Annotated in this window: 46 protein-coding genes and 2 pseudogenes (1 of these 48 running past the window's edge); 19 read left to right on the top strand and 29 right to left on the bottom strand. The window is 71.6% G+C overall.

The window, feature by feature from the left end; genetic code table 11:
• Window positions 1-813, top strand: partial view of a GNAT family N-acetyltransferase gene (locus tag K4B79_RS45460; protein WP_232033343.1) — the 3' portion only. 339 nt of this gene lie to the left of the window's left edge; only the last 813 of its 1,152 coding nucleotides appear in the window; its start codon lies beyond the left edge, outside the window; the stop codon is at window positions 811-813.
• Window positions 814-862: 49 nt separating this feature from the next.
• On the opposite strand, the gene K4B79_RS45455 is transcribed toward K4B79_RS45460, so the two are convergent.
• Complete coding sequence (locus K4B79_RS45455; RefSeq protein ID WP_232033342.1) at window positions 863-2,128, bottom strand: glycoside hydrolase family 26 protein; 1,266 nt, start codon at window positions 2,126-2,128, stop codon at window positions 863-865.
• A 171-nt stretch (window positions 2,129-2,299) separates the two neighbouring features.
• Here K4B79_RS45455 and K4B79_RS45450 point away from each other — a divergent pair, with 171 nt between their 5' ends.
• Window positions 2,300-3,577, top strand: coding sequence for a carboxylate--amine ligase (locus K4B79_RS45450; RefSeq protein WP_232033341.1), 1,278 nt, complete (start codon window positions 2,300-2,302; stop codon window positions 3,575-3,577).
• Window positions 3,578-3,635: 58 nt separating this feature from the next.
• On the opposite strand, the gene K4B79_RS45445 is transcribed toward K4B79_RS45450, so the two are convergent.
• From K4B79_RS45445 to K4B79_RS45435, 3 genes are all read right to left on the bottom strand, one after another.
• On the bottom strand, window positions 3,636-4,508 hold the full coding sequence (locus tag K4B79_RS45445) for a chaplin (protein ID WP_232033340.1): 873 nt from the start codon (window positions 4,506-4,508) through the stop codon (window positions 3,636-3,638).
• 107 nt (window positions 4,509-4,615) lie between these two features.
• A complete protein-coding gene (gene chpD / locus K4B79_RS45440) occupies window positions 4,616-4,843 on the bottom strand; it encodes a chaplin ChpD (RefSeq protein ID WP_269464759.1) in 228 nt (75 codons plus the stop codon).
• Between the two features lie 260 nt (window positions 4,844-5,103).
• Window positions 5,104-5,517 (bottom strand): rodlin, encoded by a 414-nt coding sequence (locus K4B79_RS45435; protein ID WP_232033338.1) that lies wholly within the window; start codon window positions 5,515-5,517, stop codon window positions 5,104-5,106.
• Window positions 5,518-5,744: 227 nt separating this feature from the next.
• Here K4B79_RS45435 and K4B79_RS45430 point away from each other — a divergent pair, with 227 nt between their 5' ends.
• The 3 genes from K4B79_RS45430 to K4B79_RS45420 all read left to right on the top strand — a co-directional run bounded on the left by K4B79_RS45430 (window position 5,745) and on the right by K4B79_RS45420 (window position 7,802).
• Window positions 5,745-6,146: a rodlin gene (locus K4B79_RS45430; RefSeq protein ID WP_232033337.1), complete on the top strand. Its 402-nt coding sequence runs from the start codon at window positions 5,745-5,747 to the stop codon at window positions 6,144-6,146.
• Between the two features lie 102 nt (window positions 6,147-6,248).
• On the top strand, window positions 6,249-7,265 hold the full coding sequence (locus K4B79_RS45425) for an LCP family protein (protein ID WP_232033336.1): 1,017 nt from the start codon (window positions 6,249-6,251) through the stop codon (window positions 7,263-7,265).
• A 126-nt stretch (window positions 7,266-7,391) separates the two neighbouring features.
• On the top strand, window positions 7,392-7,802 hold the full coding sequence (locus K4B79_RS45420) for a rodlin (RefSeq protein WP_067445414.1): 411 nt from the start codon (window positions 7,392-7,394) through the stop codon (window positions 7,800-7,802).
• A gap of 77 nt (window positions 7,803-7,879) precedes the next feature.
• On the opposite strand, the gene K4B79_RS45415 is transcribed toward K4B79_RS45420, so the two are convergent.
• On the bottom strand, window positions 7,880-9,799 hold the full coding sequence (locus K4B79_RS45415) for an AMP-dependent synthetase/ligase (RefSeq protein WP_232033335.1): 1,920 nt from the start codon (window positions 9,797-9,799) through the stop codon (window positions 7,880-7,882).
• A 354-nt stretch (window positions 9,800-10,153) separates the two neighbouring features.
• On the opposite strand from K4B79_RS45415, the gene K4B79_RS45410 reads away from it, so the two are divergent.
• Both K4B79_RS45410 and K4B79_RS45405 read left to right on the top strand, forming a co-directional pair.
• Window positions 10,154-11,692, top strand: a complete 1,539-nt coding sequence (locus K4B79_RS45410; RefSeq protein WP_232033334.1) for a hypothetical protein — start codon at window positions 10,154-10,156, stop codon at window positions 11,690-11,692.
• 104 nt (window positions 11,693-11,796) lie between these two features.
• Complete coding sequence (locus K4B79_RS45405; protein ID WP_232033333.1) at window positions 11,797-12,411, top strand: chorismate mutase; 615 nt, start codon at window positions 11,797-11,799, stop codon at window positions 12,409-12,411.
• A gap of 18 nt (window positions 12,412-12,429) precedes the next feature.
• Here K4B79_RS45405 and K4B79_RS45400 read toward each other — a convergent pair whose 3' ends face one another.
• The 6 genes from K4B79_RS45400 to K4B79_RS45375 are packed head-to-tail and all read right to left on the bottom strand — an operon-like array spanning window position 12,430 to window position 18,824.
• Window positions 12,430-13,245: an ABC transporter ATP-binding protein gene (locus tag K4B79_RS45400; protein ID WP_232033332.1), complete on the bottom strand. Its 816-nt coding sequence runs from the start codon at window positions 13,243-13,245 to the stop codon at window positions 12,430-12,432.
• Entirely contained in the window at window positions 13,242-14,186 is a 945-nt protein-coding gene (locus tag K4B79_RS45395; RefSeq protein ID WP_232033331.1) for an ABC transporter ATP-binding protein, read from the bottom strand. Before K4B79_RS45395 ends, K4B79_RS45400 begins: the two co-directional genes overlap by 4 nt.
• Window positions 14,187-15,029 (bottom strand): ABC transporter permease, encoded by an 843-nt coding sequence (locus K4B79_RS45390; RefSeq protein WP_232033330.1) that lies wholly within the window; start codon window positions 15,027-15,029, stop codon window positions 14,187-14,189.
• Window positions 15,026-15,979, bottom strand: a complete 954-nt coding sequence (locus tag K4B79_RS45385) for an ABC transporter permease (protein WP_232033329.1) — start codon at window positions 15,977-15,979, stop codon at window positions 15,026-15,028. Before K4B79_RS45385 ends, K4B79_RS45390 begins: the two co-directional genes overlap by 4 nt.
• Before the next feature lie 5 nt (window positions 15,980-15,984).
• Window positions 15,985-17,628, bottom strand: coding sequence for an ABC transporter substrate-binding protein (locus K4B79_RS45380; RefSeq protein WP_232033328.1), 1,644 nt, complete (start codon window positions 17,626-17,628; stop codon window positions 15,985-15,987).
• 17 nt (window positions 17,629-17,645) lie between these two features.
• On the bottom strand, window positions 17,646-18,824 hold the full coding sequence (locus K4B79_RS45375; protein WP_232033327.1) for a C45 family autoproteolytic acyltransferase/hydolase: 1,179 nt from the start codon (window positions 18,822-18,824) through the stop codon (window positions 17,646-17,648).
• Window positions 18,825-18,931: 107 nt separating this feature from the next.
• On the opposite strand from K4B79_RS45375, the gene K4B79_RS45370 reads away from it, so the two are divergent.
• Entirely contained in the window at window positions 18,932-19,837 is a 906-nt protein-coding gene (locus tag K4B79_RS45370) for a MurR/RpiR family transcriptional regulator (protein WP_374208591.1), read from the top strand.
• Between the two features lie 4 nt (window positions 19,838-19,841).
• Here the strand turns inward: K4B79_RS45370 and K4B79_RS45365 are convergent, their stop codons facing one another.
• The 8 genes from K4B79_RS45365 to iolC all read right to left on the bottom strand — a co-directional run bounded on the left by K4B79_RS45365 (window position 19,842) and on the right by iolC (window position 31,521).
• Entirely contained in the window at window positions 19,842-21,362 is a 1,521-nt protein-coding gene (locus K4B79_RS45365) for a vWA domain-containing protein (RefSeq protein WP_232033325.1), read from the bottom strand.
• A 141-nt stretch (window positions 21,363-21,503) separates the two neighbouring features.
• Entirely contained in the window at window positions 21,504-22,373 is an 870-nt protein-coding gene (locus K4B79_RS45360) for an ABC transporter permease (protein WP_232033324.1), read from the bottom strand.
• 100 nt (window positions 22,374-22,473) lie between these two features.
• Entirely contained in the window at window positions 22,474-25,176 is a 2,703-nt protein-coding gene (locus tag K4B79_RS45355) for an alpha/beta fold hydrolase (protein WP_232033323.1), read from the bottom strand.
• A gap of 296 nt (window positions 25,177-25,472) precedes the next feature.
• Window positions 25,473-26,975 carry a CoA-acylating methylmalonate-semialdehyde dehydrogenase gene (gene mmsA / locus K4B79_RS45350; RefSeq protein ID WP_232033322.1) on the bottom strand — a complete coding sequence of 501 codons (1,503 nt, stop codon included), beginning with the start codon at window positions 26,973-26,975 and terminating at the stop codon, window positions 25,473-25,475.
• A 14-nt stretch (window positions 26,976-26,989) separates the two neighbouring features.
• Window positions 26,990-28,867: a 3D-(3,5/4)-trihydroxycyclohexane-1,2-dione acylhydrolase (decyclizing) gene (gene iolD / locus K4B79_RS45345; protein WP_232033321.1), complete on the bottom strand. Its 1,878-nt coding sequence runs from the start codon at window positions 28,865-28,867 to the stop codon at window positions 26,990-26,992.
• On the bottom strand, window positions 28,864-29,676 hold the full coding sequence (gene iolB / locus K4B79_RS45340; RefSeq protein WP_232033320.1) for a 5-deoxy-glucuronate isomerase: 813 nt from the start codon (window positions 29,674-29,676) through the stop codon (window positions 28,864-28,866). Before iolB ends, iolD begins: the two co-directional genes overlap by 4 nt.
• Window positions 29,677-29,683: 7 nt before the next feature.
• A complete protein-coding gene (locus K4B79_RS45335; protein ID WP_232033319.1) occupies window positions 29,684-30,574 on the bottom strand; it encodes a Cgl0159 family (beta/alpha)8-fold protein in 891 nt (296 codons plus the stop codon).
• Window positions 30,571-31,521, bottom strand: coding sequence for a 5-dehydro-2-deoxygluconokinase (iolC, locus tag K4B79_RS45330; protein ID WP_232033318.1), 951 nt, complete (start codon window positions 31,519-31,521; stop codon window positions 30,571-30,573). Before iolC ends, K4B79_RS45335 begins: the two co-directional genes overlap by 4 nt.
• Window positions 31,522-31,646: 125 nt before the next feature.
• Between iolC and K4B79_RS45325 the strand changes: the two genes are divergently transcribed.
• Both K4B79_RS45325 and K4B79_RS45320 read left to right on the top strand, forming a co-directional pair.
• Entirely contained in the window at window positions 31,647-32,564 is a 918-nt protein-coding gene (locus K4B79_RS45325; RefSeq protein WP_232033317.1) for a sugar phosphate isomerase/epimerase family protein, read from the top strand.
• A 362-nt stretch (window positions 32,565-32,926) separates the two neighbouring features.
• Window positions 32,927-33,127: a helix-turn-helix transcriptional regulator gene (locus K4B79_RS45320; protein ID WP_232033316.1), complete on the top strand. Its 201-nt coding sequence runs from the start codon at window positions 32,927-32,929 to the stop codon at window positions 33,125-33,127.
• Between the two features lie 78 nt (window positions 33,128-33,205).
• On the opposite strand, the gene K4B79_RS45315 is transcribed toward K4B79_RS45320, so the two are convergent.
• Complete coding sequence (locus K4B79_RS45315) at window positions 33,206-34,249, bottom strand: zinc-dependent alcohol dehydrogenase family protein (protein WP_232033315.1); 1,044 nt, start codon at window positions 34,247-34,249, stop codon at window positions 33,206-33,208.
• Window positions 34,250-34,398: 149 nt separating this feature from the next.
• On the opposite strand from K4B79_RS45315, the gene K4B79_RS45310 reads away from it, so the two are divergent.
• Window positions 34,399-34,638, top strand: a complete 240-nt coding sequence (locus tag K4B79_RS45310; protein ID WP_232033314.1) for a heavy-metal-associated domain-containing protein — start codon at window positions 34,399-34,401, stop codon at window positions 34,636-34,638.
• Window positions 34,639-35,374: 736 nt separating this feature from the next.
• Here K4B79_RS45310 and K4B79_RS45305 read toward each other — a convergent pair.
• The 3 genes and pseudogenes from K4B79_RS45305 to K4B79_RS45295 all read right to left on the bottom strand — a co-directional run.
• On the bottom strand, window positions 35,375-36,664 hold the full coding sequence (locus K4B79_RS45305) for a citrate synthase (protein WP_232033313.1): 1,290 nt from the start codon (window positions 36,662-36,664) through the stop codon (window positions 35,375-35,377).
• A gap of 268 nt (window positions 36,665-36,932) precedes the next feature.
• Window positions 36,933-39,185 carry an SF1B family DNA helicase RecD2 gene (gene recD2, locus K4B79_RS45300; protein WP_232033312.1) on the bottom strand — a complete coding sequence of 751 codons (2,253 nt, stop codon included), beginning with the start codon at window positions 39,183-39,185 and terminating at the stop codon, window positions 36,933-36,935.
• A gap of 100 nt (window positions 39,186-39,285) precedes the next feature.
• A pseudogene (locus K4B79_RS45295) lies at window positions 39,286-39,547 on the bottom strand (hypothetical protein); the annotation flags it as partial.
• Window positions 39,548-39,726: 179 nt separating this feature from the next.
• Between K4B79_RS45295 and K4B79_RS45290 the strand changes: the two are divergent.
• From K4B79_RS45290 to rbsD, 6 genes and pseudogenes are all read left to right on the top strand, one after another.
• A pseudogene (locus K4B79_RS45290) lies at window positions 39,727-41,359 on the top strand (IS200/IS605 family accessory protein TnpB-related protein).
• A gap of 514 nt (window positions 41,360-41,873) precedes the next feature.
• Window positions 41,874-42,890 carry a LacI family DNA-binding transcriptional regulator gene (locus K4B79_RS45285; RefSeq protein WP_232033311.1) on the top strand — a complete coding sequence of 339 codons (1,017 nt, stop codon included), beginning with the start codon at window positions 41,874-41,876 and terminating at the stop codon, window positions 42,888-42,890.
• Window positions 42,887-44,413, top strand: coding sequence for a sugar ABC transporter ATP-binding protein (locus K4B79_RS45280; RefSeq protein WP_232033310.1), 1,527 nt, complete (start codon window positions 42,887-42,889; stop codon window positions 44,411-44,413). The genes K4B79_RS45285 and K4B79_RS45280 overlap by 4 nt, the downstream gene beginning before the upstream one ends.
• Entirely contained in the window at window positions 44,403-46,358 is a 1,956-nt protein-coding gene (locus K4B79_RS45275) for an ABC transporter permease/substrate-binding protein (protein ID WP_232033309.1), read from the top strand. The genes K4B79_RS45280 and K4B79_RS45275 overlap by 11 nt, the downstream gene beginning before the upstream one ends.
• A gap of 103 nt (window positions 46,359-46,461) precedes the next feature.
• Complete coding sequence (locus tag K4B79_RS45270; protein WP_232033308.1) at window positions 46,462-47,370, top strand: ribokinase; 909 nt, start codon at window positions 46,462-46,464, stop codon at window positions 47,368-47,370.
• Window positions 47,367-47,756: a D-ribose pyranase gene (rbsD, locus tag K4B79_RS45265; protein ID WP_232033307.1), complete on the top strand. Its 390-nt coding sequence runs from the start codon at window positions 47,367-47,369 to the stop codon at window positions 47,754-47,756. The genes K4B79_RS45270 and rbsD overlap by 4 nt, the downstream gene beginning before the upstream one ends.
• Before the next feature lie 7 nt (window positions 47,757-47,763).
• On the opposite strand, the gene K4B79_RS45260 is transcribed toward rbsD, so the two are convergent.
• The 3 genes from K4B79_RS45260 to K4B79_RS45250 form a co-directional block, all read right to left on the bottom strand.
• A complete protein-coding gene (locus K4B79_RS45260) occupies window positions 47,764-48,636 on the bottom strand; it encodes a hypothetical protein (protein ID WP_232033306.1) in 873 nt (290 codons plus the stop codon).
• Window positions 48,637-48,736: 100 nt separating this feature from the next.
• A complete protein-coding gene (locus tag K4B79_RS45255; RefSeq protein WP_232033305.1) occupies window positions 48,737-49,150 on the bottom strand; it encodes a hypothetical protein in 414 nt (137 codons plus the stop codon).
• Window positions 49,151-49,403: 253 nt separating this feature from the next.
• The gene (locus K4B79_RS45250; protein WP_232033304.1) at window positions 49,404-50,435 is read right to left on the bottom strand and encodes a helix-turn-helix domain-containing protein; all 1,032 of its coding nucleotides are present in this window, start codon (window positions 50,433-50,435) and stop codon (window positions 49,404-49,406) included.
• Between the two features lie 494 nt (window positions 50,436-50,929).
• Here K4B79_RS45250 and K4B79_RS45245 point away from each other — a divergent pair, with 494 nt between their 5' ends.
• Entirely contained in the window at window positions 50,930-53,854 is a 2,925-nt protein-coding gene (locus K4B79_RS45245; protein ID WP_232033303.1) for an NACHT domain-containing protein, read from the top strand.
• Here the strand turns inward: K4B79_RS45245 and K4B79_RS45240 are convergent.
• Genes K4B79_RS45240 through K4B79_RS45230 form a run of 3 tightly spaced genes read right to left on the bottom strand, consistent with a single transcriptional unit; the run spans window position 53,832 to window position 56,976 of the window.
• The gene (locus tag K4B79_RS45240; RefSeq protein WP_269464752.1) at window positions 53,832-54,632 is read right to left on the bottom strand and encodes a sugar phosphate isomerase/epimerase family protein; all 801 of its coding nucleotides are present in this window, start codon (window positions 54,630-54,632) and stop codon (window positions 53,832-53,834) included. The genes K4B79_RS45245 and K4B79_RS45240 overlap by 23 nt on opposite strands.
• A gap of 35 nt (window positions 54,633-54,667) precedes the next feature.
• The gene (locus K4B79_RS45235; protein WP_232033301.1) at window positions 54,668-55,822 is read right to left on the bottom strand and encodes a dihydrodipicolinate synthase family protein; all 1,155 of its coding nucleotides are present in this window, start codon (window positions 55,820-55,822) and stop codon (window positions 54,668-54,670) included.
• Window positions 55,819-56,976 carry a Gfo/Idh/MocA family protein gene (locus K4B79_RS45230; RefSeq protein WP_232033300.1) on the bottom strand — a complete coding sequence of 386 codons (1,158 nt, stop codon included), beginning with the start codon at window positions 56,974-56,976 and terminating at the stop codon, window positions 55,819-55,821. Before K4B79_RS45230 ends, K4B79_RS45235 begins: the two co-directional genes overlap by 4 nt.
• A 291-nt stretch (window positions 56,977-57,267) precedes the next feature.
• Between K4B79_RS45230 and K4B79_RS45225 the strand changes: the two genes are divergently transcribed.
• Window positions 57,268-57,671, top strand: a 404-nt coding sequence (locus tag K4B79_RS45225) for a LacI family DNA-binding transcriptional regulator (protein ID WP_232033377.1), incomplete at its 3' end; no start/stop codon positions are given.

Raw genomic sequence — 57,671 nt, 5'->3', positions numbered from 1 at the left:
GTGGCCGCACTCGCCGCGGGCCTCGCCCAGGCCGCCCGCACCGCCTTGATCGACTTCCGCGAGGTACGCCCGGGCGGCGCGGCCGAGCGGGTCTACGACCACTGGAGCGGGCCCCGGCGCCGGGTGGACGACTCGATGTGCCTGGAGCTGCCCGCGCTCCCCATGGACGAGCTGATCACACGGCTGCCGTCGGCCAAGACCCAGCAGCGGGCCCGCGCCAAGCTGCGCAAGCTGACCGCGCTCGGCGTCGAGCGTCATGTCGTGGGCCCCGACGAGGTGGACCGCGCGCTGGGGCGGCTGATCGATCTGCACCGGCTCCAGTGGCAGGGGCGGAAGGTGACGTCCGAGCATCTGCGGCCGCGGTTCCGCGACCACCTGGTGCGCTCGGTCGGGCCGATGGTGCGCTCCGGGGACGCGGTGGTCACCGAGTTCCGCCTGGACGACGACGTGGTCGCCGTGGACCTGACCCTGCTGTCGCGGCGGCTGGCGGGCGGCTATCTGTACGGCGCCCATCCGCGGCTGCGGGAGCGCAAGGCGGACGTGGCGGTGATGCTGCTCGACGCGTGCGCCCGGCACCTCCGGGACGGCGGCCCCGGCACGCTCAGCCTGCTGCGGGGCAACGAGCCGTACAAGCACCACTGGCGCCCCGAGCCGGTCGTCAACCAGCGGCTGCTGCTGGCCCGCCCGCACACCGCCCCGCTGCTCACGGCGGTCCTCTGCGACGTCGCCGCGCGCCGGCGGGGCAAGGAGCTGCTGCTGCGCTGGCGCGGCAGGCACGAGGGGAAGGAACGTGACGGTGGCGGCAGGTCCTGAGGGGGCCTGCCGCCACCGCGCGGTGCCGACGGGTGCGCTCTCGGGTCCGCTACCGGTTGCGCGAGAACCAGTCGAAGCGCAGGCACAGCTTTCCGCCGAGCCAGTACTCGACCCAGTCACCCAGGTCCAGCGGCGAGCAGGCGGGCGGGGCCGTCGGCTTGGGCGGATCGGTCGGCGTGGTGGGTCCGGTGGGCTCGGTCGGCACCGGGGCCGGGTCGGTGCGGCCGAAGAGGACGGACCGGTAGACCTCGGACGCCTTCGGGTTCTTGCCGCACTGCCAGACTCCGTGCGGGCAGTAGTCGGTCAGCGTGTTGTACAGCGGCTTGTGCTCGTCCATCCAGGCGAGCATGCGCCGCATGTACTCGGGGTTGTCGCCGTTGCGGAACAGGCCCCATTCCGGATACGAGATGGGCTTCTTGTGGGCCTTGGCGAAATCGACGTGTTCCTGGAGGCCGTAGGGCTCCTTGATCTGTTCGTCGAACGACAGGCCGGTCGGCTGGTCGTAGGAATCCATGCCGATGATGTCGACGGTGTCGTCGCCCGGATAGCACTGCGTCCACGGAATGGCGTCCCGGCCGCGGGTCGGGGTGAAGTCGAACTTGAACTTCTGGCCCGGCACCGCGCGCATGGTGGTGACGATCCGGTTCCAGTACGTCTTCCAGGACTCCGGGTCGGGACCGCAGCGGTGGGTGTAGGTGATGCCGTTCATCTCCCAGCCGAGCACGATCACCGTGTCCGGCACCTTCAGCTCGACCAGGCGTTCGCCGAGGGCACGGAAGTGGTGGTCGAACTCACCGGCGGCCGCCCGGCGGAGCAGCATGCGCACCTGGGTGTCGGAGACGTTCTCCTCGTTGCGCTCCATCATGGGCACGTTCAGGACGAGCATCCGGTCGTCCTTCTCGGTGCGCCAGTCCGCCCAGACGTCGAGGAAGCCGGGGGCGCCCTCGATGTTGCTCCAGCGGTCACCGGGCAGATAGGTGTGGCCGACGCGCAGTTCGGCCCCACCCAGCCACTGGCTGAGCTCGGAGATCCGGGCCACGCCGCGGGCGCCGTAGTCGAGGTAGGCGCCGAAGGCGGGGACGTCGGCCCTGGGCTTCTCCGGTTCCGGGACGGCGGGGGTCGTCGGCTGCGGGGGTACGGCCGGCGGCACCGGGACCGGGGTGACGGCGGGGGTCGGAGCGGGCGGATCGGCGGCCCGCGCCGCCCCCGTGCCCGCGGCGAATCCAGAACCGGACGCCAGTACTGCCGTCGCGGCGACCGTCGCCGCCACGAAGGCCAGACGTCTGCGCCGGGTCTGTCGTTGCTGTGGTGCCATGCCTGCTCCTTTCTCCACTCTCGCGCGCCCCGTCTCTCGGTTTCTGACGCCCGGTTACCGAAGCTCGGTTACTGACACTCAGTCATATGAACTGGAATTACGCCACCGCCGTTACGGCTTTCGAGTGTCCCGATCGCCCGGACCGGTGAAATCGACCCGAAGGAAAAGCCCGTGTCGCTGTTCGACACCCGAGTCCCCGCCGTTCTGCTGCGGATCGACCGCAATCCCTTTCACCACGGCACGCTGGGTGCCGTGCGTTCACTCGGCCGCGCGGGCGTCGACGTACATCTGGTCGCCGACTGCGGGGGAAGTCCGGTCGGCGCCTCCCGATTTCTGCGGCAGTCGCACCTTCCGCCGCCGCCCGGCGCCTCCCCGGCCGAGATCGCCCTGACCTTGCGCGGGGTGGCCGCCCGGGTCGCCCGGCCCGCCGTGCTGATCCCGATGGACGACTCGAGCGCGGTGGCGGTGGAGCGGCTGGGCAGGGAGCTCGCCCCCGCCTATCTGCTGCCGCGGCAGCCCACCGGTGTGTCGGAACGGGTGGCCGACAAGGCCGAGCTGGCCCGACTGTGCGCCGCGGCGGGCGTTCCGCATCCGGAGACGGTCGTCCCGGACAGTGCCGGCGAGGCCGCTGCCGCCGCCTGGCGGCTGGGGCTGCCGGTGGTGGCGAAGTGGAGCCGCCCCTGGCTGCTGCCGACGGGCGGCGGGCTGCGCAGCACGGTCGTGGTGCGCTCCACGCGGGAAGCGCGCGAGCTGTATCTGCGCACCTCGGAGGCGGGCAGCGCACTGCTGCTCCAGGCGTTCCTGCCGCCGGGGACGAACCGGGACTGGTTCTTCCACGGATACGCCGACCGGGGCGGAGCGGTGCGCGGCGGTTCCGGGGTGAAGGAACGGTCCTGGCCGCGCGGAGCCGGTCTGACCGCGGTGGGCCGCTGGATGCCGAACCCCCGGGTGCGGGCCCATGCCGAGCGGCTCGTCGGGGAGCTGGGCTACCGGGGCATCCTCGACCTGGACTTCCGCCGCTGCGGCACGACCGGCGGCTACCACCTGCTCGACTTCAACCCGCGTCCCGGCGCGCAGTTCCGGCTCTTCACCGACGGCGCGGGCATGGACGTCGTACGGGCGCTGCACCTGGACCTGACCCACCGGCCGGTGCCGGAGGGGGAGGCGCTGCCCGGGCGGTCGTTCGTCGTGGAGAACTACGCGCCGCTCACCGCGCTGCGGCCCGCGCGGGCCGGCCGCGAACTCGCCTGGTACGCCGGGGACGACCGCGGGCCCGGCTGGGCGATGTGGGGCCTGTGGGCCCGCCATGTCACCCGTCGGCTCCGGGAGCGGCTGCACCGTCTGTGCGCCCGCCGCACCGATCCGGCGCGCGTCCGGCGGGCGTCCGTCCCGGCCCCGTCACCCGCCGTGGCCGAACTGCCCTACGACGAGAAGGCGGGCAGCCGCTGACATGGCGCGGGTGCCGGACACGAACTGTCCGGCACCCGGTGCGACACGACGACACGTACTACCGACGGGAGGCGGCCCTGCCGCGTCGGTACAGCACGACTCCGGCGGCGAGCATCGCCGCACTGGCCCCCGAGGCGGCCAGCAGCGCTTCGGCACCGGTGTCCGGCAGCGTGGGCGGCTTGGTCGGGGGCTTGGTCGGCGGGGTGGTCGGCGGTGTCGTGGGCGGGACGGTCGGCGGCGTCGTCGGAGGCGTCGTCGGAGGAGTGGTGGGCGGTGACGTCGGCGGCTTGGTCGGCGGCGTCGTGGGCGGGACGGTCGGCGGCGTCGTGGGAGGCGTCGTCGGAGGAGTGGTGGGCGGTGACGTCGGCGGCTTGGTCGGCGGCGTCGGAGGAGTCGTGGGCGGCTTGGTGGGAGGCGTCGTCGGCGGGGTCGTGGGGGGCTTGGTCGGCGGCGTGGTGGGGGGCTTGGTCGGGGGCGTGTCCCCGTAGCCGCCCGGCGTCTCGCCGTGTCCGCCCGGGGTGTCGCCGTACCCGTCCGACTCGTCGCCGTATCCGCCCGGACCGCCGCCGTGTCCGCCCGGCCCGTGCTCGGAGAAGCCCGGCATCCGGCCGTCGTAGTCCCAGTCGTGGCCCGAGGCCCGGCCCGGACCGTCGTGGTGGCTGCCGTGCGAGCCGCTCCTCGTCGAAGCCGAGCCGTTCGCGCAGGAGTTGCCGAACGCCGGGTTGAGCGCGGCGGCTCCGTCCACGGAGTTTCCGCAGGCGTTGACCGGTACGTCGACCGGCACCTTCACGGTGTCACCGGACACGACGCCCGGCGAATTCCTGGCGGTCCCGCTCGCGTCCGTGTCGGCGAGGGCGTGGCCACCACACAGGGACAGAATGCTCGTCGCGGCGGCGGCCGCGACCATTCCCTTGCCCAGGGTCTGTCGCAATCTCGTTGTCCTCACTGCTTGAAGAAGTGGGAAAGGCCGGCCCCGAACGAATGGAGAACGTCCAGGGCCGGCCGTGACACAGCCGGAGCGGCTGGTGCGTTACGTCGTCAGTCGTTGACGCACTCGTTGCCGAACGCCGGGTTCAGCAGGGCGATCACGTTGACCGTGTTGCCGCACACGTTGACGGGCACGTGCACCGGAACCTGGACCACGTTGCCGGAGAGGACACCCGGCGAACCGATGGCGGCACCCTCGGCACCCGCGTCGGCGAAGGCCGGGGCGGCCATGCCGAGGGCCATGATCGCGCCCGCGACGACAGCTGCGGTCTTCTTCATGAGGTTTCCCTTCTCTGCGGTCATGCCTGGAGTGACGGTCGAAACCGAGCGAGCACAGTCGGAACGGCTCGCACCATGACCTGCAGGCTGTAAAACGAGGGATAGACAGCCGAAGAAACTACGGAACGTGTGTCGCCGGGTAATTCACTCGAACGCCTTGGATGAAACGCCTCATCTGAGTAGCATCAAAGTCAATTGACGGTGTATCAGCACAAAAAAATCGCCCGGACACATGTCCGGGCGATCTTCTTGACGGTGGGTCAGCCGTTCTTCACACCGTTGCCGGCCAGCGCCGAGATGTCGCTCAGGATGTGCGACAGCGGCTCGTCGCCCTTGGCCTGGGTGCTGTTCTCGGCGCACTGCTGGTTCTGCGGGGCCGACAGGACCGGGACGTCCTGGAGGACGCCGACGGCGGCGACGCCGACGAGGCCCTGGAGGTTCGCCTTCGCCGGGAGGCCGACACAGAGCTTGTTGAGCGAGCTCTGGACCAGCGTGGCCTGCGGGCTCATGTCGCCCTTGGTCACCTGGTTGCCGAACGCTCCGTGGGCGCCGTTGCCGCTGGCCGAGTGGGTGCCGTTGTCGTCACCGATGGCAAGCGCCTGGGGGGCAACCGCCGCCGAGGCACCGACGACGGACGCGGCGACCGCCGCCACGGCCATTGCCTTCTTCAGCATTTCGCTTTCCTTTCCCGGAGGGCAGACAAGACGCGCTCTTCCTGCCCTCGCATCAACCGATGCCGCACGGATTGGTTGCGGCGCTTCACCCGTTCGGCCCGTTCACCCCCTGGAATTCAGGAAATCGCCTGTGGGCCATCGGAGTGAATGACAGCAACCAAGCGGGCCCGGAGCAGTTGACCAGAGCGCTCCGGTGGACGGGGTTTCTTCAGAAAGGGACTACTCAAGTGATCAAGAAGGTTCTGGCATCCGCCGCGGTCGCAGCCTCCGTCGTCGGCGCCGCCTCGCCGGCCATGGCCATCGGCAACGACGACGGCACGACGTCCGCCAGCGGCAACGGTGCTTCGCAGTCGTTCGGCAACTCGGCCACCTACGGCAACATGAGCCCGCAGATGGCGCTCATCCAGGGTTCGCTGAACAAGCCCTGCATCGGCCTGCCCGCGAAGGCGAACCTCCAGGGCATCGTCGGTCTCGCCGCCGTCGGCGTCCTCCAGGACGTCCCGATCCTGTCGGCCCCGCAGAACCAGCAGTGTGTCGAGAACTCGACGCAGGCCAAGGGCGACGAGCCGCTGTCGCACATCCTGGACGACATCTCGGCCCTGTCCGGCAACGGCGCCGCCAACCACTGATCCGATCGCACTGCGAGGGCTTCTGAGCCCTGGGGCTGGTTTCTGAGCCCCGGCCAGCGGGCCGCCGAATCCACGGCGGCCCGCTGGCTTACGTTGCGTCGCGTGACGCTGAAGAGAGCCGTTTCGTCCCTGATCGTCCTGACGACGACCACGGCCGCCCTGCTGGGCGCCGCCGCACTCCCGGGCCGCGCACCCGCCCCGCAGGGGATGAACGTCCTGCTGATGGGCACGGACGGCCGGGACACCATCACCGCCGCGGAGAAGCGCGAGTTCCACGCCGGCGGGTTCGCCTGCAACTGCACGGACGTCCTGATGCTCGTCCATGTGTCCGCGCGCCGCGACCGCGTGAGCGTGGTCGGCCTGCCGCGCGACTCCTACGCGGAGATCCCGGCGTACCGCGACGAGGCCGGACGGGAGCGGCCGCCGCGGCCCTCGAAGATCAACGGGGCGTACGCCGCGGGCGGTGCTCCGCTCGCCGTGCGGACCGTCGAGTCGATGACGGGGCTGCGGATCGACCGCTATCTCCAGCTGGACTTCCGGCGGTTCATGGATGCCGTCGACGGGGTCGGCGGGGTGGAGGTGTGCACGGCGCGCCGGCTCAAGGACAAGACGACCAAGCTCGATCTGAAGCCGGGCCGGCATCGGCTCGGTGGCGGGCGGGCGCTGCAGTACGTGCGCTCGCGGAAGACGGACCGCAGTGCCGATCTCGGGCGGATCCAGCGTCAGCAGCGGTTCCTGGTGGCCGCGTTGCGCGGGGTGCGGGGCGAGAGGCTGCTCGCCGATCCGGTGGCGGCGGGCCGTGTGATGAGGACGCTGCTGGGGTCCGGGCGCGTCGAGCAGGGTTTCTCGGCCGTGGAGCTGGTGGAGCTGGCGGCGGCGCTGGACCGGGTGCCGGCCGAGGCGACCGAGTTCGCCACGGTGCCGATCGCCGGGTTCCGTCCGATCAGGCCCGACATCGGGTCGACGCTGGCCTGGGACCGCGAGAAGGCGGACGCGATGTTCGCGAGGCTGCGCGAGGACCGGCCGCTGATCAGTGCGGGAGCGGATCCGAAACCGCTCGATCCACCGCGTTTCACGTACTCCGTCACGGTGCGGGGAAGCGCCTACGCGTGCCCGTGAGGGGCGCTCGGGCGGCGGGGGAAGTGCGCTGCGCCAATCGGGGCAAAGAGCGCAACCCCGGCGGGGGTTCGGCCGTTGACGATCATGCAGCTCCTCCCCGGAGTCCGCTTTTCGAAGGGAATGAACATGAAGAAGCTGTGGGCTACCGCGGCTATCGCCGCTTCCGTCGCCGGCGTCTCGGCTGCGGCCGCCCCCCAGGCTCTTGCCATCGGTGACGACAACGGCACCACCTCCGCGAGCGGCAACGGCGCCTCGCAGGAGTTCGGCAACTCGGCCACGTTCGGCGACATGAGCCCGCAGCTCTCGCTGGTCCAGGGTTCGCTGAACAAGCCCTGTGTCGGTCTGCCGGCCAAGCTGAACCTCCAGGGCCTCGTCGGCGTCGCCGCCGTCGGCGTCCTCCAGGACGTGCCGATCCTGTCGGCCCCGCAGAACCAGCAGTGTGTCGAGAACTCGACGCAGGCCAAGGGCGACGAGCCGCTGTCGCACATCCTGGACGACATCTCGGCCCTGTCCGGCAACGGCGCCGCCAACGGCTGAGCCTGAAGCCCCACCGCTGCGGCGGGTCACCGGTTTCCCCGGTGGCCCGCCGTTTCGCGTGTCCGGGTGGCGGGATGTCACTTGCGGTAGATGGCCTCGATCTCCGCCGCGTACGCCGTCGTCACCCGATGGCGTTTGACCTTCAGGGACGGGGTGAGCATGCCGTTGTCCTCGGTGAACTCGCCCTCGACCAGGGTGAAGGCGCGGATGGACTCGGCGCGTGAGACGGCCTGGTTGGCGTAGTCGACGGCCCTTTGGACGTCGGCGCGCATGCGGGGGTCCGTGACGATGTCGGCCATCGGGGTGTCGGCGGGCAGTTTGCGGACCGCCAGCCAGTGGGCGACCGCCTCGGGGTCGAGGGTGATCAGGGCCGCGACGAAGGGGCGGTTGTCGCCGACGACGAGGCACTGGCCGACGGGGGAACGGCTGCGCAGACGGTCCTCCAGGACGGCCGGGGAGACGTTCTTGCCGCCGGAGGTGACGAGGATGTCCTTCTTGCGGCCGGTGATGGTGAGGTAGCCGTCCTCGTCGAGGGCGCCGAGGTCGCCGGTGGCGAACCAGTCGTCGGTGAGGACGGCGTCCGTGGCCTCGGGGTTGTTCCAGTAGGCGCCGAAGACGATGCCGCCCCTGACGAGGACCTCGCCGTCGTCGGCGATGCGGATCGCGGTGCCGGGGACGGGCCGGCCGACCGTGCCGGGGCGGGGGCCGAGGGGCGGGACGATGGTGGCGGCGGCGGTGGTCTCGGTCAGGCCGTAGCCCTCGTAGACGATGATTCCGGCGGCGTAGAAGAAGAGGCTGAGGTTGCGGTCGAGGGGGGAGCCGCCGCTGATGGCGTAGCGCATGCGACCGCCGAGTTCCCTGCGGACGCGGCGGTAGACCAGGAGGTCGTACAGGGCCCAGGCGGCGTAGAGGCCGGGGCCCGGGCCCTTGGAGCGGTCGAGGAACCTGTTCAGGTACTCCTCGCCGAAGCGGACGGCGATGCGGTCGGCGCGGTCGAAGGAGGAGCCGCGGCCCATCTTCTCGGCGGTGGCGCGGCCGGTGGCGTGGATCTTCTCGAAGAGGTACGGGACGCCGACCAGGAAGGTCGGGCGGAACTCCTTGAGCGCCGGGCGCAGTTCGTCGGGCTTGATGCTCGGGCAGTGGCCGATCTCGATGCGGGCCATCAGGCAGGCGATCTGGAGGGCGCGGCCCATGATGTGGGCGAGCGGCAGGAAGAGCAGGGTCGAGGCGACCAGGCCGGTGACCTCCTGGAAGATCGGGTGGAGCAGCTCGACGGTGTTGGCGGCCTGGGCGTGCAGGTTGGTGTGGGTGAGGACGCAGCCCTTGGGCCGGCCGGTGGTGCCGGAGGTGTAGCAGATCGTGGCGATGGTGTCCGGGGTGAGGGCGGCGCGCCGCTTGGTGACCTCCTCGTCGGGGATGTCGCGGCCGAGGGCGGTGAGTTCGGTGAGGGCGTCCGCCTCCAGTTCCCAGACGCGGGGCGGTTCCTGGTGGCCGGCGGTCCCCCTGGTCACCGTCTCGGTGTTCTCGGCGTTCTCCGTGACGACGTGCCGGGCGCCGGAGTCGCGGACGATCCACTCGACCTGGTCGGCGGAGGAGGTGGCGTAGACGGGGACCGTCTGGCCGCCCGCCGCCCAGATCGCGAAGTCCAGGACCGTCCACTCGTAGCGGGTGCGGGACATCACGGCGACCCGGCCGCCGGGTTCGAGTCCCGCGGCGATGAGCCCCTTGGCCACGGCGGTGACCTCGCGGGCGAAGGCGGCGGCGGTGACCGGCTGCCAGGTGTCCGCGCGTTTGCGGCGCAGGACCACGGCGTCCGGGGCCTCGGCCGCGTTGGTGAAGGGCAGGTCGGCGATGCTGCCGGTGGCCAGGGGCGGAGCCAGGGCCGGGGCGCTCGCCTCTCGGACGACGCCGGCCTCGTCCCTGACGACCTCGACCTGGGCGCGGGCGGCCAGGTCGGTGCGCTGTTTCGCGCGTTTCAGATCCTTGCGTACGCCCATGACGGCTCCCGGTCGCGTTCGGGCTGACGTGTTGCCGTGCTCACCACTGTTCTTACTGGGGAGTCAACTTACTGATGCGTAGCCAGAATTCAATGGTCCCGGCGTATTCCTCTCGCTCCGGCCGACCGGAGTCAAGGTCCGCGGGGCGCGGTCCGATGACTGGAGCATGACGACGACGCACTCCCCCGCGCATCCGACCACCTCCCCTCCCCCGCCGATGCCGACGCCTGATTCCGCGCCCCTCGCGGGCCGGTGGCCGCGGCTCGCGGTGTGGCTGGTGCCCGCGGTGGTCGTGGTGTTCGCCGGGTTCGAGCGGCGGTGGATGTCCGACGACGCCTACACTACGTACGGACCGTGCGGCAGGTGCTGGCGGGGAACGGGCCCGTGTTCAACGCCGGTGAGCGGGTGGAGTCGTCGACGGGGACGCTGTGGCAGTGGCTGCTGGTGGCGGCCGGGGCGGTGGGGGCGGATCCGGTGTCGGCGGCGGTGTACGGCGGGCTGGCGCTGACCGGGGCCGGGTTCGCGCTGGCGGGGCTCGGGGCGCTGCGGCTGCACGGCGGGCGGGTCGCCGTACCGCTGGGGTCGCCGCTGTTGCTCGGGCTGCCGCCGGTGTGGGACTTCGCCACCTCGGGGCTGGAGACGGGGCTGCTCACCTGCTGGATCGCGGGGGCGTGGCTGGCGCTCGTGGCCCGGCCCCGGTCGCTCGCGACCTCGGTCCTCCTCGGGCTCGGTCCGCTGGTACGGCCCGATCTGGGGCTGGTCTCGGTGGTGTTCCTGGGGGCGCAGTGGCTGCTGGTGCGGCCCTCGTGGCGGGGCGTGCTCGCGGGGGCCGGGGCGGCGGGGGCGCTGCCGGCGGCGTACGAGGTGTTCCGGGCCGGGTATTACGGGCACCTGGTGCCGCTGCCCGCCGTGACGAAGGAGGCCTCGGGGAGTCTGTGGGGGCGAGGAGTCGGGTATCTCGCGGATCTGGTGCTCACCTATGCGCTGTGGGTGCCCGCGATGGTCGTGGTCGTCGTCGCCGTGGTGCTGGTGCTGGTGCGGGGTGGCGGGCCGGGCCGTGTGGCGGGACCGGCGCTCGTCCCTGCGCTCGCGCCCGTCGTCGCCGGGGTGTTGTGCTGGGTGTACGTCGTGAAGGTCGGCGGGGACTTCATGCACGGGCGGATGCTGCTGCCGGGGCTGCTGCTGATGCTGCTGCCCGTGTTCGTGGTGCCGGTGTCACGGGTCGGGGTGTGCGCGGCGCTCGCGGTCGGCGCGTGGGCGGTGGTGAGCGCCGGGTGGCTGCGGGTGCCGTACGAAGGGGGAATCGGGCCGGCCGGGATCGCCGACGAACGCGGGGTGTACGTACGGCAGAACGCGGACCCGTATCCGGTGCACCACACCTTCGCCGGGTCGCCGTACCACCGCCGGTACCTGCGGGAGGTACGGGAGGCCGCGCGGTCGGGGGCACCGAGGCTGCTGTTCGGCGGGAGCGGTCCGCGCACCACCGCCGACTCCCCCTCGGTGACCGCCAGTTATGTGGTGCTCGGGCTCAACGGGGCCGCCGTGCCCCTGGCCGGGGCCGCGCTCGACCCGATCGGGCTGGCCCATCCGCTGGCCGCGCACTCGGAGCGGATCGAGGGCGGCCGGGTGGGGCACGACAAGTGGCTGCCGGCCGCCTGGCTGGCCGCCGACCGCGGGGTGCCGGCCGATCCGCCGCCCGGGACCGACCCGGCGCGGATCGACGCGGCCCGGCGCGCCCTGCGTTGCGGGGCGCTCGCCGAGCTGCGGGCGGCGACCCGGGATCCGCTCACGCCGGGGCGGTTCGTGCGCAATGTTGCGGGGGCGTGGGAGCGTACGGCGTTCCGCTTTCCGAACGATCCGGTGGTGGCCGAGCGGAAGGTATGCGGACGGTAAGTTTCCGAGGGCCTGTGGGCGGGTGCCGGGGTCCGTGTCGGTACGTTGATCAACGGCGCGGGGTCGTGGCCCGGCGCCCCCACCCCCCCCTGGAAGGAAAGCCTGTGCGCCCCCAACGCCTTCGCCCCGTCCTGATCGCCGTGTGTGCCACGGCGGTCGTCACCCTCACCGGTGCCGTCCCGGCCGTCGCCGCGACCGCGCCCGCGCCGGCTCCCGTGCGGGCGGCGGCCGTCGCCCCCGGACTCACGCCGCTCACCGATCTGTTCGCGCAGCGGCTGCTGCTGGCCGACAAGGTGGCGGCCGCCAAGTACGGCACGGACAAGCCGATCGACGATCCGGTGCGGGAGCAGCAGATCCTGGACGATGTCGCCGCGCGGGCCGTGGGGCTGGGGCTGGATCCCGCGGCTGTGCAGGCGGTGTTCCGGGATCAGATCGAGGCGAACAAGGTGGTGCAGCGGGGGTTGTACGCGCGGTGGGACGCGCATCCCTCGGAGCGGCCCACGGAGCGGCCGGACCTGGTGAAGGAGGTTCGGCCGCAGTTGGATCGGATCACCACCCAGGTGCTGGAGCAGCTGGAGCGGACGCAGGGGGTGCGGGACAGGAACTCGTGTGAGCCTCGGCTGGCCGTGGCCTCGGTACGGTCCGCCTTCGGGTACCGGCTGGACGCGCTGCACCTGGAGGGGCTGGCTCGGGCGGTGTCGTCCGTCTGCTCCGGGTAGCGCACGCGCGGTGCCGTCTCATGGCGTGAGTGCCCCGCGGGCCTCGACCGCCGTGGCCGGGTCCCAGCCCTCGCCCGGTACGGCGGCCAGCAGCAGCCGGGTGTAGGGGTGGGCCGGGTCGGTCAGGACCTGCTGGGTGGGGCCCTGTTCGACGGCCCGGCCCTGCCGCATGACCAGAACGTCGTCGGTGATGTGCTGGACGACGGCCAGGTCGTGGCTGACGAAGACGAGGGCGACGCCGGTGTCGCGGCGGATCTCGTCGAGGAGATGGAGGACCTGCGCCTGGATCGACACGTCCAGCGCGGCGACGGCCTCGTCGAGGACCAGCACGCGGGGGTCGACGGCCAGGGCCCGGGCGATCGCCAGGCGTTGGCGCTGACCACCCGAGAGAAGGCGCGGGCGGGCGTCGGCCTCCCGCTCGCCCAGGCCGACCCGGTCCAGGAGGTCGGCGGCCAGTGACTCGTCGCGGCCGTGCAGGCGCAGGGCGGTGCGCAGGCACTGGGCGGAGGTCAGGCGCGGGTCGAGGGAGACGTACGGGTCCTGGAAGACCATCTGGATCTCGCGGGCGCGGGCGAGGCGGGCGGCCCTGCGGCGCGGGGTGCCGTACGCGCGCGGGCGGCCGTCGACGGTGATGGTGCCGGAGTCGGGGCGGACCAGGCCGACGAGCATGCGGGCCACCGTCGTCTTGCCGGAGCCGGACTCGCCGACGATGCCGAGGGAGCCGCCATGGGGCACGGTGAAGGAGATGTCGTCGGCGGCGGTGAGGCGGCCGCGGCCGGGTAGCGGATAGGTCCTGCGCAGTCGGTCGACGGCGAGCAGGGGGCTGTCGGTCATGGGGTGCTCCTCGCGGCGGTGACCGGTGTGCGTCGGCAGGCCGCCGCTCCCCCGTCCGGCAGCGTCAGCGGTTCCGGGCGCCAGGTCTCGCAGGGCGCCTCGGCGTCGGGGCAGCGGGGGGCGAACGGGCAGCCGGGGAAGGTGTCGTACAGGGACGGCGGGCGGCCCGGTATGGGGCGCAGGGTTCCCGAGGTCTCGCCGAGGGTGGGCGAACAGGAGAGCAGGCCGCGGGTGTAGGGGTGGGCGGGGGTCGTGAAGAGGGCCTTGGCGGTGCGTTCCTCGGCGATGCGGCCCGCGTACATGACGTACACGCGGTCGCAGTAGGCGGCGGCCAGGTGCAGATCGTGGGTGATGAAGAGCAGCCCGGCGTCCTGTTCGGCGCGCAGGGTGCGCAGCAGGGCGAGGATTTCGGCCTGGGTGGTGACGTCGAGGGCGCTGGTGGCCTCGTCGGCGAGGAGGAGCCGGGGGCGGACGGCCAGCGCGCCGGCGATGATCACGCGTTGAAGCATGCCGCCGGAGAGCTCGTGCGGGCGCCGGCGCAGGCGGTGCTCCGGGTCCGACAGGCCCACGGCGGCCAGGAGTTCGGTGGCCCGCGCGCGGTCCGCACCCCGCTCGCGGAGGAAGTCGCCGATCCGGCGTACGGGGTTGAGGGCGGCGCGGGGATCCTGGTGGATCATCGCGACGGTGCTCGCGCGGTGGCGGCGCAGGGCCTCGCCGGTGAGGGCGAGGATGTCGGTGTCGTCCACGCGAACCTCGCCCGAGGCGCGTGCCCCGGCCGGGAGCAGGCCGAGGGCCGCCTTGGCCGTGGTCGACTTGCCGGAGCCGGACTCGCCGACCAGGCCGACGACCTCGCCGGGCGCGATGCGCAGGCTGACGTCGTCGAGGACCGGGCGGGCGGTGTCCGGGAGGTGGACCGTGAGGTGGTCGAGGGTGAGGAGCATCTAGGACTGCCTTCCGAGCCGGTCGGCGGCCCGGACTCCGACGACGTTGAAGGAGACGACGACCGCGGCGATGGCCGTGCCGGGGACGAGGGCGGGCAGCAGCGCGCCCTGGACGATGGCAGCCTGACCCTCCTGAACCATCAACCCCCAGTCCGAGCTGGGGGGTTGGGCGCCGAAGCCGAGGTAGGAGAGGGTGGCGAGGGACATCAGGGCCTCGCCGAAGAGGACGACCAGATAGCCGGTGACGGCCCGGGCGAGGTTCGGGACGAGGTGCATCGCGCAGATGCGGGCGCCGCCCATGCCCTGGACGCGGTAGGCGTCGACGTAGGGCTTGCGGGCCTCCGAAAGGGCCAGGGAGCGCGTGTACTTGGCGACCGTGGGGGTGTAGGCGAGGCCCAGAGCCAGGACGGAGGTCGTCATGCCGGTGCCGAAGACCGCGATGATCAGGACGGTGAACAGCAGGCCGGGGAAGGCGTACATGACGTCCGTGGCCCGGGAGACCAGGGCGTCCGTCCAGCCGCCCCGCCAGGCGGCCAACACTCCGAGGCTGACGCCGAGCAGCGCGGCCACGGCCAGCAGCAGGACGGGGGCGATCAGGCTGGTGCGGGCGCCGTACAGGACGCGGGAGAGCAGGTCCTGGCCGGATGAGTCGGTGCCCAGGAGGTGGTCGCCGGTGGTGCCGGCGAGGGAGGCCGACAGGTCGATGGCGTCCGGGGCGTAGGGGGCCAGGAGCGGGGCCAGGACGGCCGCCAGGACCACCAGGGCGAGGAAGCCGGCGGCGACCGTGGCACCGACGGGACGGCGGGGTCGTACCCGGACGGGGGTGAGGGCGAGCGCGGTCATGCGGTGCGGGCCTCCTCGCGGACGCGTGGGTCGAGGAGCGGGTGGACCAGGTCGACGAGGGTGGTGACGACGACGTAACCCGTGACCATGAGCAGCAGGACGGCCTGGGCGACCGGGAAGTCGTGGGTGTTGATCGCGCCGACCAGCAGGGAGCCGATGCCGCTGATGCCGAAGGCGGTCTCGACGACGACCGTGCCGGCGAGCATGCCCGCCATGACCAGGCCGCACATGGTGACGATGGGGCCGAGGGCGTTGCGGAAGACGTGGTGGCGGATGATCTCGCGTTCCGGGATGCCGGAGGCGCGGGCCGCCTCGACGTGGTCGGAGGCCGCCGCGTCCGCCATGGCCTGCCGGGTGACCCTGCTGATCAGGGCGAGGGCGCCGAGGGCCAGGGAGAGCGCGGGCAGGGTGAGGTGATGCAGGGTGCCGGTGAATCCGCTGCCGGTGCCGGTCACCGGGAACCAGCCCAGCTGCACCCCGAAGAGCGAGACCAGGGCGATCGCGGCCACGAAGGAGGGCACGGACGCGGCCAGTGTCGTCCCGCCGACGACCGCCGAGTCCACCCACGTGGACTGCCGGCCCGCGGCCAGGATCCCCGCGCCGACGCCGAGGACGACGAACAACACCGTCGCGTAGGCGACGAGTTCGAGGGTGGTGGCCAGGCGGGAGGTGATCAGGTCGGCCACCTGGTCGCCGTACTTGAAGGAGCGGCCGAGGTCGAGGTGGAGGCAGTCGCCGAGCCAGCGGCCGTACTGGACGACCAGCGGTTCGTCGAGGTGGTACTGGGCGCGGACGGCCGCGAGGCGTTCGGGGGTGAGTTTGTCGCGGCCGCCGGCCAGGAAGACGGCGGGGTCGCCGGGGGCCGCGTACACGGCGGCGAAGATGACGAAGGACGCGGCGAGGAGGGTGGCGAGGAAGCCGGCCAGGCGGCGGGCGAAGCGGGCGGCCATGGCGGTCAGCCCTTCTTCGCGCCGAGGTCGGCCGCCCACGGGTAGTAGAGGTACGCCTGGGAGGCGGGCGCGCCGGTCAGCTCGTCGTTCAGGACGAGGACCGAGGGAACCTGGGCGACGGGGATCCAGACCGCCGCGTCGGCGAAGCGCTTCTGGATGTCGATGGTGAGCGAGGCGCGTTCGGTGTCGTCCAGGGTGGACAGGGCCTGCTCGACCTTGCGGTCGTAGGTGGCGTCCTCGAAGCCGACCCAGTTGTTGGAGGAGTCGGACAGGCCGTTGTCGTAGAAGCCCATGGGGTCGGACTTGGAGATGTACCAGTCGCCGGCGAGGACGTCGATGCCGGCGCGGGCCTGCGGGTCGCTGTAGAACTCCTCGAACCGGGTCGTCGGGACGGTCTTGACGGTGCCCTTGAGGCCGATGCGCTGGAGGGCGGCGCGTACGGCGTTGGCGACGACGGTACGGCCCTGACTGGCGTCCGTGCCGATGACTATGGGCTCGGTCGGAGCGCCCGCCTCCGTCACCAGCTTCTTGGCCTCGGTGAGGTCCTCGGCGCTCGGGGAGGCGGGCGCGGTGGCCGCCAACTCCTTCTGGGCGGCGCTGAATTCCGCCTTCGCGTAGCCCCAGGAACCGGAGCCGACCGGGGTCGCCCAGGGTTCGACCATGCCGCCGTAGCCGGACCTGGCGATGCCCGCGCGGTCGAGGGCGAGGGAGAGGGCGCGGCGGATCCTGGGGTCCGTCAGGCCGCCGCGGTCGGTGGGGATGAGGTCGAGGGTGGCGGTGGAGGGGCCGTAGTACTGGGCGAGGCCCTTGGTGCCGCGCAGGGCGGCGGCGGTGTTGGGCGACTCGGCGAAGGTGCCGTCGGCGGCGCCGGTCTTCAGGGCGTTGACCAGGGCGCTGTCGGAGGCCCAGCGGAAGACGAGTTCGCGGGTCAGGGGCTTCTCGCCCCAGTAGCCGTCGTAGGCGCGGATGGTGATCGAGTCGCCGGACTTCCAGTTCGTCAGCCGGTACGGGCCCGAGCAGGCGTCGCCCTGGCCGGGGGTGCCGAAGTCCTGGCCCGCCTTCTCGACCTGTTCCTTGTTCCAGACAATGCCGGCGTCGCCCGCGAGGGCCTTGGTGAACAGGGCGTCGGGGGTCTTGAAGCGGACGGTGATCTGGTGGGCGCCGGTCTTGGTCAGGGAGGTGACGTTGGTGAACTCGTCGCTCTGTTCCATGTCCGGGTCGGCGTGGCGCTTCAGGCTCCACAGGACGTCGTCGGCGGTGAGCTGGGAGCCGTCGTGGAAGGTGACGCCCTGCCTGATGGAGAGAACGAGCGTCTTGTCGTCGGGGGTCGTCGCCTTCTCGGCGAGGAACGGCTCGACCGTCATGTCCGGCTGGAGCTGGTAGAGGCGCTCGCAGACGTTGGTGAGGACGACCCGGCCCGCGCTGCTGCCCTGGGTGTCGAGGTCGAGGGAGTCGGGCTCGTCCTCCAGGAGCCAGTCCACCTTGGCTACGGCGCCCTGGGCGGCGGGGGTGGTCGGGGTGAGCCGGAGCTTCGCGGCGTCGACCGTCTCGCCGGTGCCGGCCGTGGTGTCGGCGCCGCTGCAGGCCGCCGTGAGCAGTCCGGTGGCGACGAGGACGCCGGCCACCGCCGTCCGCCTGTTTCTGTTCATGTGCGTGAACTCCTGTGTCAGTTACGGCTGTTGTCGTCGCCGTGCGGGCCGTCGTAGAGGTTCCAGGGCAGGTGCTGGTAGTCGCGGTCGCAGGGGGTGCCCGCGGTCACGTGGTAGTCGCCGGTGGTCAGGTCGACGCAGGAGGAGACGAGGGTGGTCCAGTGCTCCACGGCGGGTCTGCGCGGGTCGGGGTGGGTGCACAGGGACTCGGGCAGGCCCAGGTGGTCGGACATGGCCTGCTTGATCAGCTTGCGGGACTCGTCGGGGCCGGTGGAGCCGCGCAGGGCGCGCAGGCCCTGTTCGGCGCGTGGGACGCGGACCAGGGAGTCCGGGGACAGGGGGCGGTAGTCGGCGGCGATCGCCGCCGGGACCCCGGCCTGGTAGTGGTTGCCGTGCACGAGCAGGCCGTCGGCCGGATACAGCCAGCCGTGTCCGGCGGGTGTGGTCTCCAGGTCGACGGCGTAGCCCTCGCGGCAGGTGAGCAGGGCGTTGGAGGCGATGTGGGCGCGGGTGCGGCACAGCACGTCGAGGGCGTCGGTGATGGCGGACTGGTCCAGGACGGCGCGGCGCACGACGGTCTGCGGCAGGCCGACCGCGTCGCTGAAGCGGCCGCCGAGGCCGTTGGCATTGAGCGCGATCCCGGCGGAGCTGGCGCCCTGGCGGCCCACCTGGCCGGCCTCGACCTGCATGATCAGGGTGGGGGCGGGCGGCTGGACGATCCGCAGCATCACGACGGTGTCGGCGACCCCGGCCCGCCAGTCCCAGTTCTGGCCCGCCCACACGTGGCCGTCGCCGCTGGCGGGGCCGTAGGCGGCGAAGGACGTGCAGCCCTCGGCGGGCTCCTCGACGCGCCCGCCCGAGGGGTCCGGCGAGGTGTCCATGGCCGCGAAGGAGTTGTCGTAGAGGACCTCGCCGCGGGCGTTGAGCGCCAGCGCGTCGAGGAGCCGTACGCCGGCGCCTTCGGCGATGCCCCGCATCTCCTCCAGCAGGTGGGGGGCGTACGAGCCGACCGGCTCGCGCCAGCGGGCGGCGCGGGCGGTGACCTGGTCCCAGGTCAGGCCGGTGGAGTGGCCGAAGGCCTGCTCGTAGTAGGCGAGCGCGGCGCGCAGCTGGGGGCGCACGGCCTCGCCGTACTGGCGGCCGCGGTCGCGCGGGGCGCCGGAGATCTCGACCAGGGGCAGGGAGGGGGGTGCCATTCTTCTCCTCGACACGGGAGGCTTGTAACGTTGGTTACGAGAAGCTCTCCACTTGGAATGCATTGCCCAGGAGAGTAACGGCCGTCACAAGGAAGTCAATGTCTGTAATGGAAATTCCAGATCACGGGGACCTCGGCGAGGGTGTGACCCGGCTGCGGGCGGCTGTGCGCGATCACTGGGAGAGCCTCTCCGCGTCCGAGCGCGCGGTGGCCCAGTACCTGGTCAGCGCCCCCGTGGAGCAGCTGCTCTTCGCCGGCGCCCAGGAGCTGGGCACGGCGAGCGGCACCAGCAACGCCACGGTCGTGCGCGCGCTCCAGCGCCTCGGGTACGCCGGACTGCCCGCCCTCAAGCGGGAACTCGCGGCCGGGTTCACCTCCTCCGTGGCCCCCGAGGTGCGGCTGAAGCAGCGGATCGCCCATGTGGGGCGGGACCTGGAGGGCATCTGGGGCGAGGTGATCGACGAGGCCCGCGAGCGCATCGAGCAGACCAGGCGGCTGACCGAGCCCGGCGTGCTGCGGGAGGCGGTGGCGGCGCTCGCGGACGCCGGGGAGATCCACTGCTTCGGGATCGCCGCCTCGGAACCGGCCGCCCGGCACCTGGCGTTGTCGCTGGGCCGGATCGGACGCCGGGCGCGGTTCGCGGGGGCGACCGGGTTCGCCCTCGCCGACCATCTGCTGGCGTTGCGGCAGGGGGACGGGGTGGTGATCTTCCAGCCCGGGCGGGCGCTCACCGAGTTGACCGTGCTGGTGGAGCGGGCCCGGGCGGTGGGGGCCCGGGTGGTGCTGGTCACCGATGAACTGGCGGAGGAGTTCGGGGACCGGGTGGACGCGGTGCTCACCGCGCCGCACACACCCACCGGGATCACCTCGGAGGCGCTCACGGCGCTGGTGGTGGCCGATGTGCTGTTGCTGGCACTGACCGCGTTGGACGAGACGCGGGCGGTGGACACCTCGCATCAACTCACGGTGCTGCGGGAGCAGTTGCTCGCACCCAAGGGGGCGCGTAAGAGCTGAGCCGCTAGTCGGTGTGACGCCTCGCCTCGTGGATGGTCTCGGCGAGTCGGCGTACGGCGGCGTCCTCGGTGCGCTCGGCCAAGTCGTCCGCCCGGTAGGCGAGTTTGATGAGGGACGGCCTTCCCGGCACCCGGTGCTCGCCGTCCCCCAGCGCGTCGGCGAACCAGGCGGCCACGGCGGTCACCTGGAAGCGGGGGCTCGCGTCCCAGACCGAGTCGTCCAGGGTGCGCAGTTGGCCTGATTCCTCGTGGGGGTCGCGGGTTTCGGGGTCCTGCCAGCGGACCGTGGCCGTGGCGAGGTGGCCGTCGGCGCCCGGTTTGGTGCGGACGGCGTAGAGGGCGGTCACGGTGTGGCCGGGGCCGATCTCGCCGCCGTCGACGCGGTCGTCGCGGAAGTCGTCGTCGGCGACGCGGCGGTTGTCGTAGCCGATGAGGCGGAAGTCGGTGACGTTCTCGGGGTCGAAGGCGACCTGGGCCTTGGCGTCGCGGGCGGTGAGGTCGATGTTGCGCGGGAGTTGCTCGCAGAAGACCTGCTCGGCGTCGTCCTGGTCGGACACGTACACCGTGTGGCCGTCGCCCTTGTCGGCGAGGCGTTCCATCAGGGCGTCGCCGTAGTCGCTGCCGACGCCGACGCCGAAGAGGGTGATGCCGTGCTCGCGGCGGGCGCCGTCGATGCGCTCCAGGATGGTGTCGGCGTCGGTGTCGCCGGTGTTCGCGAGGGCGTCGGAGACCAGGACGACCCGGTTGGTGGCGCCCTCGCGGCGGCCCTCGACGGCGGTGGCGTAACCGGTCTCGACGCCGGCGCCCAGGTTGGTGGAGAAGGTCGGTGACAGGCCCTCGATCGCCTCGTGGATCTCGTCGCGGTTGCCGTCGAGGCGGGTCATCGGCAGGACCGTCTCGGCCTCGTCGCTGAAGGTGACGATCGCGACCGAGTCGTCGTCGCGCAGGCGGTCCGTCATCGTGCCGAGGGACTCCTGGGCGAGGTCGAGGCGGCCCGGTTCGCTCATGGAGCCGGAGATGTCGATGACGAAGGTGAGGGCGGCGGGAGGGCGTTGGTCGGCCCGCTCGGGCGTGCCGCGGGTGGCGAGGCCCACGCGGACCAGGGACCAGTCCTCCTCGTCGGTGCGGGCGCCGTCGACGGTCACCGAGAAGCCGTTGCCGTCGGGACGGTCGTAGTCCTGGCGGAAGCTGTTGACGAACTCCTCGGGGCGGATGGTCGAGGGGTCCGGGCGGCGGCCCTCGGCGAGGGTGCGGCGGGCGTAGCCGTAGGAGGCGGTGTCGACGTCGAGGGCGAAGGTGGAGAGGTGGTCGGGGGCGGGGTCCCGTTCCTCGTCGTCCGTGCCCCGGTCGTACTCGCGGTCGTTGTCGGGGGCCGGGAAACCGGTCGCCCCCTCGGCGCGGTCCTCGGAGCTGTTGTCGCGCCGCCCGCCGTCGTCGCTCGCGCCGCATCCGGTGAGCAGCAGGCCGCCCGCCGCGGTGAGTGCGAGAAGTGCCGTGCGCAGTCGTCGTGTTCGGTACCGGTCCATCGTCCGTGCCCCCTTCGTCCGTCGACTTCTGTGACTGTGACGGGGAAGGGGGCCGGAACGTGCGCCACGAACCGTTGCGGAAGGATCTCGAAGAGGCCACGGGGGACGGCCGTCGAGACCGGTGGGTGACCCTCCGTTGACCTAGGACACCACGTCCTTGCGGGCGAAACCGCGGAAGGCCAGCGCGAACAGCACGAGGGCGTACGTTATCGAAATCGACGCGCCCTGGATCATGTCGGACCACTGGAGTTGGGGCTGTACGGCGTCGAGCCAGGCGTACTGCCAGTGCGCCGGGAGGAAGTCGCGCCAGTCGCCGAGGGCCGTCACCTGGTCCAGGACGTTGCCGACGATGGTCAGGCCGACCGCGCCGCCGACCGCGCCCAGGGGGGCGTCCGTGCGGGTGGAGAGCCAGAACGCCAGGGCGGCGGTGATCAGTTGGGAGATGAAGATGTACCCGATGGTGATCAGCAGCCGCTGGGCGGCGGCGCCGGCGGCCAGGGAGCCGCCGGTGGGCAGTTCCAGCGGGCCCCAGCCGTACGCCACCGAACCGACGGCGAGGGCGACGACCGGCAGCAGGACCATCGCGGCCAGGCTGAGGGTCAGTCCGACGACGAGCTTGGACCACAGCAGCCGGGCCCGGGGCACCGGCGCGGCCAGCAGATAGCGCAGGGAGGACCAGCTCGCCTCCGAGGCGACGGTGTCCCCGCAGAACAGCGCGACGGGGACGACCAGCAGGAAGCCCGCGGAGGCGAAGAGGTTCACCGCCGCGAAGTTCGCCCCGGACAGGGTGGCGGTGTCCATCAGGTTGACGCCGCCGTTTTCCGAGCCCGGGCTGCCGCCCACCTGGAAGGCGATGAGCAGGACGAACGGCAGGGCCGCCAGGATGCCGAACATGACCATCGTGCGGCGGCGCTTGAGCTGGCGGACCAGTTCGACCCGGATGGGCAGCGTCCGGCCCGCGCGGTAGCCGTCGGCGACCTCCGCGCGCTCCATCAGCGTGCTGCTGCTCATGCTTCCTCCTTCTGCTGAGCTCCGCTTCGGCTCCGCTCCGGCCGGGTGCCCACTCCGCTTCGCTCCGCGGACCCCCAACCTCCGCTGCACCTCAGCTCGCTCATGCGGAGTCTCCGATCAGGGTGAGGAAGGCGTCTTCGAGGCGGCGGTGCGGGCCCACCGACTCCACCGGGACTTCCAGCCGGACGAGTTCGGCGATCAGGCGGGCGGGGCTGCCGTCCTCGTCGAGGCGGATCAGCAGGCCGCCGTCGGCGATGACGGCCGAGGCCACGCCCGGGAGCGCGGCGACCTTCTCCACGACGGGCTCCTCCAGCGGTGCGGACGTGCCGACCAGCAGGGTGTCGCCGGAGCCGATGATCTCGCCGACCGGGCCCGCCTGGACGAGCTGTCCGTGGTCCATGACCACCAGGTGGGTGCAGGACTGCTCGACCTCCGCGAGGAGGTGGGAGGAGACGATGACCGTGCGGCCGGCCGCCGCGTAGCGGATCATCACCTCGCGCATCTCCCGGATCTGCGGCGGGTCGAGACCGTTGGTCGGCTCGTCGAGTATCAGCAGATCGGGCATGCCGAGCATGGCCTGGGCGATGGCCAGGCGCTGGCGCATGCCCTGCGAGTAGGTGCGCACCGCGCGCTCCAGGGCGCCGCCGAGGCCGGCGATCTCCAGGGCCTCGTCCAGATGGGCGTCCTCCGGCGGGCGGCCGGTGGCCCGCCAGTACAGCTCCAGGTTCTCCTGGCCGGACAGGTGCGGCAGGAAGCCCGCGCCCTCCACGAAGGCGCCGACGCGGGACAGCACGGGGGCGCCGGGCGCGATCGCGTGGCCGAAGACGCGGATCTCGCCGCCGTCCGGCTTGATCAGGCCCATCAACATGCGCAGGGTGGTCGTCTTGCCGGCGCCGTTCGGGCCGAGCAGGCCGAGGACCTGGCCCTTCTCGACGCGGAAGGAGAGGTCCCTGACCGCGTACCGGTCGGCCGACTTGGCGTACCGCTTGCTCAGGTCCGTGATCTGGAGCGGGACTTCGGCGAGGACCGGCTCGGGGGCGGCGGGCGCGGCCGTGCGGCGGCGGCCGGTGACGATCAGGACCAGGGCGACGACCGCGCCGGCGAGCGGCAGCCACCACACCCACGCGGGCATCGACGCCTGCGCGTTGGTGTCGCTGAGGGCCGTCGGCACCTTCAGGTCGCCCTTGAGGGAGACGGTGTACGTCGCCTGGGTGGCCGGGGAGGCGTAGCCGAGGTCGGTGGAGGCGAGGACCAGACGGAGCCGGTGGCCGTCCTCGACCTCGTGGTCGATCGCGGGCAGGGTGACGGCGACGTCCTTGCCTGCCTTGGCGTCCTCGACGCGGATCGGCTCGACCAGCTGGGCGGGCAGCACCTGTTGGCGGCCGCCCGGGGAGACGTCGTACAGCTTGGCGAAGAGGACGGCGTCGTCGCTGGTCGACTTCACATGGACGGTGACCGTGGAGGAGCCGGTGATCCGGAGGTCGTCCCGGACGGGCGCGGAGTCGAAGGCGGCGTACTGGCCGGGGAAGTCGAGGGAGAGCGAGACGCCGAGGCTGGACAGCTGGGAGAGGCCCCCGCCCCCGCCGCCACCGCCTCCCGCGCCGCCGTCCTCCTCGCCACCGCCGCCACCGCCGCCGAGGGCGGCTCCGATGCCCGGCAGGGCCGACACGGCGGGCGGGTTGGCGCCGGCCGGGTTGACGAAGCTCTGCTCGCGGCCGGTGAGGGCGATGGTGCGCTCGTCGGCCTCCAGGCCGGGGTACTTGTCCTCGCTCACACCGCTCAGGCGGGTCTCGCCGTCGCCTGTGCCGGTGCCGAGGGTGCGGGTGACGCGGAAGGCCGGGCCGGTGTCGGCGCCCTTGTCGTCCTTGAGGTAGCGGTCGAACCAGTTCGCCACCCGGGTCTGGACGCGGCTCGTCTCCATGTCGCCGCCGTCGTGGCCGCCGGAGATCCAGTCGACGTCAACCGGGGCGCCGTTGGCGCGGATCGCCTTCGCGGCGGCGTCGGCCTGGTTCAGCGGGAAGAGGGAGTCGGTCTGGCCCTGGAGCAGGAGCGTGGGCACCTTGATCCGGTCGCCGACCGCCGACGGCGAGCGCTCCTGGAGCATCTTCTCGGCCGCCGCGTCCGGGACGCCGGACTCGGCGACGCGCTGGTACATCGCGCAGATCCGCGGCTCGAACCTCTCGCAGCCGCCCGCGGAGTTGACGAAGATGCCGGCCCAGAGCTTCTTGAAGACGCCGTTCGGGATGAGGGCGTCCGAGAGGTTCCAGTACGTGATCGCCGGGGCGATGGCGTCCACGCGGTCGTCGTGGCCTGCGGCGAGGAGGGAGATCGCGCCGCCGTAGGACGCGCCCGCCATGCCCACGCGGGGGTCGCCGGGCTTGTCGAGCTGGACCGTCGGCTGTTTCGCCAGCCAGTCGATCAGCTTGCCGACGTCGGTGACCTCGCCCTTCGGGTCGTTCAGGCCGACCTTTCCGGTGGACCTGCCGAAGCCTCTCGCCGACCAGGTGAGGACGGCGTAGCCGTCGCGGGCCAGCTTCTCGGCCTGGGCGCGGACGTCGTCCTTGCTGCCGCCGAAGCCGTGGCCCAGGAGGACGGCGGGGCGCTTCTCGTCACCGGGTGTCGTGAAGTACGACGTGTCGATGCGGACGCCGTCCAGCGACATCATCCGGTCGGTGCGGTTCACCGACGGCTTGCTGTCGTCGGCGACGGCCGTCCATGTGCCGGCGCCGGCGAGTACGACGACGGCGGCGACCGCGGCAGTGGCCCAACGGTGCCGGAGCCACCGGGGGCGTCGAAGATCCATGCGTCAACGGTACGGGGTGAAGCTGTCGGTCAGTTATCGACCGGGGAGTGAATCCCGGGCCATCCCGTGGGGGTACGCGACCGTTTTCGTATACCGCGGTCGTGGTACGGCGGCCAGGAGCTCGGTCGGGTCTGTCGGCGGCCGGGTGCGGGTGCGTGGGGGGCTTGTCGCGCAGTTCCCCGCGCCCCTGGAAGAGCGGGGCGCAGCCCCAGCTCTTCAGGGGCGCGGGGAACTGCGCGAGCAACCACGACGAACCCGCACCCGCCGACGCACCCGAACCCCCGAGCTCCCCGCTCTCAGTGATTGCGCGGGAAGCCCAGGTCCACGCCCGCCGGCGCGTCCGCCGGGTCGGGCCAGCGGGTGGTGACGACCTTGCCGCGGGTGTAGAAGTGCGTGCCGTCGTTGCCGTAGATGTGGTGGTCGCCGAAGAGGGAGTCCTTCCAGCCACCGAAGGAGTGGTAGCCGACGGGGACCGGGATCGGGACGTTGACGCCGACCATGCCGGCCTCGACCTCCAGCTGGAAGCGGCGGGCGGCGCCGCCGTCCCGGGTGAAGATCGCGGTGCCGTTGCCGAACGGCGAGGCGTTGATGAGGGCGATGCCCTCGTCGTAGGTGTCGACGCGCAGCACGGTCAGGACCGGGCCGAAGATCTCGTCCTGGTAGGCCTTGGCGGTGGTGGGGACCTTGTCGAGGAGCGAGATGCCGATCCAGTGGCCGTCCTCGTGGCCCTCGACCGTGAAGCCGGTGCCGTCCAGGACGACCTCGCAGCCCTCGGCCGCCGCGCCGGTGACGTAGGAGGCCACCTTGTCGCGGTGGACCTTGGTGATCAGCGGGCCCATCTCGGAGGTGGGGTCGTTTCCGGGGCCGATCTTGATCTTCTCGGCGCGCTCGCGGATCTTCTCCACCAGCTCGTCGCCGATCGCGCCCACGGCCACGACCGCGGAGATGGCCATGCAGCGCTCGCCCGCCGAACCGTAGGCCGCGGACACGGCAGCGTCCGCCGCCGCGTCGAGGTCGGCGTCCGGGAGGACCAGCATGTGGTTCTTGGCGCCGCCGAGCGCCTGGACGCGCTTGTGGTTGGCGGAGGCGGTGGTGTGGATGTAGCGGGCGATCGGGGTCGAGCCGACGAAGGAGACGGCCTTGACGTCCGGGTGCTCCAGGAGGCGGTCGACGGCCACCTTGTCGCCGTGGACGACGTTGAAGACACCGTCCGGCAGACCGGCTTCCGCGAGCAGCTCGGCGAGCTTCAGGGAGGCCGACGGGTCCTTCTCGGACGGCTTGAGGACGAAGGTGTTGCCGGTCGCGATGGCGATCGGGAACATCCACATCGGCACCATGGCCGGGAAGTTGAACGGCGTGATGCCGGCGACGACACCGAGCGGCTGGCGGATCGAGGCCACGTCCACGCGGCTGGCGACCTGGGTCGACAGCTCGCCCTTCAGCTGCACGTTGATCCCGCAGGCGAGGTCGACGATCTCCAGGCCGCGGGCGACCTCGCCGAGCGCGTCGGAGTGCACCTTGCCGTGCTCGGCGGTGATCAGCTCCGCGATCGCGTCGCGGTTGGCGTCCAGCAGCGCGCGGAACTTGAAGAGGATCTCCGTGCGCTTGGCCAGCGAGGACTGGCCCCAGGACACGAACGCGTCCTTGGCCGCCTGTACCGCCGCGTCGACCTCGTCGACGGACGCGAACGCGACCTTCGTGGTGACCGCGCCGGTCGCCGGGTCGGTGACCGGCCCGTAGTTCCCCGACGCGCCTTCGACGGTCTTGCCGCCGATCCAGTGGTTGACGATCTTCGTCATGACCGAGTGCTCCTTCACAGATGGCGGCGTCGGGTAGAGACGTGCCGTTCGTACAGCTCACGGGCCTTCACCGCGGACGCTCGGGTCGCGGTCTCGGCCACAGGTACATCCCACCAGGCCTGCGCCGGAGGCGCGCCCGACACTGTGTCTGCGGTTTCGGTCTCCACGTAGACACATGTGGGAGTGTCCGCGGCGCGCGCCTCGGCGAGGGCGGCGCGGAGGTCTCGTACGGTCTTCGCGCGCAGCACGCGCATACCGAGGCTGGCCACGTTCGCGGCCAGGTCCACGGGCAGCGGGGCGCCCGTGTAGGTGCCGTCGTCGGACTGGAAGCGGTAGGCGGTGCCGAACCGCTCGCCGCCCACCGACTCGGACAGGCCGCCGATGGAGGCGTAGCCGTGGTTCTGGATGAGGAGCATCTTGATCGCAACGCCCTCCTGCACGGCCGTCACGATCTCCGTCGGCATCATCAGGTACGTGCCGTCGCCGACCAGCGCCCAGACGTTCCGCTCGGGGGCGGCCATCTTCACGCCGATCGCGGCCGGGATCTCGTAGCCCATGCAGGAGTAGCCGTACTCCAGGTGGTACTGGTCCCTGGACCGGGCCCGCCACAGCTTGTGCAGGTCGCCGGGGAGGGAGCCGGCCGCGTTGATGACCACGTCCGACTCGTCCACCAGGGCGTCCAGCGCGCCGAGGACCTGCGGCTGGGTCGGGCGTACGTCGATCTCGTCGGCCTCGTAGCAGGCGTCGACGCGCTGCTCCCAGCGCTCCTTGTCGAGGGTGTACTCGCCGACGTAGGTGTCGGTGACGCGGTGGCCGTGCGGCCTCAGGGCCTCGGTGAGCTCGGTCAGGCCGCTGCGGGCGTCCGCGATCAGCGGCTGCCCGGCGAGCTTGTGGCCGTCGTGGCCCGCGATGTTGAGGTTGAGGAAGCGGACGCCGTCGCCGGTGAACAGGGTGTTCGAGGCGGTGGTGAAGTCGGTGTAGCGGGTTCCGACACCGATCACCAGGTCGGCCTGGCGGGCGAGTTCGTTGGCGGTCGCGGTGCCGGTGTGGCCGACGCCGCCGACGTCCTGCGGGTGGTCGTACCGCAGGGAGCCCTTGCCGGCCTGGGTGGAGGCGACCGGGATGCCGGTGGCCTCGGCGAACTCGGCGAGAGCCTCCTCGGCGCGGCTGTGGTGGACCCCGCCGCCCGCGATCACCAGGGGCTTCTCCGCCGCCCTGATCGCCCGTACCGCCTCGGCGAGTTCGGCCGGGTCGGCGCCCGGGCGGCGGACCACCCAGGTGCGCTCGGCGAAGAACTCCTCGGGCCAGTCGTACGCCTCGGCCTGCACGTCCTGCGGGAGGGCGAGGGTGACGGCGCCGGTCTCGACCGGGTCCGTCAGCACGCGCATCGCCTGGAGGGCCGCCGGGATCAGGGCCTCCGGACGGGTCACCCGATCGAAGTACCTCGACACCGGGCGCAGGCTGTCGTTGACGCTGACATCGCCCGCGTACGGCACTTCGAGCTGCTGGAGGACCGGGTCGGCGACCCGGGTGGCGAAGATGTCGCCGGGGAGCAGCAGGACCGGGAGGTGGTTGATCGTCGCGAGGGCCGCGCCGGTGACCAGGTTGGTGGCGCCCGGGCCGATCGACGTCGTCACGGCGTGCGTGGACAGCCGGTTGGACTGGCGGGCGTAGCCGACGGCCGCGTGCACCATCGACTGCTCGTTGCGGCCCTGGTGGTAGGGCATCTCGTCGCCGTACTCGACGAGCGCCTGGCCGAGGCCGGCCACGTTGCCGTGGCCGAAGATGCCCCAGGTGGCGCCGATCAGCCGCTGCCGTACGCCGTCACGCTCGGTGTACTGGACGGCCAGGAAGCGGACGAGTGCCTGCGCGACCGTAAGCCTGATGCTCATCGGTAGCCCTCCGTGTGGTCCGGGTGGAAGCAGATCCGCCACTCGCGGTGCTCACCCGGTCCGGCCATGACGTTCAGGTAGTACATGTCGTGGCCGGGCTGGGCGATCGACGGGCCGTGCCAGCCGTCGGGGACGAGCACGGCGTCGCCGGAGCGGACCTCCGCGAGGACGTCCGATCCGCCCTCACGGGAAGGGGATACGCGCTGATAGCCGAAACCGTTCGGGCCGTCGATCTCGAAGTAGTAGATCTCCTCCAGCTCGGCTTCCACGCCCGGCCGGTTCTCGTCGTGCTTGTGCGGCGGGTAGGAGGACCAGTTGCCGCCGGGCGTGATCACCTCGACGGCGATCAGCCGGTCGCACTCGAAGGCGTCGGCGGAGGCGAAGTTGCGCACGTGGCGCAACTGGGTTCCGCTGCCGCGCTGTTCGACGGGGACCTCCGGCGCGGGGCCGTAGCGGGCGGGGAGTTGTCGCTCGCACTTCGCTCCTGCCAAAGCAAAGCGGCCACCCGCGCCGGAGGCGATCTGTGCCTGGGTGTCCCGGGGTACGTACGCGAAGTCTGAAGCTCCGGCGAACACGCTTTCCCGGCCCAGGAGTTGGAACTCTTCGTCACCCGCGTGCACCGTACAACCGCCGTTCAGCGGTACGACGATCCACTCGCTGTCCCCGGCGGCGAACGTGTGTGTGCCGCCCGCCTCCAGCTCGACGATCCGCAGACTGGAGTACGTCCAGCCGGCCCGCTCGGGGTCGATGTCGACGACGTACCCGCCGCCCGTCGTGGCGCCCCGGGGAACGTACAGGTCCTTGCTCATGCGGCCCTCACAGCAGTCCTACGGCGGTGTCCACGGCGGCGGCCACGTCGCCGTCCGCCGGGTACAGCAGCGAACGGCCGACCACCAGGCCGCGGACGGTGGGGAGTTGCAGGGCGCCGCGCCACTTCTCGTACGCGCCGGCTTGCTCCTCAACGGTGCCGCCGACCTCGCCGCCCAGCAGCACGGCGGGCAGCGTGGAGGTGGCCATGACCTCGGCCATGTCGTCGGGGTTCTCGGTGACCGGCACCTTCAGCCAGGTGTAGGCCGAGCTGCCGCCCAGGCCCGAGGCGATGGCGATCGACTTGGTGACGGCCTCGGCGGAGAGGTCGTTGCGCAGCTTGCCGGTGTCGTCGCGGCGGCTGATGAACGGCTCGACGAAGACCGGCAGCCGGCGCTCGGCCATCGCGTCGATCGCGCGGGCGGTGGACTCCAGGGTGGTCAGCGAGCCCGGGTCGTCGTAGCAGATCCGCAGCAGCAGCTTGCCCGCGTCGAAGTTCAGGCGCTCGATGTCCTCGGGGCGGTGGCCGGTGAAGCGGTCGTCGAGCTCGAAGGTGGCGCCCTGGAGGCCGCCGCGGTTCATCGAGCCCATGACGACCTTGCCGTCCAGGGCACCGAGCAGGAGCAGGTCGTCGAGGATGTCGGCGGTCGCGAGGACGCCGTCGACCCCGGGACGGCCGAGGGCCAGGACCAGGCGCTGGAGCAGGTCGGCGCGGTTGGCCATGGCGAACTTGCGGTCGCCGACCCCGAGGGCGCCGCGGGCCGGGTGGTCGGCGGCGACGATCATCAGCCGGCCGCTCGTGTTGAGCAGCGGCCTGCGGGTGCGCCGGGCGGCGGCCTCCGCTATGGCCTCGGGGTGCTGGGCGCGGATGCGGACGAGTTCCGCGATGTCGACGCTCACTTGACGGCTCCGGCGGCGATCGCGGCCTCGATCTCGTCGGGCGTGGGCATCGCCGAGGAGCACTCCAGGCGGGAGGCGACGATGGCTCCGGCCGCGTTGGCGTGCCGCATGATCTTCTCCAGGTTCCAGCCTTCGAGCAGGCCGTGGCAGAGGGAGCCGCCGAACGCGTCACCGGCGCCGAGGCCGTTGAGGACGGTGACGGGCAGGGGCGGGACCTCGGCCTCGTCGCCCTCGCTGTTCACCGCGAGGACGCCCTTGGGGCCCTGCTTCACGACCGCGAGCTCGACGCCCGCGTCCAGCAGCGCCTGGGCGGCGGCACGCGGTTCGCGCACTCCGGTGGCGACCTCCACCTCGTCGAGGTTGCCCACGGCGACGGTGGTGTGCTTCAGGGCCTCGGCGTAGAAGGGGCGGGCCGCGTCCGGGTCGCTCCAGAACATGGGGCGCCAGTCGAGGTCGAAGATCGTCGTGCCGGCCTTGGCGCGGTGGGCGAGGGCCGCCAGGGTCGCCGTACGGCTGGGCTCCTCGCTCAGGCCGGTGCCGGTCACCCAGAAGATCCGGGTCTCACGGACGGCGTCGAGGTCCAGCTCGTGGGCGTCGATCTCCAGGTCCGGCGCCTTGGGACGGCGGTAGAAGTACAGCGGGAAGTCGTCCGGCGGGAAGATCTCGCAGAACGTGATCGGCGTCTGGAGGCCGGGGACCGGGGTGACCCAGCGGTCGTCGACGCCGAAGCCGCGCAGTTCCTCGTGGAGATACGTGCCGAACGGGTCGTCGCCGGTGCGGGTGATCACCGCGGAGTTCCGGCCCAGCCGGGCGGCGGCGACGGCGACGTTCGAGGCGGATCCGCCCAGGAACTTGCCGAAGGACGTCACCTGCGGCAGCGGGACACCGGTCTGGAGTGGATACAGGTCCACACCGATCCGCCCCATGGTGATCAGGTCGTACCCCATCGGCTTCCCTTCGTTTCGGCTCTCCCCGCGTTTGTAGCCCTGCTCGCCGAGCCCTGTCAATGTTTTGTCCAGACATTCGGACCAGACCTTGACAGCGCTTGCCGCTCCCGCCGAAGCTGACCGGCATGACGTCGTTGTCACCTCAGCCCTCACTGTCCCGCATCCGCATCGGGTCGGCGCCCGACTCGTGGGGTGTGTGGTTCCCCGACGACCCCCAGCAGGTCCCCTGGAGGCGCTTCCTCGACGAGGTCGCGCAGTCCGGCTACGAGTGGATCGAGCTGGGGCCGTACGGGTATCTGCCGACCGATCCGGCCGTCCTCACCGAGGAGACCTCCCGGCGTGGCCTGAAGGTCTCGGCCGGCACGGTCTTCACCGGCCTGCACCACGGCGAGTCCGTCTGGGAGAAGACCTGGGCGCATGTCGCGGACAACGCGGTGCTGGCCCAGGCGATGGGCGCGAAGCACCTCGTCGTCATCCCGTCCTTCTGGCGGGACGACAAGACCGGTGCGGTGCTGGAACCGGACACGCTGACCCCGGAGCAGTGGCGGAACCTCGCCTCGCTGACCGAGCGTCTGGGGCAGCGGGTGCGGGACGAGTACGGGCTGCAGATCGTCGTCCACCCGCACGCCGACACGCATGTCGACAGCGAGGAGAACGTCGTCCGCTTCCTGGACGCCACGGACTCCGACCTGGTGTCGCTGTGCCTGGACACCGGGCACTACGCCTATTGCGGCGGCGACAGCGTGAAGCTCATCGAGACGTACGGGTCTCGGATCGGGTATCTGCACCTCAAGCAGGTGGATCCGGAGATCCTGGCGGACGTGCGGGCGAAGGGGACGCCGTTCGGGCCGGCCGTGGCGCAGGGTGTGATGTGCGAGCCGCCGAGCGGGGTGCCGGAGTTGGGGCCCGTGCTGGAGGCCGCGCAGAAGCTGGATGTGGAGCTGTTCGCGATCGTCGAGCAGGACATGTATCCGTGTGAGCCGGATACGCCGTTGCCCATCGCTCAGCGGACCCGGGCGTTCTTGAGGTCCTGCGGGGCGTAAGCCTCCGGCGGCGGGGCCGGGCGTCCACTCGTCCGCCGGGTTCCGTGCTCCGGCGGGTGCGGGTCGTCTGGGGCCGGTCGCGCCCGCGCGGCGGAGCCGCATATCGACACACACGGGCATGTCAACACGCCCCGCCCATGAGCCCGCGTACGCCTTTGCGTCACCTCTGTCACAAACGCCCCCTTCGTGTCACACATGTCGCGTGTACGCGGGTACTGCGTCACACCCGGCGCACAGCCCCTGCCCTGCCCCGACTCCGTGTCGTTCACGGGGCACAGGCTTTGTGATCGCCAGCGCAGCGCCCGGTACCCCCGACGGCCGTTCCCGGCCGCCGCCGCGGTGCGCGCGGGGAGGTGCACCTCATGACCGACCGAAGGCTCTGGTCCTACAAGGAGATCGCGGCGCACATCCGGGTACAGCCGGACACCGTGCGGTCGTACCGCAAGCACGGGCTGCTGCCGCCGCCCGACCATGTCGAGGGCGGCAAGCCCTTCTGGTACGCCGACACCGTCCGGGCGTGGGTCGCGTCCCGCCCGGGCAACCGGGGCCGAAGAGAGTGCTGATCAGCGGAGGATCCGGCGGTGCCCCATCTTCGGGTGGGGCACCGCCGGTTTCACGGCCCGGCCGATTGCGGGGCCCGGTCAGGTCCAGGGCTCGATGACCGTCACCCCTGCTCCGGGTGCCGTTCCCAGCGCGGCCAGGGCGGCCGGGGCGGCGTCCAGGGTGATCGTGGAGGTGACCAGGAGGTCGGGGCGCAGCACGCCCGCCCGGACCAGTTCCAGCATCGGCGGGTAGGTGTGGGCGGCCATGCCGTGGCTGCCGAGGAGTTCGAGCTCCAGGGCGATCGCGCGGGCCATCGGGACCGGGGTGGTGCCGTCCCGCGAGGGCAGCAGCCCGACCTGGACATGGCGGCCCCGGCGGCGCAGGCCGTTCACGGAGGCCGCGCAGGTGGCGGGTGAGCCCAGGGCGTCGAGGGAGAGGTGGACGCCCCCGCCGGTCAGGTCGCGGACCGCCGCCGCGGTGTCGGTGACCTTCGAGGCGTCCACGCACTCCGCCGCCCCGAACTTCCGTGCCAGGTCGAGGGCCCGGGGCGACACGTCGACGGCCACCACCCGCGCCCCCGAGGCCGCCGCGATCATCACCGCGGACAGGCCGACACCGCCGCAGCCGTGCACCGCGACCCACTCCCCCGCCGCGACCCGGCCCTGCTGCACCACCGCGCGGAACGCCGTGGCGAAGCGGCAGCCGAGCGAGGCCGCGGTGGCGAACGACATGTCGTCGGGGACCGTGACGAGGTTCACATCGGCGTGGTCCAGGGTCACGTACTGGGCGAAGGAGCCCCAGTGCGTGAAGCCGGGCTGGGTCTGCCGCTCGCAGATCTGGTGGTCGCCGGCCGCACAGGAGGCGCAGGTTCCGCAGGCGCACACGAAGGGGACGGTGACCCTGTCGCCGGGGCGCCAGTGGCGCACGCGGGCGCCGACCGCCTCCACCACACCGGCGAGTTCGTGCCCCGGCACGTGCGGCAGCGTGATGTCCGGGTCGTGCCCCTGCCAGCCGTGCCAGTCGCTGCGGCAGAGACCGGTGGCCTCGACCCGTACCACCACCCCGTGCTCCGCGGGTTCCGGGTCCGGTACGTCCCGTACCGCGGCCGGCTCCCCGTACCGCTCGAACACCACTGCCCGCATGTGCGCTCTCCTCGCCGTCCGGCCCGAACCTCTCAGGGAAGCGTCGCGGAACCCTCCTTGGATTTATACCCCCTAGGGGTATAGTGTGGATGCGCGGAGGCCCCGCCGTGGGCCCCGACCGCCCCACCCGCCTCTACGAGGAGAACGAGATGAGCGCTCAGACCGACACCGCGGGTTCCGTCACCACCGTCTACAAGGTGAGCGGGATGAGCTGCGGACACTGCGAAGGAGCCGTCTCCGGCGAGATCTCCGAGATCGCCGGTGTCAGCTCGGTGAAGGCCGTCGCGTCGAGCGGTGAGGTCACGGTGGTGTCGGCTGCGCCGCTGGACGAGGAAGCGGTGCGCTCCGCCGTGGACGAGGCCGGCTTCGAGCTGGTCGGCAAGGCCTGAACTGCCGCCCGCGTCGCACGGTTCGCCCCGCACCCCGAAGGGACGCGGGGCGAACCCTTGCACGGAGGCGGTGGTCGCGGCGGCTCAGGCTGCGGGCATTCCGATGAGGGGCCCCCTCTGGAGTCCGGGGCCACACTCACATAAGCTCTTCACAAGGCTCGCGCATCATCCTTACGCTTGGGTCTCGTTCGCCATACCTGGGCTCTTGCGCATCTATCGGACATATGCAAGAGACGCAGATCACAGTGATGCGAACGTAACCATCGAAGGGGTTCGAAGGTCTAAGTTGACGATGTCAGGCGGCGTCTTGGGGGGCGCTTCCTGGCATCTGGAGATGTCTTGGGGGACTTCTCCAGAGATGCGTTGCCGGGGCACGTACACCGGGGAGCTTTGAGCGGCCCTCCCAGCGTGCGCTGTCCCGGCAGATCGCACACAGGTAGTAGTACGAGTGATTTTGCTCGTATTGCTCAACGCGGTACCGAAGCAGTTCGGCAAGACAGCGATTCAGGCGCTGGTTCTCACAGACGCCCGGCCGGATCCCGTGGGGGGAATCCGCACCGGGACATGGGAAGGCGCCCTGGACGTCGGCCCGTGGGGGGACCGGCGCCGGGGCGCCTTCCGTCATTTGAGGAACCTTGGGGAGCCTTGGGGAGCCTTGGGGAGCCCTCCGCCCCTCACGGGGCACGCGAAGGCCCCGCACCCGACCGGAGTCGGACACGGGGCCCAGGTGTACGGCTCAGCGCTCCTCGACGGGGACGAAGTCCCGCTCGACGACGCCGGTGTAGATCTGGCGCGGGCGGCCGATACGGGAACCCGGCTCCTTGATCATCTCGTGCCACTGGGCGATCCAGCCCGGGAGGCGGCCGAGGGCGAACAGGACCGTGAACATCTCGGTCGGGAAGCCCATGGCCCGGTAGATCAGGCCGGTGTAGAAGTCGACGTTCGGGTAGAGGCTGCGCGAGACGAAGTAGTCGTCGGAGAGCGCGTGCTCCTCCAGCTTCAGCGCGATGTCCAGCAGCTCGTCGGACTTGCCGAGGGCCGAGAGAACGTCGTGCGCGGCGGCCTTGATGATCTTGGCGCGCGGGTCGAAGTTCTTGTAGACCCGGTGGCCGAAGCCCATCAGCCGGACGCCGTCCTCCTTGTTCTTCACCTTGCGGATGAAGGAGTCGACGTCACCGCCGGAGGACTGGATGCCCTCCAGCATCTCCAGCACCGACTGGTTGGCGCCGCCGTGCAGCGGGCCCCACAGCGCGTTGATGCCGGCGGAGATCGAGGCGAACATGTTCGCCTGGGACGAGCCGACGAGGCGGACCGTGGAGGTCGAACAGTTCTGCTCGTGGTCGGCGTGCAGGATGAGCAGCTTGTCCAGGGCAGCGACCACGACCGGGTCCAGGTCGTACTCCTGCGCGGGGACCGAGAAGGTCATGCGCAGGAAGTTCTCGACGTAACCGAGGTCGTTGCGCGGGTAGACGAACGGGTGACCGATCGACTTCTTGTACGCGTAGGCCGCGATCGTCGGGAGCTTGGCGAGCAGACGGATCGTCGAGAGGTTGCGCTGCTTCTCGTCGAAGGGGTTGTGGCTGTCCTGGTAGAAGGTGGACAGCGCGGAGACCACCGACGACAGCATGGCCATCGGGTGGGCGTCGCGCGGGAAGCCACGGTAGAAGTTCTTGACGTCCTCGTGCAGCAGGGTGTGCTGCGTGATGTCGTTCTTGAACACGGAGAGCTCGTCGACGGTCGGGAGCTCGCCATTGATCAGCAGGTAGGCGACCTCCAGGAACGTGGAGCGCTCCGCCAGCTGCTCGATCGGGTAGCCGCGGTACCGGAGGATGCCGGCCTCGCCGTCGAGGTAGGTGATGGCGGATTTATAGGCCGCGGTGTTGCCGTAGCCGCTGTCCAGGGTGACCAGACCGGTCTGGGCGCGGAGCTTCCCGATGTCGAAGCCCTTGTCGCCGACGGTGCTGTCGATCACCGGGTAGGTGTACTCGCCATCGCCGTACCGCACTACTACAGAGTTGTCGCTCACGTCATCCCTCACCGACGTTGTGCCTCTTCTTCGAGGTTGCCCTGACTGTCTCTACCATCCCCCATTTGGCGCAGGAGAGTGCACTCGGGGTCGGCCGTTGGGCGTATCGGCGGCACTGAGTGCCGCCAACTTGTTCATCCTGCCCCTCTCCTACCCGCTTCCGGAAGGGCTCTGTGACTCACATGACTCATTTGATCGATCATTTTTTGTGATGCCTCACCATTGCGGCCGCACCCTCACGTTCGTCCTACGCTCTTCACAGACCGCTTCACAGAGCCGCGAGCCGGAAGTCCAGGGCCGTGCAGCGGCGCCCGGCCGAGACCGTGCGCACCGCCTGGCCGATCGCCTTGCGTGAACCGACGAGGACGACCAGCTTCTTGGCGCGGGTGACCGCCGTGTACAGCAGGTTCCGCTGCAGCATCATCCAGGCGCTGGTGGTGACCGGGATCACCACGGCCGGGTACTCGCTGCCCTGGGAGCGGTGGATGGTCACCGCGTACGCGTGGGCCAGTTCGTCCAGTTCGTCGAACTCGTACGCCACCTCCTCGTCCTCGTCGGTCAGCACCGTCAGGCGCTGGTCGACCGGGTCGAGCGAGGTGACCACGCCCACGGTGCCGTTGAAGACACCGTTGGTGCCCTTCTCGTAATTGTTGCGAATCTGGGTGACCTTGTCGCCGACCCGGAAGACCCGTCCGCCGAAGCGTTTCTCGGCGAGGTCCGGACGGCCCGGGGTGATGGCCTGCTGGAGCAGGCCGTTCAGGGTGCCGGCGCCCGCGGGGCCGCGGTGCATGGGGGCGAGCACCTGGACGTCCCGGCGCGGGTCGAGGCCGAACCTGGCCGGAATCCGGCGGGCCGCCACGTCCACGGTGAGCCGGCCGACCTCCTCGGTGTCGTCCTCGACGAAGAGGAAGAAGTCCTTCATGCCGTCGGTGACGGGGTGCTGTCCCGCGTTGATCCGGTGCGCGTTCGTCACCACACCCGACTGCTGGGCCTGGCGGAAGACCCGGGTGAGGCGTACGGCGGGGACGGGGCCGCCGTCGGCGAGCAGGTCGCGGAGCACCTCGCCGGCGCCGACGCTGGGGAGTTGGTCGACGTCCCCGACGAAGAGCAGGTGCGCGCCCGGGGGGACGGCCTTCACCAGTTTGTTGGCGAGCAGCAGGTCCAGCATGGACGCCTCGTCGACCACCACCAGGTCGGCGTCGAGCGGGCGGTCCTTGTCGTAGGCCGCGTCGCCGCCGGGCTTCAGCTCCAGGAGGCGGTGGACGGTGGAGGCGTCGGCGCCGGTGAGTTCGGCCAGGCGCTTGGCGGCGCGGCCCGTCGGGGCGGCGAGGACCACTTTGGCCTTCTTGGCGCGGGCCAGCTCCACGATCGAGCGGACCGTGAAGGACTTGCCGCAACCGGGGCCGCCGGTGAGGACGGCGACCTTCTCGGTCAGCGCGAGCCGGACGGCGGCCTCCTGTTCGGGGGCGAGGTCGGTCCCGGTGCGGGTCCTCAGCCAGCCCAGCGCCTTGTCCCAGGCGACGTCCCGGAACGCCGGCATCCGGTCCTGGTCGGTGCGCAGCAGGCGCATCAGCTGGGCGGAGAGGGAGAGTTCGGCGCGGTGGAAGGGGACGAGGTAGACGGCCGTGACCTCTTCGCCCTGCTCCCCCGGGACCTTCTCGCGTACGACGCCGGGCTCGCCGGACTCCTCGTCGGGCAGGGCGAGTTCGGCCAGGCACTCGATGACCAGGCCGGTGTCGACCTGGAGGAGCTTGACCGCGTCGGCGATCAGCTGCTCCTCGGGGAGGTAGCAGTGGCCCTGGTCGGTGGACTGCGACAGGGCGTACTGGAGACCGGCCTTCACCCGCTCCGGGCTGTCGTGCGGGATGCCGACGGACTGGGCGATCTTGTCGGCGGTGAGGAAGCCGATGCCCCAGACGTCGGCGGCGAGCCGGTAGGGCCGGTTCTTCACCACGGAGATCGAGGCGTCGCCGTACTTCTTGTAGATGCGGACCGCGATCGACGTGGACACCTCGACGGTCTGGAGGAAGAGCATGACCTCCTTGATCGCCTTCTGCTCCTCCCAGGCGTCGGCGATCTTCTTGGTCCGCTTGGGGCCGAGGCCGGGCACCTCGATGAGCCGCTTCGGCTCCTCCTCGATGATCTGGAGGGTGTCCAGGCCGAAGTGCTGCGTGATGCGATCGGCGAAGACCGGGCCGATGCCCTTGACCAGCCCGGAGCCGAGGTAGCGGCGGATGCCCTGGACGGTGGCCGGCAGCACGGTGGTGTAGTTCTCCACGGTGAACTGCTTGCCGTACTGGGGATGGGAGCCCCAACGGCCCTCCATCCGCAGGGACTCGCCGACCTGGGCGCCGAGCAGTGCGCCGACGACGGTCAGCAGGTCGCCGCCACCGCGGCCGGTGTCGACCCGGGCGACCGTGTAGCCGTTCTCCTCGTTGGCGTACGTGATCCGCTCCAGGACACCTTCGAGCACGGCGAGCCGCCGCTCGCCGGCCCCCTGGCTCCCCGCCTGACTGGACATGATCCGACAGTACCGGCGGGGTGTGACAGCGGGCGGGACACCTGGGCGGCCCGGCCCCCTCCAGGGTCAGGGGCGGGTGCCTCGCGGCGTCCGGGAACGCCTATCCCGCCTGGGACTTGACCTGGTCGATCACCTTCTCGAAGTCCTCGGTCGGGGAGAAACTCCACGAGTTCGCAGTCCTCCACGGCCACGGGGACATGGCCGGGCGCCCAGTAGTACGCCTGGCCGGCCTCGTAGTACTCCTCGCCGTCGGCCGTCAGCATCCGGAGCCGGCCCTTGAGCAGGTAGCCCCGGTGCGGGCACTGGCAGGCGTCGCCGTCGAGGCCCTTGAGCGCGGGGCCCATGTCGGTGCCTTCCGGCAGGAGTTGGAGTTGCTGCCGTTGGGGTGCGTTCAAGAGTGCGCTGCTGTTCTCGGTCGCGTCGCGTGTCTCGGTCGCGGGTCGGTTGTCGTGGGGAACTGACGTTCTCTCATCGAATGCGTGACCTTTGCCGGCAGTGCTCGTTCCTCATGGCGAGGGGTTCTTCGGGTGGGGGTGACGGGGTGGGTGAGCTGAGGGGCATCGCGGCGCCGTTCCTCGCGTCCGGGCCGAGCGGTGTGGCCGTCCGTACCCGTCTCACGAACCTGGCGCCGGGCGATCAGACGGTACTGCGTCTGGTGGGCGCGCATCTGGGGTCGCTGGCTTCGAGGGACCTCAAGGCGCGCTGCCGGGACGGTCTGGAGCATTCCGGGCAGGCGTGGGCAGCTCGTAAGCGGGAGCTGACGCCGGCCTCGTCGTCGCGGTGGGCGGGGAGTATCACCAAGGCGTCGCATGACCAGTGGGCGCTGGCACGACGCTGTCAGTGGGCGTACCTGCAGAATCTGGAAGCGGGCGTCCGCACCCTCACCCACCGGCTGTCCCAGCCGATCGGGCAGAAAGGCACCAGGGGAGTCCCCGGGGGCTATCGGTCCGCGCGGGAGTGGCATGCGAAGTCGCGGCGGCTGCGGGTGCTGGAGGAGCGGCTGGCTGCCGCGCGGGCCGACCGCGAGGCGGGGATCGTGCACGTCGTGCGGGGCGGGAAGCAGCTGGCCCGCACCCGGCACTACCTTCAGGCGGCCGGGCTGACCGAGGGCCAGTGGCGTGGGCGCTGGGAAGCGGAGCGCTGGTTCTGCCAGGCAGATGGCGAGTCCGGCAAGCGCCACGGCAACGAGACGATCCGTATCAGTCCGGACGGTGAGGTGAGTATCAAACTCCCGACCCCGCTGGCTCATCTGGCGAACGCTCCGCACGGACGGTACGTCCTGAGCTGCCAGGTCGCGTTTGCGCACCGGGGCCAGGAACGGGCGGATCGCGTCGCGGCCAAACCGGGCGATCGCCTACCGCATCCACCTGGATACGGGCCGGGACCGCTGGTATGTGACTGCGTCCTGGCAGATCCCGTCCACCCCCACCCTGCCCATCGAGGCCGCGCTCGCCCACGGCGTGATCGGTGTGGACATGAACGCCGACCACCTCGCCACCTGGCGCCTCGATGTCCACGGCAACCCGACCGGCAGCCCTCGCCGCTTCTTCTACGACCTGACCGGAACCGCTGGACACCGCGACGCCCAGGTCCGCCATGCCCTGACCCACCTCCTGCACTGGGCCCGCACCTGCGGCGTGAGGGCGATCGCCGTGGAGGACCTGGACTTCGCCGCCGAGAAGACCCGGGAGAAACACGGCCGCAGGACACGCTTCCGGCAACTGATTTCCGGCATGCCCACCGGGAAACTGCGTACCCGGCTGGCCTCGATGGCCGACCAGACGGGTATCGCGGTCATCGCCGTCGATCCGGCCTACACGAGCCGGTGGGGTGCCCAGTACTGGCAGAAACCCCTCACCAGCGCAATCCGTCAGACCACTCGCCACGACGCTGCCGCCGTGGCGATCGGAAGGCGCGCCCAGGGACACCCGATCCGGCGACGGACGGCACCGCCCCCACAGCACCGGAGTGATGCGGTGGGGCATCGGACCGCCCAGGCCGAACCAGGAGTTCCTGAGCGTGAGGGACCCCGCCCCCGCATCCCCGGACCACGGACACGATCCGTCGGGCCCGGACGCGGAGCGAACGCGGGCAACCAGAACGCCCAACACCGTCCGGGGCGTTCGGCCGAGCATGAGTCCTGGCATCAGGACTCACTCCCGCTCAGCCTCTAGGAACGGTGATATAGCCGACGGACATGCCGCCGCCCATGGGCTGCGTGCGCAGCTCCACGCCGTCGCCGGCAAGGGCGACGGGTGCGTCGTTGCGGGTCGCCGCCGTCATGACTCCCCCACTCCGGCCCCGCGGGGCCTCGAGGAAACCCCCGTGGCACTCCTGTACCTCCAGCCTGATCCGCCCCGGCGCACTCCGCTACCTCACGGCCCTGCCCCAGGGGGCAGTGGTCAGTCCTGGGTCGGCTCTTGGTCTCCCACGCGGTCACGGCGTGGGCCGGTACGGCAGCCAGACACGGGAACACCGCTCCTGCCGCGACGGCACCCGCGGTGCGCCGAGCAGCGCACATGAGCAAACGATCTTCCTTGCCCGGCCCCGGCGACGACACTCTGGCGACGGCCTCATCACGATCCGGTCTCAGGGTCTTGCTTTTGGGGCGTGTAATCGATTCCAATCCTCTCCGTAGGTATCGGTGTAATCGATTCCACGAACGATCCACAAGGAGGTGGAGCGGCGATGGCGAGCATCAAGGACGTCGCTGCCGAGGCGGGCGTGTCCGTCGCCACGGTCTCGCGTGTCCTGAACGACCATCCGTCGGTCAGCGCGGAGGCACGCACGCGCGTGCTGGCCGCCGTCGAGGCGCTGGGCTACCGCCCGAACGCCGTCGCCCGCTCCCTGCGCACCGACCAGACCCACACCCTCGGCCTGGTCATCAGCGATGTGATGAACCCCTACTTCACCGAGCTGGCCCGCTCCGTCGAGGAGGAGGCCCGCGCGCTGGGCTACAGCGTCATCATCGGCAACGCCGACGAGCGGCCCGACCTCCAGGACCATCACGTACGGAACCTGCTGGACCGACGGATCGACGGCCTGCTCGTCTCCCCCACCGACGGCGGCTCCCCGCTGATGCTGGACGCCGTACGGGCCGGGACGCCGGTGGTGTTCGTGGACCGGTGGATCCCGGGCGTGGACGTGCCGGTGGTGCGGGCGGACGGGCGTCAGGCCGTACGGGATCTCGTGGCCCATCTGCACGCCCTGGGGCACCGCAGGCTCGCGATCATCGCGGGGCCCGCCGCCACCACGACCGGCCAGGAGCGTGTGGCGGCCTTCAGGGAGGCGCTGCACGCCTGCGGTCTCGAACTGCCCGACGTCTACATCGGACAGGGCGACTTCCAGGCCGACAGCGGGCGCCGGGTCACCGAGGGCTTCCTCGACCTGCCCGAACCCCCCGAGGTCGTCTTCGCGGCCGACAACCTGATGGCGCTGGGCGCGCTGGACGCCGTACGCGCGCGTGGGATGCGCGTTCCGGACGACATCGCGCTGGCGGCCTTCGACGACATCCCGTGGTTCGTGCACACCGATCCGCCGATCACCGCGATCGCCCAGCCCACGGGCGAGCTGGGGCGTGCCGCCGTGCGCGCGCTGGTGGACCGCATCGAGGGACGGCCGCCCGAGTCCGTCACCCTCCCCGCCCGTCTCGTCGTACGCCGTTCGTGCGGCGAGGACGCCACCCAGAACAGGAGTAAGCCGTGAGCGACCCGGACGAGTTGCTGCGCATCGAGGGCATACGGAAGACCTTCCCGGGCGTGGTCGCGCTGGACGGCGTGGACTTCGACCTGCGCCGGGGCGAGGTGCATGTGCTGCTCGGTGAGAACGGCGCGGGCAAGAGCACCCTCATCAAGATGCTCTCCGGCGCCTACACACCCGACGCCGGGCGCATCCTGGTCGGCGGCGAGGAGACGCGCATCCATGGTGCGCAGGACTCCGAGCGCCTCGGGATCGCCACCATCTACCAGGAGTTCAACCTCGTCCCCGACCTCACGGTCGCCGAGAACATCTTCCTGGGGCGGCAGCCGCGCCGCTTCGGGGTGATCGACCGCAAGCGGATGGAGGCCGACGCCGAGGTCCTGCTCAAGCGGGTCGGCGTGAACGTCTCGCCCCGCGCGCGGGTGCGTGAACTCGGTATCGCGCGTCTGCAGATGGTCGAGATCGCCAAGGCGCTGAGCCTGGACGCGCGCGTGCTGATCATGGACGAGCCGACCGCCGTGCTCACCTCCGAGGAGGTGGACAAGCTCTTCGCGATCGTGCGCACGCTGCGCGAGGACGGCGTCGGGATCGTGTTCATCACCCATCACCTGGAGGAGATCGCCGCCCTGGGCGACCGCGTCACGGTCATCCGGGACGGGAAGTCCGTCGGCCAGGTTCCCGCCTCCACCCCCGAGGACGAGCTCGTCCGCCTGATGGTGGGGCGCTCGATCGAGCAGCAGTACCCGCGTGAACGCGCCGACACCGGTGCCGCGTTGCTCTCCGTCGAGGGGCTGACCCGCGACGGTGTCTTCCACGACGTCAGCTTCGAGGTGCGCGCCGGTGAGGTCGTCGGCATCGCGGGGCTCGTCGGGGCGGGCCGTACCGAGGTGGTGCGGGCGGTCTTCGGGGCCGATCCGTACGACAGGGGCACGGTGAGGGTCTCCGGGGCGCCCCTCAAGGGGCATGACGTCACCTCCGCGATGGCGGCCGGCATCGGGCTCATCCCCGAGGACCGCAAGGGCCAGGGGCTGGTGCTCGACCAGTCCGTCGAGGAGAACCTCGGGCTGGTGACCATGCGGTCGGCCACCCGCGGCGGGCTCGTCGACCTCAAGAGCCAGCGGGAGGCGGCCGCGCGGATGGCCGGGCAGCTCGGCGTGCGGATGGCCGGACTCCAGCAGCACGTGCGCACCCTGTCCGGCGGCAACCAGCAGAAGGTCGTCATCGGCAAGTGGCTGCTCGCCGACACCAAGGTGCTCATCCTCGACGAGCCGACGCGCGGGATCGACGTCGGCGCCAAGGTCGAGATCTACCAGCTCGTCAACGAACTCACCGCGGCCGGTGCCGCCGTCCTGATGATCTCCAGCGATCTGCCCGAGGTGCTCGGTATGAGCGACCGGGTGCTGGTGATGGCCCAGGGCCGGATCGCGGGTGAACTCTCCGCCGACGAGGCCACACAGGACGCCGTGATGGCACTCGCCGTCAGCACGAACACAGTGAAGACCGAGAAGGAGGCCCCCCGTGGCCACTGACACGCTCAAGGGCACGACGGGCGCGAGTGGCGCCACGGGCGGCCTGCGCCGGCTGCTGCTCGACAACGGCGCGCTCACCGCGCTGATCGTCCTCGTCGTCGCGTTGTCGGCGCTGTCCGGGAACTTCCTGACGGCCGACAACCTCCTCAACATCGGCGTCCAGGCGGCCGTGACGGCCATCCTCGCCTTCGGCGTCACCTTCGTGATCGTCTCGGCGGGCATCGACCTGTCGGTCGGCTCGGTGGCCGCCCTCTCCGCGACCGTGCTGGCCTGGAGCGCCGCCGACCACGGCGTCCCGGTCGCCCTCGCGGTGGTGCTGGCGGTCGTCGTCGGTGTCGCGGCCGGGCTGGTCAACGGCTTCCTGATCGCGTACGGCAAACTGCCGCCGTTCATCGCGACGCTGGCCATGCTGTCGGTGGGCCGCGGTCTGTCCCTGGTGATCTCCGGCGGCAACCCGATCCCCTTCCCCGACTCGGTCTCCCACCTCGGCGACACGCTCGGCGACTGGCTGCCGGTACCGGTGCTGGTCATGATCGTCATGGGGCTCGTCGCGGCCTTCGTGCTCGGCAGGACGTACATCGGCCGGTCCATGTACGCGATCGGCGGCAACGAGGAGGCCGCCCGGCTGTCCGGGCTGCGGGTGTCGCGGCAGAAGCTCGTCGTCTACGCCCTGTCGGGTCTGTTCGCGGCCGTCGCGGGCATCGTGCTGGCCGCCCGGCTCTCCTCGGCGCAGCCGCAGGCCGCCAGCGGCTACGAGCTGGACGCGATCGCCGCGGTCGTCATCGGCGGTGCCTCGCTCGCCGGCGGCACCGGCAAGGCGTCCGGCACGCTGATCGGCGCGCTGATCCTGGCGGTGCTGCGCAACGGCCTGAACCTGCTGAACGTCTCCACCTTCTGGCAGCAGGTCGTGATCGGTGTCGTCATCGCGCTGGCGGTGCTGCTGGACACGGTGCGCCGCAAGGCGGGCGCGACCACGCCGGTGACCTCCGGTCTCGGCGGCGGTGGCAGGGGCAGGCAGGCGGCGACGTACGGGCTCGCGGCCGTGGTGACGGTGGCCGTCATCGGCGCGACCTCGCTGCTGCACAACGGCGGTTCGGGCTCGACGACCCCGAGGGTGGGGCTCGCCATCTCCACGCTGAACAACCCCTTCTACGTGTCGCTGCGGGCGGGCGCCCAGGCCGAGGCGAAGAAGCTGGGCGTGGACCTCACCGTCACCGACGCCCAGAACGACGCCTCCCAGCAGGCCAACCAGCTGCAGAACTTCACCAGTTCGGGGCTCGACGTGATCATCGTCAACGCCGTCGACTCGGACGCCGTCAGTCCGGCGGCGAAGGCCGTGAACAAGACCGGCACCCCGCTGATCGCCGTGGACCGCTCGGTGAACAACGCGGACAGCGCCTCGTTCGTCGCCTCCGACAACGTCACCGGCGGCAAGCTCGCGGCCAAGGAACTCGCCGAGAAGCTGGGCGGCCGGGGGAAGATCGCGATCCTCCAGGGCATGGCCGGCACCTCCGCCAGCCGGGAGCGCGGCGCGGGCTTCGCCGAGGGGCTGAAGGCCTACCCGGGCATCCAGGTGGTCGCCAGGCAGCCCGCCGACTGGGACCGCACCAAGGGCCTGGACGTCATGACCAACCTGATGCAGGCCCACCCGGACATCGACGGCGTCTTCGCGGAGAACGACGAGATGGCGCTCGGCGCGATCAAGGCGCTGGGTGCCAAGGCCGGCAAGTCCGTCCAGGTCATCGGCTTCGACGGAACCGCGGACGGTCTGACGGCCGTCAAGGCGGGCACGCTGTACGCGTCGGTGGCGCAGCAGCCGACGGAGCTCGGCCGGATCGCGGTGCGCAACGCCGTCGAGGTGGCCGACGACGAGAAGGTCGCCAAGTCGGTGATGGTGCCGGTGAAGGTGGTCACGAAGGAGAACGTGGCCGGCTTCACGGGCTGAGACGAACGGGACGGGCGGCCTTCCGGAACCTGACTCCTTCCGGAGGCCGCCCGCCCCGGGTCACGTACGGGGCTGTTACGGGGACTATCAGGGGAGCAATCTCATGTACGACTACGACCTTCTGGTCGTGGGGTCGGCCAACGCCGACCTGGTGATCGGTGTCGAGCGGCGGCCGGGGGCGGGTGAGACGGTGCTCGGGTCCGACCTGGTCACCCACCCGGGCGGCAAGGGTGCCAACCAGGCGGTCGCGGCCGCCCGGCTCGGTGCCCGTACGGCCCTGCTGGCCCGGGTCGGCGACGACGCGCACGGGCGGCTGCTGCTGGACTCGCAGCGGGCGGCGGGCGTGGACACGGTGGGTGTGCTGGTGGGCGGGGCGCCGACCGGGGTCGCGCTGATCACGGTGGACCCGTCGGGGGACAACAGCATCGTGGTCTCGCCGGGCGCCAACGGGCGGCTCACGCCCCAGGACGTGGCGACCGCGGGGAGCCTCTTCCACGCCTCCCGGGTGGTGTCGGCCCAGCTGGAGATCCCGCTGGAGACGGTCGAGGAGGTGGTACGGAGTCTGGCGCCGGACAGCCGCTTCGTGCTGAACCCCTCGCCGCCGCAACGGCTGCCCGCCGAGGTGCTGGCCGCCTGCGACCCGCTGATCGTCAACGAGCACGAGGCGAAGGTGATTCTGGGCGGGAGCGTGGCCGGGGTGAGCGACGAGCCCGCGGACTGGGCTCGGCTGCTGCTGGCCAAGGGCCCGCGGTCGGTGGTGATCACGCTGGGCGCCGAGGGCGCGCTGGTCGCCTCCGGTGAGGGGGTCACCCGGATCGCCGCCGTCGGGGTGGACGCCGTGGACACCACCGGCGCGGGTGACGCGTTCACCGCGGCGCTGGCCTGGCGGCTGGGCGCGGGAGCGTCCCTGGAGGAGGCGGCGACGTACGCGTCCCGGGTCGGGGCGGCGGCCGTGACCAGGCGGGGGGCGCAGGACTCGTTCCCGACGGCGCAGGAGGTCGAGGCGCTGTGAAGAAGGCCGGAATCCTGAACCGTCATCTCTCCGGGGCGCTGGCCGAGTTGGGCCACGGGGACGGGGTGCTGGTGTGCGACGCCGGGATGCCGATACCCGACGGGCCCCGGGTCGTCGACCTGGCGTTCCGGGCCGGCGTGCCGTCCTTCGCCGAGGTGGTGGAGGGCCTGCTCGCCGAGCTGGTGGTGGAGGGCGCGACGGCGGCGGCGGAGGTGCGGTCCGCCAACACGGAGGCCTCTGCTCTGCTGGACGGCCACTTCCCGTCGCTGGAACTGGTCTCCCACGAGAAGCTCAAGGAGCTGTCGGCGGGGGCGCGGCTCGTCGTCCGCACCGGTGAGGCACGGCCGTACGCGAATGTGCTGCTGCGGTGCGGGGTGTTCTTCTGACCTGCTGTCAGGGCGCCGGGAAGGCGAGGCGCACGCCGTACTCCTTCTCGGCGCGGCGCAGGGACGGGACGAGGCTCTCGCGCATCTCGCGGACGTCGTCCGCGTGGTCGGTGAGGAAGCGGGTGCGCAGCCGCAGACGGGCCGGTTCGCGGACGGCTTCGACCGGGCGCATGCAGGCAGCGTAGGCGCTGCCGAGTGCGCGCCCGGCGCGCGGCAGTTCGGCGGGCGCGGCGGTCTGCATGACCGTGTCCGCCAGGGCGAAGAAGCCGTTCTCGTCCCGGGCCCGGATCCCGTGTCCGGCGAAGCAGTCCGGCACGGTGCGCGTCGCCCGGACCGTCTCGGGGTCGCCACGCAGCGCTGTGAGTTCGCGGAACCACTGTCCCTGCAGGTCGACGTAGGCGTCGCGCAGCACCCCGGCGGCGGCTCGCCCCTCGGCGGTGCACCGGCGTATCACGGCGGAGCTGCCGGCACCGGTCGCGGCGGGGCTCGCCACGGGGTAGGGGACCTCGGCGCTCGCACTCGTGCCGTGCCGGGCGATGAAGTCCAGGTCGGGAAGTTCGAAGTACCGGATGAACGCGAGCGGGACCTGTTCGGGAAGACCGGCCCCCCTCTCCCGCGCGCAGGACGCGGCGGCAGCGCGCTCCACCTGCTGGACGAAGACGTCCAGCCCCTGGGTCCAACGGGTTTCGGCACCGGTCGCGGGGAGGACCATGCGTACGGCGTCGTCCGGCAGGTCATGGCTGAGGTGGGCGGGCGGTACGGACGTCGGCGGCTGCGCCCGCGGCGGCGCGGCGGAGTGGGCCGTACAGGCGGTGAGCACTGCGGCGGCGGCCGCGGCGACCGCGACACAGGCCCGGCGTCTCGTTGCCGGACGGATCATTCGGATCTCTCCTCGACCTCGCGCGTCCTTGGGTGTCCTGGTGCCGGGCGGGGTGCCGCGGGCCTGCGCCGGCGGCACCCCTCGGTGCGGGATGGCAGGGTCAGTGCGCGATGTGGACGGTGTCGCCGCCGTCGTAGTAACTCGCCACGGTGAACGGGGTGTTGTCGCGGACGTCGGTGCACAGCCAGTACGTGGAGTCGCTGATGCTGTGGCTGCCGTCCGAGGCCCAGACGTATCCCTTGTTGCACGTGCTCCACACGCCGCTGGAGTTGCGGAGACGGCCCGCGTACCGGTCCCCGAGGGTGGACGTCGAGTCGTCGGAGTAGGTGAGGTTGAGGTCGCCGCAGGTGCTGGTCGCCGACTTGTAGCGGATGGTGCCGACGCCCCCGTTCCCACCGGTGGTCAGCGACTGGGTCACGCAGGCCTGCGGCGCGGCGGACACGGCGGGCGCGAAGACCAGGCCGGTCGCGGCGGAGACGAGCGCGAGCACGCCGGCGGTGATGGCTCTGTTCATGTATCCCCACTTCTGTTCTTCGGTCGTGGTCCGGGCGGGCACTGGCTGCCACGCCCGTTCCGTGGTCGCTGAAACGCTCGCAGCGCAGGGCCCTCGCGGCCCACTACCTTCGATCCGTCTCGAAAACCCCGGAACGGACGGCGGAGTCCGTTGTTCCGGCGAAACCCATGCGGCCGGTGGGACCGGTGGGCCGGACGACCTCGTTCCGGGGACCTCGCGGAACCATGCGGCGTGACCGGAATCGGAGGGTGGCTCAGGGGGTGTGCCGGTCCGTGTCCGGTGCGTGCGCCACCGGCCCGGCGGACGGGCCCTGCGAGGTCGGGCGGAGCATCGCGGCCCCGAGTGGGGTGAGCGTGTGCAGCACGGTGTTCTGCGAGCGCAGGCTGGTGATCAGCCCCGCGTCGCGCAGCACCGTCGTGTGGTGGGTGGCGGTGGCGGGCGAGACGCCCAGGAAGCGCGCCAGTTCGGACGTGGTCGCGGCCAGTGCGAGGCTCCGCAGCGCGGCGGCGCGGGTGCGGCCCAGCAGCGCGGCGAGGGAGGCGTCGGCGGGGCGCGCGGGGGCGGCCGGCCGGGAGCGCTGCAGGGGATAGATCAGCACGGGTGGCATCTCCTCGTCGACCAGGGAGACCGGCGAGCGCCAGCAGAAGTACGAGGGGACCAGGCGTAGTCCGCGGCCACCGAGCCGCAGGTCCCGGTCCTCCACGTAGTCGACGTGGAGGACCGGCGGGTGCCAGCGCATGGTGGGCGACAGTCCGGCGAGCAGTCCGTCGATTCCGCTCCTGAGGGTCGCGCGGCCGCGCAGGGCGTGCTCGGCGGAGATCTCCGCGCACATCTGGTCGTGGTGGGGGGCGATCACGGCGTCGTAGTAGGCGCGCAGGACCTTGACGAACTCCTCGCGCGTCGCGCGTTCCGCCAGCCGCGGCGCCCAGGCGGGGGCGCCGACGAGCCGGTCCAGGATGCTCATCTCGCGCGAGACCCGCTCCGGCGGGGTGGCGAGGATCGCCGCGAGCCCCCGGTCCAGGCCGTCGGCGGATTCGTGGGGCGTCAGGAAGTCGGGGTAGTAAAGCGCCCTCGGCAGGACCGGCACGAGCAGCCGGCGGACCGCTGCTTCGAGCGGGGTGCCCGCGAGGCCGGCCCTGGTGGTGCGGTACCAGCCGGCGTACGCCCAGCGCCCCCTCGAGGTCTGGAGCCGGTGCAGGCTGCAGGTGAGTTCCCAGAGCGGATCGGGAGTGCCCGCCACCTGGATGCGTCTGTAGTCCTGCGGCGTGAAGTGGATGCGCAGCACGGAATCTCTCCCCCCGAGTCGACCGTCGTCCGGCTCGGGCAGCAGCGTGGGCCACGGGCGCCACACGGGCCAGCCGCGATTCGGCCGCTCCTCCGTGCCACGGGGGCAATGTGTGGATTCGGCCGCCAAGGGGCCAAGGGGGGGCCGCCATCGGGCGGGGCTCGGGACCGGGCCCGGTTCTCGGACCGGGCCCGCACAGCTTCGAGGGGGCCCGGTCCGTCGACCGAACCCCCTCGGGTTTTCCCCTCCGTATCAGAACCCCCGCGATCCCCCCGGATCCCCCTCCGAGAAGTCCTGATGCCACGTACGACCCGCGAGGTGGGGGGAGGGTTGTACGGGCTCCGGGATTTTTTCCGGACGGGATTTTTTCCGGACGGACGACCGCCGCGTGCTCCCGTCGCGCCTCTGTGCGCCTTCCCTCGCACCAGTACATGGCCGAACGGCATCTCGTTCGCCCTGGAACAGGTGGATCGGAGACACGGGGGTCACAGACCATGCGGACAGCGCTCACCGGAGCACGGGCCCAGCGCCGCGTCGGGCTGGGGGTGGTCGCCGCGGCGCTGGTCGCGCTGACCGTCGTCCTGGCGAACCGGGGCAGACCCGATGAGGCGTCGATGTGGATCTCCGCGATCTCCGCACTCGTGGCGGTCTGCGCCTTCGCGGCGGACCTGCTGCGGGAGGCGGCGGATCCTGAGACGGTCGCCGACCTGCGGCAGCGGGCGGCGGACGAACTCGCCGAGGCGGTGAGGGCCCAGTGGACGACGGAGGCGCGGCTGCGTCGGCTGCAGGACCCCGAGCCCCTGAGCGTGCGCTGGGTCCGCGGTGGCCCTCCGCTCGCGGACCACGAGCGGAACATCCGGCGCGGGCTGCCCCTGCCCGCACCTCGCGACGGCGACCAGCGGCTGGACGGGATCGTGGAGACCTTCCGGGAACTCCCCTCGGGCCGACTGGTCGTGCTGGGCAGGCCGGGGGCGGGGAAGACGGTCCTGGCCGTGCAGTTCGTCCTGGGCACGCTCGCCGCCCGGCAGCCCGGCGGCCCCGTCCCTGTGCTCTTCCCCCTGGCGAGCTGGGACCCCCGGTCCACCCCTCTGCGCGACTGGCTGGCCGAGCGGCTGGCCGCCGAGTACCGGCCGCTGGCCGCCGTCCGGGGTGAGCGGACGCTGGCCCGCGAACTGCTGGACGCCGGCCTGTTGCTGCCCGTGCTCGACGGCTTCGACGAGATCCCCAAGCCGGTGCACGGGGACGCGCTCCGGCGTCTGAACAGCGAACTGGACGAGCGGCTGTCGGTCCTCCTCACCTGCCGCACCGCGGACTGGGTGCACGCCACGCACAGCCACGACGTCCTGACGGCCGCCGCAGTCGTACGACTGCGGCCGCTGGACCTCGCCACCGCGCGCACCTATCTGGAGAGCACGGCGCGGCCGGAGAACGCCGCCGGCTCCAGCGCCTGGTCACCGGTCCTCGACCGGCCCTCCGCACCACTGGCGCTGGTGCTGACGTCGCCGCTGATGGTGGCGCTCGCCCGCACCGTGTACGAGGACGCCTCCCGCAACCCCGCCGAACTCACCGACCCCGAACGCTTCCCCACGGCGGAACACATCGAGCGGCATCTGCTGGACGCCTTCGTCCCGGCGGCCTTCGCCGACGCGGACGCCCCCTGGCGTCCGGAGGCGGCACATCGCTGGCTCCGCCGCCTCGCCCACGACCTCGCGCCCGCCGACTCCACCGGCACCTGGCGGCTCGCCTGGTGGGAGCTGCCCACCGCGATGCCCACCGTGCTGCGCGTGCTCGGCCCCGCCCTCCTGGCGGTCCTCGCCACGGCCTCGCTGCTGGTACCGCTGGTCAGGTTCGGGAACGGCGTGGTCGCCGACTGGGACAGCACACCGTCGGCCGTGATCAACTTCGCGGGCGACCTTCTGGGCCTGTGTTTCGGGCTGGCCTTCCTCCTGCCCGCCACGGCGGCGACCCCGCAGGGGAGACGCCAACTGGTGCGGATGGGACTGAAGATGACCGCGGCGGCCTCGGTCCTCGCCGTGGCCATGGGCGTGCTCGCGCCGCCGCTGGTCGGCTCCCGCCTCGGAGCCGTCATGACGCTCCGGGCCTCCTGGTTCTTCAACGGGTGCTGCCTGGGACTGGTGCAGTCCATGATGATCGCCGTCGCCGGGCTGCCCCGGCGCCCCCTCCCGCTGGGTCTGCCGTGGGCGGCCACCGCGAGCGGCCCGGTGGCCGTGCGCGCGCTGGGCGGCGGGCTCGTCCTCGCCGGTATCGCGGTCCACGGCTGCACCGGCGAGAAGGTCCCGGCCGCGACCTGCCTGCTGGCCGGGCTGGTGCTGTGCCTGGCCGGGCTGCGGCGCGGGGAACGGGCGGCGGCCGCGTACACCCGTCCGGCCGCCGTGCTGAGCGGCTTCTGGCGGGGACTGCTGCGGGGCTTCTTCGCGTGCACGCTCATCGCGGTCTGTGCCGGAGCCGTGGTCGGCTGCATCACCGGGGCCTTCGCCGCGGCCGAGATCCACTCGGCTCCCCCGCTGCCCAACGGTGGCGTGGTCGGCGGATGGATCCCCACAAAGGACGGCGACGAACGCTCCGTCCGCTCGGTGGGGCCGAAGACCGCTCTGCTGGTGCGGCGGTCGGGGCTCGAGGACCCCTTCGTCGTGATGGAGGGGACCCTCATCTCGAAGGACGAGACACTGCGGCCCGTCGAAGGGGTGATGCGGATCCACCATCGCGAGGACCGGTGGGTGGTCGACTGCGACGGCAGGCTCCTCACCTGGCACGGCGAGCCCGTCGACGCCCACAACCTGGTGGTCGTCCTGCCGAAGCCCGTCAAGGTGTGGCTCGTGCACCGCTCCGTCGAGGCAGTCGTTCTCGACTCGGTGGTGCCCTTCGTGGGCTTCGGCCTGCTCATCGGCACCATCGGCGGCTGCGCGTCCGGCGTCTACCGTGCCCTGAACACCCCCTCCGACACGATCCGTGCCGCGGGCCCGCAGAGCACCCTGCGCACCGACCGCGCCGCCACGCTCGCCCGCAGCGCGATCGCCGCCCTCCTCGCCGGCGGGGTCTGCCTGTTGCTGATCCCGGTGACGGGGCGCGGCAACACCCTGGGAACCATGCACACCGAAGTCTGGGTGACGATGGGCGGGTTCACCCTCGCGCTCAGCGCCTGGGGGCGGACGGGCGTCGCCAGGATCTGGCTGGCCCTGACCGGGCGGGCCCCGTGGCGGCTCATGGGCTTCCTCGACGAGGCCCACCGGCGGGGGGTACTGCGCCGGTACGGTGCGCACTACGAGTTCCGCCATCTGCGGCTCCAGCAGCGCCTCGGCCTTGCCGTCCCGGACACACGAGCGCCCCGCACCGACGAGGTTGTGCCGATGCGGGGCGGCGGACCGCGAACGCGGGTTACGGGTTCGTGTGCTCCGTGAAGCGGTGGGCCGTTTCGGCCAGCACCTCGCGGCCGTCCCGTGCCCACAGGCCGTCGTTGAAGAGTTCGACCTCGATGGGGCCGGTGTAGCCGGCCGCCTCGACGTGCGCCTGCCACTCGCGCATGTCGATCGCGCCGTCGCCGATCTGGCCCCGGCCGTTGAGGACGCCCTCGGGGAGGGGCGTGGTCCAGTCGGCGAGCTGGAAGGTGTGGATACGGCCGCCGGCGCCCGCGCGGGCGATCTGGGCGGGCGCGTGGTCGTCCCACCAGATGTGGTAGGTGTCCACGGTCACGCCGACCTGCTGCGCGGGGAAGCGCTCCGCGATGTCCAGGGCCTGGGCGAGGGTGGAGACCACGCAGCGGTCGGAGGCGTACATGGGGTGCAGCGGCTCGATGGCCAGCCGGACGCCGTTCGACTCCGCGTAGGGGCCCAGTTCGGCGAGCGCGTCGGCGATCCGCTCGCGCGCGCCGTGCAGGTCCTTGGAGCCGGCCGGGAGGCCGCCGGAGACCAGGACGAGCGTGTCCGTGCCGAGCGTGGCCGCCTCGTCGACGGCGCGGCGGTTGTCGGCCAGGGCCGCGGCCCGCTCCTCGGGGTCGATCGCCGTGAAGAAGCCGCCCCGGCACAGGGTGGTGACGGTCAGGCCCGCGTCGCGGACCAGTTTCGCGGTCTCCTCCACGCCGTACGACTGGACGGGCTCGCGCCACAGGCCGACGTTGCCGACGCCCAGCTCGCGGCAGGCGTCGACCAGTTCCGGCAGCGACAGCTGCTTGACCGTCATCTGGTTGATGGAGAAGCGGGACAGCCGGTCGTCGGTCACTGGTCCACTCCGTACAGCGAGAGCAGGTTCTTCATGCGTTCCTCCGCCAGCTTCGGGTCCGGGAACAGGCCCAGGCCGTCGGCGAGTTCGTAGGCGCGGGCGAAGTGCGGCAGGGAGCGGGCCGACTGCAGGCCGCCGACCATCGTGAAGTGGGACTGGTGGCCCGCGAGCCAGGCCAGGAACACCACGCCCGTCTTGTAGAAGCGGGTGGGGGCCTGGAAGAGGTGGCGGGACAACTCGACCGTGGGGTCGAGGAGTTCACGGAAGCCGGCCGTGTTGCCGGTGTCCAGGACGCGGACCGCCTCCGCCGCCAGCGGGCCCAGCGGGTCGAAGATGCCGAGCAGGGCGTGGCTGAAGCCCTTCTCGTCACCCGCGATCAGCTCGGGGTAGTTGAAGTCGTCGCCCGTGTAGCAGCGGACGCCGTCGGGGAGCCGGCGACGGATGTCGATCTCCCGCTGGGCCTCCAGCAGGGACACCTTGATGCCGTCCACCTTGTCCGGGTGCGCGGCGATGACCTCCAGGAAGGTGTCCGTGGCCGCGTCCAGGTCGGACGAGCCCCAGTAGCCCTCAAGCGCCGGGTCGAACATGGGGCCGAGCCAGTGCAGGACGACCGGTTCGGCGGCCTGGCGGAGCAGGTGGCCGTAGATCTCCACGTAGTCCTCGGGGCCCTTGGCCGCCGCCGCGAGGGCGCGGGAGGCCATCAGGATCGCCTGGGCGCCGGACTCCTCGACGAGGGCGAGCTGCTCCTCGTAGGCCGCGCGGACCTCGTCCAGGGTGGCCGGGCCGGTCAGCTGGTCGGTGCCGACGCCGCAGGCGATGAGACCGCCGACCGCCTTGGCCTCGGCGGCGGACCGGCGGATCAGCTCGGCCGCGCCCGCCCAGTCCAGGCCCATGCCGCGCTGGGCGGTGTCCATCGCCTCGGCGACACCGAGGCCGTGCGACCACAGGTGACGGCGGAAGGCGAGGGTGGCGTCCCAGTCGACGGCCGCCGGGGAGTCCGGGGTGGTGTCGGCGAACGGGTCGGCGACGACGTGCGCCGCCGAGAAGACCGTACGGGAGGTGAAGGGGGTGCCGGGGGTGACGGCGAGGGGCTGCGTGCGGGGTTCGTAGACCCGCAACCGCCCGTCGCCCGCGGGGAGTCGGACGGTCACAGGGAGACCTCCGGTACGTCGAGACGGCGGCCCTCGGCCGAGGACTTCAGGCCCAGCTCGGCGAGCTGGACGCCGCGGGCGCCGGCGAGGAGGTCCCAGTGGTAGGGGGCGTCGGCGTAGACGTGCCGCAGGAACAGCTCCCACTGGGCCTTGAAGCCGTTGTCGAACTCGGCGTTGTCCGGGACCTCCTGCCACTGGTCGCGGAAGACCTCGGTGGCGGGGATGTCCGGGTTCCAGACCGGCTTGGGGGTGGCGCTGCGGTGCTGGACGCGGCAGTTGCGCAGACCGGCGACGGCGGAGCCCTCGGTGCCGTCGACCTGGAACTCCACGAGCTCGTCGCGGTTGACGCGGACCGCCCAGGAGGAGTTGATCTGGGCGATGGCGCCACCCTCCAGCTCGAAGACGCCGTAGGCCGCGTCGTCCGCGGTGGCGTCGTAGGGCTTGTCGTTCTCGTCCCAGCGCTGCGGGATGTGGGTGGCGGTGAGGGCCTGGACGGACTTCACGCGGCCGAACAGCTCGTGCAGCACGTACTCCCAGTGCGGGAACATGTCGACAACGATGCCACCGCCGTCCTCGGCACGGTAGTTCCAGGAGGGGCGCTGGGCGGTCTGCCAGTCGCCCTCGAAGACCCAGTAGCCGAACTCGCCGCGGATCGAGAGGATCCGGCCGAAGAAGCCGCCGTCGATGAGGCGCTTGAGCTTGAGCAGGCCGGGGAGGAAGAGCTTGTCCTGGACGACGCCGTGCTTGATGCCGGCGGCGTTCGCGAGGCGGGCCAGTTCCAGGGCGCCGTCGAGGCCGGTGGCGGTGGGCTTCTCGGTGTAGATGTGCTTGCCCGCGGCGATCGCCTTCTTGATCGCCTCCTCGCGGGCGGAGGTGACCTGGGCGTCGAAGTAGATCTCGACGGTCGGGTCGGCGAGGACGGCGTCCACGTCCGTCGAGATGTTCGCCGGGTCCAGGCCGTGCTGCTCGGCGAGCGCCTTGAGGGCGTGCTCGCGGCGGCCGACCAGGATCGGCTCGGGCCACAGCACGGTGCCGTCGCCGAGATCGAGGCCGCCCTGCTCGCGGAGGGCCAGGATGGAGCGGACCAGGTGCTGGCGGTAGCCCATGCGCCCGGTCACACCGTTCATGGCGATTCGCACCGTCTTGCGTGTCACGTCAGTCCCTTCGGAGGAGTCGTACGCGGTTGTGCGCGCCGCGCACGCTCCACTGATGAGCGTTACAGCAAGCGCTTTCTATCTATGAAGAAGCTAGCCTCTGAGCAGCGGTCTGGACAAGACCGTGACGGGGTTGAGTTGTTCGAGGGGGCGAACAACGGGGGGTCGGGGCTTTAAGGTCTGGTCGACACCTGCCCGACTTCTCGATCGTGGGAACCGGTGCGGGCTTCAGACCTGTGGATGACGACGTACGACGAGGTACGACGAGATGCGCGACCGGAGGACGACGAGATGACGGTGACCCTGGCGGACGTGGCGGCCCGCGCGCAGGTCTCGCCCGCGACGGTGTCGCGCGTGCTGAACGGGAACTATCCCGTGGCCGCTTCCACCCGCGAGCGGGTGCTGCGCGCCGTGGACGAACTGGACTACGTGCTGAACGGGCCGGCGAGCGCGCTGGCGGCGGCCACGTCCGACCTGGTCGGGATTCTCGTCAACGACATCGCCGACCCCTTCTTCGGGATCATGGCGGGGGCGATCCAGTCGGAGATCGGGGGGCCGGGCGGGCGGGCCGGAGGTGAGCGGCTGGCGGTCGTGTGCAACACGGGGGGTTCTCCCGAGCGGGAGCTGACGTATCTGACCCTGCTGCAGCGGCAGCGGGCCGCGGCGGTCGTCCTGACCGGCGGGGCCGTGGAGGA

Source organism: Streptomyces lincolnensis, assembly GCF_021173675.1.
Lineage (GTDB): Bacteria > Actinomycetota > Actinomycetes > Streptomycetales > Streptomycetaceae > Streptomyces > Streptomyces lincolnensis_B.
This window is presented reverse-complemented; position numbering and strand designations above follow the sequence as displayed.

Coding starts and splice junctions, on each gene's coding strand:
- K4B79_RS45455 (WP_232033342.1), bottom strand. CDS start 2,128: ATGGCACCACAGCAACGACAGACCCGGCGCAGACGTCTGGCCTTCGTG.
- chpD (WP_269464759.1), bottom strand. CDS start 4,843: ATGAAGAAGACCGCAGCTGTCGTCGCGGGCGCGATCATGGCCCTCGGC.
- K4B79_RS45435 (WP_232033338.1), bottom strand. CDS start 5,517: ATGCTGAAGAAGGCAATGGCCGTGGCGGCGGTCGCCGCGTCCGTCGTC.
- K4B79_RS45420 (WP_067445414.1), top strand. CDS start 7,392: ATGAAGAAGCTGTGGGCTACCGCGGCTATCGCCGCTTCCGTCGCCGGC.
- K4B79_RS45415 (WP_232033335.1), bottom strand. CDS start 9,799: ATGGGCGTACGCAAGGATCTGAAACGCGCGAAACAGCGCACCGACCTG.
- K4B79_RS45400 (WP_232033332.1), bottom strand. CDS start 13,245: ATGACCGACAGCCCCCTGCTCGCCGTCGACCGACTGCGCAGGACCTAT.
- K4B79_RS45395 (WP_232033331.1), bottom strand. CDS start 14,186: ATGCTCCTCACCCTCGACCACCTCACGGTCCACCTCCCGGACACCGCC.
- K4B79_RS45390 (WP_232033330.1), bottom strand. CDS start 15,029: ATGACCGCGCTCGCCCTCACCCCCGTCCGGGTACGACCCCGCCGTCCC.
- K4B79_RS45385 (WP_232033329.1), bottom strand. CDS start 15,979: ATGGCCGCCCGCTTCGCCCGCCGCCTGGCCGGCTTCCTCGCCACCCTC.
- K4B79_RS45380 (WP_232033328.1), bottom strand. CDS start 17,628: ATGAACAGAAACAGGCGGACGGCGGTGGCCGGCGTCCTCGTCGCCACC.
- K4B79_RS45375 (WP_232033327.1), bottom strand. CDS start 18,824: ATGGCACCCCCCTCCCTGCCCCTGGTCGAGATCTCCGGCGCCCCGCGC.
- K4B79_RS45370 (WP_374208591.1), top strand. CDS start 18,932: ATGGAAATTCCAGATCACGGGGACCTCGGCGAGGGTGTGACCCGGCTG.
- K4B79_RS45365 (WP_232033325.1), bottom strand. CDS start 21,362: ATGGACCGGTACCGAACACGACGACTGCGCACGGCACTTCTCGCACTC.
- K4B79_RS45360 (WP_232033324.1), bottom strand. CDS start 22,373: ATGAGCAGCAGCACGCTGATGGAGCGCGCGGAGGTCGCCGACGGCTAC.
- K4B79_RS45355 (WP_232033323.1), bottom strand. CDS start 25,176: ATGGATCTTCGACGCCCCCGGTGGCTCCGGCACCGTTGGGCCACTGCC.
- mmsA (WP_232033322.1), bottom strand. CDS start 26,975: ATGACGAAGATCGTCAACCACTGGATCGGCGGCAAGACCGTCGAAGGC.
- iolD (WP_232033321.1), bottom strand. CDS start 28,867: ATGAGCATCAGGCTTACGGTCGCGCAGGCACTCGTCCGCTTCCTGGCC.
- iolB (WP_232033320.1), bottom strand. CDS start 29,676: ATGAGCAAGGACCTGTACGTTCCCCGGGGCGCCACGACGGGCGGCGGG.
- iolC (WP_232033318.1), bottom strand. CDS start 31,521: ATGGGGTACGACCTGATCACCATGGGGCGGATCGGTGTGGACCTGTAT.
- K4B79_RS45325 (WP_232033317.1), top strand. CDS start 31,647: ATGACGTCGTTGTCACCTCAGCCCTCACTGTCCCGCATCCGCATCGGG.
- K4B79_RS45320 (WP_232033316.1), top strand. CDS start 32,927: ATGACCGACCGAAGGCTCTGGTCCTACAAGGAGATCGCGGCGCACATC.
- K4B79_RS45315 (WP_232033315.1), bottom strand. CDS start 34,249: ATGCGGGCAGTGGTGTTCGAGCGGTACGGGGAGCCGGCCGCGGTACGG.
- K4B79_RS45310 (WP_232033314.1), top strand. CDS start 34,399: ATGAGCGCTCAGACCGACACCGCGGGTTCCGTCACCACCGTCTACAAG.
- recD2 (WP_232033312.1), bottom strand. CDS start 39,185: ATGTCCAGTCAGGCGGGGAGCCAGGGGGCCGGCGAGCGGCGGCTCGCC.
- K4B79_RS45285 (WP_232033311.1), top strand. CDS start 41,874: ATGGCGAGCATCAAGGACGTCGCTGCCGAGGCGGGCGTGTCCGTCGCC.
- K4B79_RS45270 (WP_232033308.1), top strand. CDS start 46,462: ATGTACGACTACGACCTTCTGGTCGTGGGGTCGGCCAACGCCGACCTG.
- K4B79_RS45260 (WP_232033306.1), bottom strand. CDS start 48,636: ATGATCCGTCCGGCAACGAGACGCCGGGCCTGTGTCGCGGTCGCCGCG.
- K4B79_RS45255 (WP_232033305.1), bottom strand. CDS start 49,150: ATGAACAGAGCCATCACCGCCGGCGTGCTCGCGCTCGTCTCCGCCGCG.
- K4B79_RS45245 (WP_232033303.1), top strand. CDS start 50,930: ATGCGGACAGCGCTCACCGGAGCACGGGCCCAGCGCCGCGTCGGGCTG.
- K4B79_RS45240 (WP_269464752.1), bottom strand. CDS start 54,632: ATGACGGTCAAGCAGCTGTCGCTGCCGGAACTGGTCGACGCCTGCCGC.